The 55,616-nt window shown below is 68.5% G+C and carries 58 protein-coding genes and 1 pseudogene (1 of these 59 cut by a window edge); 40 read left to right on the top strand and 19 right to left on the bottom strand.

Annotation, left to right across the window (positions count from 1 at the left end; genetic code table 11):
- Positions 1–431: the 5' portion of an inorganic diphosphatase gene (locus LDL21_RS20845; RefSeq protein ID WP_181701073.1), read on the bottom strand. The gene continues 58 nt to the left of window position 1, outside the view; 431 of the gene's 489 nt are visible here — the first part of the coding sequence; the start codon lies at positions 429–431; its stop codon lies off the left edge, out of view.
- Positions 432–588: 157 nt separating this feature from the next.
- Here LDL21_RS20845 and dacB point away from each other — a divergent pair, with 157 nt between their 5' ends.
- The 4 genes from dacB to hpt are packed head-to-tail and all read left to right on the top strand — an operon-like array spanning position 589 to position 4,868.
- On the top strand, positions 589–2,046 hold the full coding sequence (gene dacB / locus LDL21_RS20840) for a D-alanyl-D-alanine carboxypeptidase/D-alanyl-D-alanine endopeptidase (protein WP_225281403.1): 1,458 nt from the start codon (positions 589–591) through the stop codon (positions 2,044–2,046).
- A gap of 12 nt (positions 2,047–2,058) precedes the next feature.
- Positions 2,059–3,117, top strand: coding sequence for an Rv3626c family coenzyme F420 biosynthesis-associated protein (locus tag LDL21_RS20835; RefSeq protein ID WP_225281402.1), 1,059 nt, complete (start codon positions 2,059–2,061; stop codon positions 3,115–3,117).
- Positions 3,118–3,120: 3 nt separating this feature from the next.
- Entirely contained in the window at positions 3,121–4,269 is a 1,149-nt protein-coding gene (gene tilS, locus LDL21_RS20830) for a tRNA lysidine(34) synthetase TilS (RefSeq protein WP_225281401.1), read from the top strand.
- Positions 4,270–4,316: 47 nt separating this feature from the next.
- Entirely contained in the window at positions 4,317–4,868 is a 552-nt protein-coding gene (gene hpt / locus LDL21_RS20825) for a hypoxanthine phosphoribosyltransferase (RefSeq protein ID WP_067495798.1), read from the top strand.
- Here the strand turns inward: hpt and LDL21_RS20820 are convergent.
- Both LDL21_RS20820 and LDL21_RS20815 read right to left on the bottom strand, forming a co-directional pair.
- On the bottom strand, positions 4,859–6,634 hold the full coding sequence (locus tag LDL21_RS20820; protein WP_225281400.1) for a serine/threonine-protein kinase: 1,776 nt from the start codon (positions 6,632–6,634) through the stop codon (positions 4,859–4,861). The two genes, hpt and LDL21_RS20820, sit on opposite strands and share 10 nt — an antisense overlap.
- Before the next feature lie 89 nt (positions 6,635–6,723).
- A complete protein-coding gene (locus tag LDL21_RS20815) occupies positions 6,724–9,132 on the bottom strand; it encodes a protein kinase domain-containing protein (protein ID WP_225281399.1) in 2,409 nt (802 codons plus the stop codon).
- Between the two features lie 223 nt (positions 9,133–9,355).
- Between LDL21_RS20815 and LDL21_RS20810 the strand changes: the two genes are divergently transcribed.
- Positions 9,356–10,705 (top strand): amidase, encoded by a 1,350-nt coding sequence (locus LDL21_RS20810; protein ID WP_225281478.1) that lies wholly within the window; start codon positions 9,356–9,358, stop codon positions 10,703–10,705.
- Here the strand turns inward: LDL21_RS20810 and LDL21_RS20805 are convergent.
- From LDL21_RS20805 to LDL21_RS20795, 3 genes are all read right to left on the bottom strand, one after another.
- Positions 10,702–11,598, bottom strand: coding sequence for a LysR family transcriptional regulator (locus tag LDL21_RS20805; RefSeq protein WP_225281398.1), 897 nt, complete (start codon positions 11,596–11,598; stop codon positions 10,702–10,704). The two genes, LDL21_RS20810 and LDL21_RS20805, sit on opposite strands and share 4 nt — an antisense overlap.
- Before the next feature lie 323 nt (positions 11,599–11,921).
- A complete protein-coding gene (locus LDL21_RS20800) occupies positions 11,922–13,463 on the bottom strand; it encodes an aldehyde dehydrogenase family protein (protein ID WP_225281397.1) in 1,542 nt (513 codons plus the stop codon).
- A 112-nt stretch (positions 13,464–13,575) separates the two neighbouring features.
- The gene (locus LDL21_RS20795; protein ID WP_067495790.1) at positions 13,576–13,848 is read right to left on the bottom strand and encodes a DUF2277 domain-containing protein; all 273 of its coding nucleotides are present in this window, start codon (positions 13,846–13,848) and stop codon (positions 13,576–13,578) included.
- 62 nt (positions 13,849–13,910) lie between these two features.
- Here LDL21_RS20795 and LDL21_RS20790 point away from each other — a divergent pair, with 62 nt between their 5' ends.
- Positions 13,911–14,768, top strand: a complete 858-nt coding sequence (locus tag LDL21_RS20790) for a DUF1266 domain-containing protein (RefSeq protein ID WP_181701063.1) — start codon at positions 13,911–13,913, stop codon at positions 14,766–14,768.
- 5 nt (positions 14,769–14,773) lie between these two features.
- On the opposite strand, the gene LDL21_RS20785 is transcribed toward LDL21_RS20790, so the two are convergent.
- Positions 14,774–15,766 carry a hypothetical protein gene (locus LDL21_RS20785; RefSeq protein WP_225281396.1) on the bottom strand — a complete coding sequence of 331 codons (993 nt, stop codon included), beginning with the start codon at positions 15,764–15,766 and terminating at the stop codon, positions 14,774–14,776.
- A 214-nt stretch (positions 15,767–15,980) separates the two neighbouring features.
- Between LDL21_RS20785 and ftsH the strand changes: the two genes are divergently transcribed.
- The 19 genes from ftsH to LDL21_RS20690 all read left to right on the top strand — a co-directional run bounded on the left by ftsH (position 15,981) and on the right by LDL21_RS20690 (position 34,962).
- Entirely contained in the window at positions 15,981–18,341 is a 2,361-nt protein-coding gene (ftsH, locus tag LDL21_RS20780) for an ATP-dependent zinc metalloprotease FtsH (protein WP_225281395.1), read from the top strand.
- A gap of 348 nt (positions 18,342–18,689) precedes the next feature.
- Complete coding sequence (gene folE, locus LDL21_RS20775; protein ID WP_225281477.1) at positions 18,690–19,280, top strand: GTP cyclohydrolase I FolE; 591 nt, start codon at positions 18,690–18,692, stop codon at positions 19,278–19,280.
- The gene (gene folP, locus LDL21_RS20770; RefSeq protein WP_225281394.1) at positions 19,277–20,146 is read left to right on the top strand and encodes a dihydropteroate synthase; all 870 of its coding nucleotides are present in this window, start codon (positions 19,277–19,279) and stop codon (positions 20,144–20,146) included. Before folE ends, folP begins: the two co-directional genes overlap by 4 nt.
- Positions 20,143–20,565, top strand: a complete 423-nt coding sequence (gene folB / locus LDL21_RS20765; protein WP_225281393.1) for a dihydroneopterin aldolase — start codon at positions 20,143–20,145, stop codon at positions 20,563–20,565. Before folP ends, folB begins: the two co-directional genes overlap by 4 nt.
- A complete protein-coding gene (gene folK / locus LDL21_RS20760) occupies positions 20,562–21,095 on the top strand; it encodes a 2-amino-4-hydroxy-6-hydroxymethyldihydropteridine diphosphokinase (protein ID WP_225281392.1) in 534 nt (177 codons plus the stop codon). Before folB ends, folK begins: the two co-directional genes overlap by 4 nt.
- Positions 21,089–21,562, top strand: coding sequence for a DUF3180 domain-containing protein (locus tag LDL21_RS20755; RefSeq protein WP_067640545.1), 474 nt, complete (start codon positions 21,089–21,091; stop codon positions 21,560–21,562). Before folK ends, LDL21_RS20755 begins: the two co-directional genes overlap by 7 nt.
- A gap of 68 nt (positions 21,563–21,630) precedes the next feature.
- Entirely contained in the window at positions 21,631–22,782 is a 1,152-nt protein-coding gene (locus LDL21_RS20750) for a DUF6779 domain-containing protein (RefSeq protein ID WP_225281391.1), read from the top strand.
- A gap of 414 nt (positions 22,783–23,196) precedes the next feature.
- Positions 23,197–24,150: a Rossmann-like and DUF2520 domain-containing protein gene (locus tag LDL21_RS20745; protein WP_225281390.1), complete on the top strand. Its 954-nt coding sequence runs from the start codon at positions 23,197–23,199 to the stop codon at positions 24,148–24,150.
- Entirely contained in the window at positions 24,150–25,106 is a 957-nt protein-coding gene (gene panC / locus LDL21_RS20740) for a pantoate--beta-alanine ligase (RefSeq protein ID WP_225281389.1), read from the top strand. The genes LDL21_RS20745 and panC overlap by 1 nt, the downstream gene beginning before the upstream one ends.
- Positions 25,107–25,120: 14 nt before the next feature.
- Positions 25,121–25,540, top strand: a complete 420-nt coding sequence (panD, locus tag LDL21_RS20735; protein ID WP_067640553.1) for an aspartate 1-decarboxylase — start codon at positions 25,121–25,123, stop codon at positions 25,538–25,540.
- An 18-nt stretch (positions 25,541–25,558) separates the two neighbouring features.
- Positions 25,559–26,341, top strand: coding sequence for a type III pantothenate kinase (locus LDL21_RS20730; protein WP_181700792.1), 783 nt, complete (start codon positions 25,559–25,561; stop codon positions 26,339–26,341).
- Between the two features lie 155 nt (positions 26,342–26,496).
- Positions 26,497–27,087 (top strand): cysteine dioxygenase, encoded by a 591-nt coding sequence (locus tag LDL21_RS20725; protein ID WP_225281388.1) that lies wholly within the window; start codon positions 26,497–26,499, stop codon positions 27,085–27,087.
- The gene (locus LDL21_RS20720; RefSeq protein WP_181700794.1) at positions 27,087–27,518 is read left to right on the top strand and encodes a rhodanese-like domain-containing protein; all 432 of its coding nucleotides are present in this window, start codon (positions 27,087–27,089) and stop codon (positions 27,516–27,518) included. The genes LDL21_RS20725 and LDL21_RS20720 overlap by 1 nt, the downstream gene beginning before the upstream one ends.
- Positions 27,519–27,636: 118 nt before the next feature.
- Positions 27,637–29,103, top strand: a complete 1,467-nt coding sequence (gene lysS, locus LDL21_RS20715; RefSeq protein WP_181700838.1) for a lysine--tRNA ligase — start codon at positions 27,637–27,639, stop codon at positions 29,101–29,103.
- 115 nt (positions 29,104–29,218) lie between these two features.
- Positions 29,219–29,581: a histone-like nucleoid-structuring protein Lsr2 gene (locus tag LDL21_RS20710; protein ID WP_181700796.1), complete on the top strand. Its 363-nt coding sequence runs from the start codon at positions 29,219–29,221 to the stop codon at positions 29,579–29,581.
- A 232-nt stretch (positions 29,582–29,813) separates the two neighbouring features.
- Positions 29,814–30,425: an FHA domain-containing protein gene (locus LDL21_RS20705; RefSeq protein WP_225281387.1), complete on the top strand. Its 612-nt coding sequence runs from the start codon at positions 29,814–29,816 to the stop codon at positions 30,423–30,425.
- Between the two features lie 132 nt (positions 30,426–30,557).
- The gene (locus LDL21_RS20700) at positions 30,558–31,115 is read left to right on the top strand and encodes an anthrone oxygenase family protein (protein WP_225281386.1); all 558 of its coding nucleotides are present in this window, start codon (positions 30,558–30,560) and stop codon (positions 31,113–31,115) included.
- Positions 31,116–31,191: 76 nt separating this feature from the next.
- The gene (locus tag LDL21_RS20695) at positions 31,192–32,127 is read left to right on the top strand and encodes an esterase/lipase family protein (protein WP_225281385.1); all 936 of its coding nucleotides are present in this window, start codon (positions 31,192–31,194) and stop codon (positions 32,125–32,127) included.
- 267 nt (positions 32,128–32,394) lie between these two features.
- Positions 32,395–34,962: an ATP-dependent Clp protease ATP-binding subunit gene (locus LDL21_RS20690; RefSeq protein ID WP_181700802.1), complete on the top strand. Its 2,568-nt coding sequence runs from the start codon at positions 32,395–32,397 to the stop codon at positions 34,960–34,962.
- 61 nt (positions 34,963–35,023) lie between these two features.
- On the opposite strand, the gene LDL21_RS20685 is transcribed toward LDL21_RS20690, so the two are convergent.
- Positions 35,024–35,482, bottom strand: a complete 459-nt coding sequence (locus tag LDL21_RS20685; protein WP_225281384.1) for a DUF1877 family protein — start codon at positions 35,480–35,482, stop codon at positions 35,024–35,026.
- Between the two features lie 125 nt (positions 35,483–35,607).
- Here LDL21_RS20685 and LDL21_RS20680 point away from each other — a divergent pair, with 125 nt between their 5' ends.
- Positions 35,608–36,255, top strand: coding sequence for a vWA domain-containing protein (locus LDL21_RS20680; RefSeq protein ID WP_225281383.1), 648 nt, complete (start codon positions 35,608–35,610; stop codon positions 36,253–36,255).
- A 10-nt stretch (positions 36,256–36,265) separates the two neighbouring features.
- On the opposite strand, the gene LDL21_RS20675 is transcribed toward LDL21_RS20680, so the two are convergent.
- A complete protein-coding gene (locus tag LDL21_RS20675) occupies positions 36,266–36,925 on the bottom strand; it encodes a response regulator (RefSeq protein WP_181700807.1) in 660 nt (219 codons plus the stop codon).
- Positions 36,922–38,142: a sensor histidine kinase gene (locus tag LDL21_RS20670; protein WP_225281382.1), complete on the bottom strand. Its 1,221-nt coding sequence runs from the start codon at positions 38,140–38,142 to the stop codon at positions 36,922–36,924. The genes LDL21_RS20675 and LDL21_RS20670 overlap by 4 nt, the downstream gene beginning before the upstream one ends.
- A 146-nt stretch (positions 38,143–38,288) precedes the next feature.
- On the opposite strand from LDL21_RS20670, the gene LDL21_RS20665 reads away from it, so the two are divergent.
- Both LDL21_RS20665 and LDL21_RS20660 read left to right on the top strand, forming a co-directional pair.
- On the top strand, positions 38,289–39,182 hold the full coding sequence (locus LDL21_RS20665) for an ABC transporter ATP-binding protein (RefSeq protein ID WP_181700808.1): 894 nt from the start codon (positions 38,289–38,291) through the stop codon (positions 39,180–39,182).
- Positions 39,179–40,039 carry an ABC transporter permease gene (locus LDL21_RS20660; RefSeq protein ID WP_225281381.1) on the top strand — a complete coding sequence of 287 codons (861 nt, stop codon included), beginning with the start codon at positions 39,179–39,181 and terminating at the stop codon, positions 40,037–40,039. Before LDL21_RS20665 ends, LDL21_RS20660 begins: the two co-directional genes overlap by 4 nt.
- A 6-nt stretch (positions 40,040–40,045) precedes the next feature.
- On the opposite strand, the gene LDL21_RS20655 is transcribed toward LDL21_RS20660, so the two are convergent.
- Positions 40,046–40,498: a DUF4240 domain-containing protein gene (locus tag LDL21_RS20655; RefSeq protein WP_225281380.1), complete on the bottom strand. Its 453-nt coding sequence runs from the start codon at positions 40,496–40,498 to the stop codon at positions 40,046–40,048.
- Positions 40,499–40,535: 37 nt separating this feature from the next.
- Entirely contained in the window at positions 40,536–41,132 is a 597-nt protein-coding gene (locus LDL21_RS20650; protein ID WP_225281379.1) for a TetR/AcrR family transcriptional regulator, read from the bottom strand.
- A gap of 102 nt (positions 41,133–41,234) precedes the next feature.
- Here LDL21_RS20650 and LDL21_RS20645 point away from each other — a divergent pair, with 102 nt between their 5' ends.
- Genes LDL21_RS20645 through LDL21_RS20630 form a run of 4 tightly spaced genes read left to right on the top strand, consistent with a single transcriptional unit; the run spans position 41,235 to position 43,201 of the window.
- Positions 41,235–41,888 carry an FMN-dependent NADH-azoreductase gene (locus LDL21_RS20645; RefSeq protein ID WP_225281378.1) on the top strand — a complete coding sequence of 218 codons (654 nt, stop codon included), beginning with the start codon at positions 41,235–41,237 and terminating at the stop codon, positions 41,886–41,888.
- Complete coding sequence (locus tag LDL21_RS20640; protein WP_181700811.1) at positions 41,885–42,205, top strand: DMT family transporter; 321 nt, start codon at positions 41,885–41,887, stop codon at positions 42,203–42,205. The genes LDL21_RS20645 and LDL21_RS20640 overlap by 4 nt, the downstream gene beginning before the upstream one ends.
- Before the next feature lie 55 nt (positions 42,206–42,260).
- A complete protein-coding gene (locus tag LDL21_RS20635; RefSeq protein ID WP_067495678.1) occupies positions 42,261–42,707 on the top strand; it encodes an SRPBCC family protein in 447 nt (148 codons plus the stop codon).
- A 56-nt stretch (positions 42,708–42,763) separates the two neighbouring features.
- Entirely contained in the window at positions 42,764–43,201 is a 438-nt protein-coding gene (locus LDL21_RS20630) for an OsmC family peroxiredoxin (RefSeq protein WP_181700813.1), read from the top strand.
- Between the two features lie 4 nt (positions 43,202–43,205).
- On the opposite strand, the gene LDL21_RS20625 is transcribed toward LDL21_RS20630, so the two are convergent.
- From LDL21_RS20625 to LDL21_RS20610, 4 genes are all read right to left on the bottom strand, one after another.
- Positions 43,206–43,658: a hypothetical protein gene (locus tag LDL21_RS20625; RefSeq protein ID WP_181700815.1), complete on the bottom strand. Its 453-nt coding sequence runs from the start codon at positions 43,656–43,658 to the stop codon at positions 43,206–43,208.
- A gap of 36 nt (positions 43,659–43,694) precedes the next feature.
- Positions 43,695–44,465 carry a CbtA family protein gene (locus tag LDL21_RS20620; RefSeq protein ID WP_225281377.1) on the bottom strand — a complete coding sequence of 257 codons (771 nt, stop codon included), beginning with the start codon at positions 44,463–44,465 and terminating at the stop codon, positions 43,695–43,697.
- The gene (locus LDL21_RS20615) at positions 44,456–44,656 is read right to left on the bottom strand and encodes a CbtB domain-containing protein (RefSeq protein ID WP_067495667.1); all 201 of its coding nucleotides are present in this window, start codon (positions 44,654–44,656) and stop codon (positions 44,456–44,458) included. Before LDL21_RS20615 ends, LDL21_RS20620 begins: the two co-directional genes overlap by 10 nt.
- A gap of 210 nt (positions 44,657–44,866) precedes the next feature.
- Entirely contained in the window at positions 44,867–45,190 is a 324-nt protein-coding gene (locus tag LDL21_RS20610; RefSeq protein WP_067495664.1) for an antibiotic biosynthesis monooxygenase family protein, read from the bottom strand.
- Between the two features lie 32 nt (positions 45,191–45,222).
- On the opposite strand from LDL21_RS20610, the gene LDL21_RS20605 reads away from it, so the two are divergent.
- Positions 45,223–45,957 carry an alpha/beta fold hydrolase gene (locus tag LDL21_RS20605; protein WP_225281376.1) on the top strand — a complete coding sequence of 245 codons (735 nt, stop codon included), beginning with the start codon at positions 45,223–45,225 and terminating at the stop codon, positions 45,955–45,957.
- Positions 45,958–46,086: 129 nt separating this feature from the next.
- Here the strand turns inward: LDL21_RS20605 and LDL21_RS20600 are convergent, their stop codons facing one another.
- Positions 46,087–46,956 carry an iron-sulfur binding domain-containing protein gene (locus tag LDL21_RS20600; protein ID WP_225281375.1) on the bottom strand — a complete coding sequence of 290 codons (870 nt, stop codon included), beginning with the start codon at positions 46,954–46,956 and terminating at the stop codon, positions 46,087–46,089.
- A gap of 90 nt (positions 46,957–47,046) precedes the next feature.
- Here LDL21_RS20600 and LDL21_RS20595 point away from each other — a divergent pair, with 90 nt between their 5' ends.
- Positions 47,047–47,670 (top strand): carbonic anhydrase, encoded by a 624-nt coding sequence (locus LDL21_RS20595; protein ID WP_181700825.1) that lies wholly within the window; start codon positions 47,047–47,049, stop codon positions 47,668–47,670.
- Positions 47,671–47,741: 71 nt separating this feature from the next.
- Complete coding sequence (locus LDL21_RS20590; protein ID WP_225281374.1) at positions 47,742–48,416, top strand: hypothetical protein; 675 nt, start codon at positions 47,742–47,744, stop codon at positions 48,414–48,416.
- Positions 48,417–48,562: 146 nt separating this feature from the next.
- On the opposite strand, the gene radA is transcribed toward LDL21_RS20590, so the two are convergent.
- Entirely contained in the window at positions 48,563–49,963 is a 1,401-nt protein-coding gene (radA, locus tag LDL21_RS20585) for a DNA repair protein RadA (RefSeq protein WP_225281373.1), read from the bottom strand.
- A 79-nt stretch (positions 49,964–50,042) separates the two neighbouring features.
- Positions 50,043–50,744 carry a copper chaperone PCu(A)C domain-containing protein gene (locus LDL21_RS20580; RefSeq protein WP_225281372.1) on the bottom strand — a complete coding sequence of 234 codons (702 nt, stop codon included), beginning with the start codon at positions 50,742–50,744 and terminating at the stop codon, positions 50,043–50,045.
- Positions 50,745–51,096: 352 nt separating this feature from the next.
- On the opposite strand from LDL21_RS20580, the gene carD reads away from it, so the two are divergent.
- The 5 genes and pseudogenes from carD (at position 51,097) to rlmB (ending at position 55,367) form a co-directional block, all read left to right on the top strand.
- Positions 51,097–51,585, top strand: a complete 489-nt coding sequence (gene carD, locus LDL21_RS20575; RefSeq protein WP_019044685.1) for an RNA polymerase-binding transcription factor CarD — start codon at positions 51,097–51,099, stop codon at positions 51,583–51,585.
- Between the two features lies 1 nt (position 51,586).
- A pseudogene (gene ispD, locus LDL21_RS20570) lies at positions 51,587–52,267 on the top strand (2-C-methyl-D-erythritol 4-phosphate cytidylyltransferase); the annotation flags it as partial.
- 137 nt (positions 52,268–52,404) lie between these two features.
- On the top strand, positions 52,405–52,875 hold the full coding sequence (gene ispF, locus LDL21_RS20565) for a 2-C-methyl-D-erythritol 2,4-cyclodiphosphate synthase (protein WP_181700831.1): 471 nt from the start codon (positions 52,405–52,407) through the stop codon (positions 52,873–52,875).
- A gap of 105 nt (positions 52,876–52,980) precedes the next feature.
- Positions 52,981–54,384 (top strand): cysteine--tRNA ligase, encoded by a 1,404-nt coding sequence (cysS, locus tag LDL21_RS20560; protein ID WP_225281370.1) that lies wholly within the window; start codon positions 52,981–52,983, stop codon positions 54,382–54,384.
- Positions 54,384–55,367, top strand: coding sequence for a 23S rRNA (guanosine(2251)-2'-O)-methyltransferase RlmB (gene rlmB / locus LDL21_RS20555; RefSeq protein ID WP_225281369.1), 984 nt, complete (start codon positions 54,384–54,386; stop codon positions 55,365–55,367). Before cysS ends, rlmB begins: the two co-directional genes overlap by 1 nt.
- Positions 55,368–55,616 lie beyond the last annotated feature (249 nt).

Genomic DNA, 55,616 nt, shown 5'->3' with positions numbered 1-55,616 from the left:
GCGCGGTCGAGCCACTCCGAACCCTTCACGAACTTGCCGGGCTCGAGATCCTTGTAGCGCTCGAAGAAGTGCTTGATCGCGGCCAGCTCGAAGTCCGGGACGTCGGTGATGTCCTGGATGTAATCCCAGCGCGGGTCGCCCGCGGGCACACACAGGATCTTGTCGTCGCCACCGGCCTCGTCGGTCATCCGGTACACCGCGACGGGGCGGGCCTCGACGATGACTCCGGGGAACACCGATTCCGGCAGCAGCACCAGCGCGTCCAGCGGATCGCCGTCCTCACCGAGGGTGTTCTCGATGAAGCCGTAGTCGGCCGGGTAGGCCATGGAGGTGTACAGGTACCGGTCGAGCTTCACCCGGCCGCTCTCGTGATCGACCTCGTACTTGTTCCGAGAACCCTTGGGAATCTCGATGGTGACGTCGAACTCCACGCCATCTCCTTGTTCGTTCGAGTGCTTGTGTGCCGAATCGCCAGATCGTTCTGGGGAACCGTTGCGCAACGAGGATAGTGTGGTGTGCTGGAACACCGGTGCGGCAGGCGGCTCAGCGCGGCCGGGCGTCGGGCGGGCTAGAGGAGAAACGACGGTCGTGATCGGTCCAAGCGAACAGAATCCCGGATGGCAGGAGCCGCGACGTCGCCGGTCGGGGTGGATCTGGCTGTCAGCGGTGGTGGTCGCCCTGCTGCTGATCGGCGGCGGCTTCGCGGTGATCGCCCGGCCGTGGACGCCGGAATTCCGGCACGGCGGGCTCACCGTCGCCGACGCGCCGTCTGCCGCCACCCCGACCACCGCCATCGCCCCGGCCAGATCGGACGCACCCGCGCCGACGGTCGCCGGGATCGCCGCCGCGCTCGCGCAGGTGACCAGCAGCCCCGATCTCGGCGCGTTCGCGGGCCAGGTCACCGATCCGACCAGCGGAACTGTGCTCTGGAGCCAGGAGCCGACCAAGGCGATGATCCCGTCGTCCACGGCCAAGATCATGCTGGTCGCGGCCGCGCTGCTCACCCTGCCCGACGATCAGCGGGTCGCCACCCGCGTCGTCGCCGGAGCGCCGGGGGAGCTGGTGCTCGTCGGCGCCGGCGATCCGACGCTCACCACCCGCGCCGACGGCGGCTACTACACCGACGGTCCGCGCATCGCCGACCTCGCCGCACAGATCAAGGCGGCGGGCAAGCAGGCGAGCGCGATCGTCGTCGACACCTCCGCCTACACCGGTCCGACCATGGCGGCCGGCTGGGACCCGATCGACATCCCCGAGGGCTCGATCACCCCCATCGAACCGGTGATGCTCGACGGCGGGCGGTTCGACCCGTCGGCCGACTACTCACCGCGCACCTCGACCCCCGCACTCGACGCGGGCCGCGCCCTCGCCGCCGAACTCGGCATCGACCCGGCCGCCGTGCGCGTCGGCCAGGCCGCGAGCAACGGTGCGGAGATCGCGAAGGTCGAGTCGGCGCCGCTGCGAATCCGCTTGCACGACATGATGATCCATTCCGACAACGTGCTCGCCGAGACCATCGGGCGCGAACTCGCCGTCGCCACCGGACGCGAGGCGTCCTTCGCCGGTGCCACCGCCGCCACCGCCGCCGCGCTCACCAGCGCCGGCTTCGACGTGAGCGGCCTGCACCTGGCCGACAACAGCGGCCTGTCCGTAGACGACCGGGTGCCGCCGCGACTGCTCGACACCATCGTCGCCACCGCCGCCAAGCCCACCGGCGACGCCGCCGTGGTGCCGGCCGGTACCCAGGCCAGGCCCGAAAACGATCCACGCGCAGCGGCTCTGGCGCCCCTGCTCGACGACCTGCCCGTCGCGGGCGGAACCGGGACGCTGGCCCCGCGCTTCGTCACCCAGAACCGCGAGGGCGCGGGCTGGGTGCGGGCCAAGACCGGAACTCTGAGCGTGGCAAGCGCGTTGGTGGGATATGTGCTCGACCGGGACGGGCGGGTACTGACCTTCGCGCTCATGTCCAACGACCGGCTGCCGGAGGTCAGCAGACCCGCGCTCGACGCGGTGGCGGGTGCCCTGCGCAACTGTGGATGTTCCTGAGAGCGGGTGGCGATGAGCGAGGACAAGACCGGGCGCAAGAATCCCGGATTCAGTGCGGTCGTCGACTGGCGGCTGGCCGCGAGGACCGGGGCGCTGCTCGCGCCACCGGGACCACGTACCTCGCGCGAGACCGCCGAACAGGTCGTCGCCGAACTGGCCTCGGCCTCGATCCTCGCCGAGATGCCGGTGCGCGAGGTAAGCGGGCTGCTCGACGACCGGCCGGTACCCGAGGCGCGGATCGTCGACCGGCCCGGCTGGATCGCGGCGGCCGCCGACTCGATGTCGGTGCTCACCGGCACCGGCGCGGGCAAAGGCCCGTTCGCGGGGAAACCGGCGGGCGTGCAGGCCGGGACCATGCTGGCGTTCCTGTCCACCGCGATCCTCGGCCAATACGACCCGTTCACCGGTGAGGACGGCACCTTGCTGCTGGTCGCGCCCAATATTCTCGGTGTCGAACGTGCCCTCGGTGTCGACTCCAGCGATTTCCGGCTGTGGGTGTGCCTGCACGAGGTGACCCACCGGGTGCAGTTCTCCTCCGCACCCTGGCTCGCCGGATACATGCGCACCAATGTCGACATCCTCAGCGAGGTCGGCGAGGAACCGATGAGCGAGATGCTCACCCGGCTCGTCGGCGAACTGCGCGCCCGCCGCAGCGGTGACCTCGCCGACGATCCGAACGCCAAGGGCATCGTCGGCCTGCTGCGCGCGGCCCAGGCGCCACCTCAGCGCGAGGCACTCGACCGGCTGCTCATGCTCGGCACCCTGCTCGAAGGGCACGCCGACCACGTGATGGACGCCGTCGGCCCCTCGGTGGTGCCGAGCGTCGCCCACATCCGGGCCGCCTTCGATCGGCGCAGGCAGAAGCCATCCAACCCGATCCAGCGGATCCTGCGGGCGCTGCTCGGCGTGGACGCCAAGGTGGCGCAGTACGTGCGGGGCAAGAAATTCGTCGACGCGGTGGTCGAGCGGGTGGGTGTCACGGAGTTCAACACCATCTGGACGAATGCGGACACGCTGCCTCGACTCGACGAGGTCGATGCGCCGCAACGGTGGATCGACCGCGTGCTGTAGCCGGTGCGGACGCCGAAACTCCCCGAAACCCCGGCGGTGCTGGCAGTTCGCCGTGCCGTGCGTCAGTGGTTCAGCGCGCACGGTGAGCGCGGTCCGATCGTCGTCGCCTTGTCGGGAGGCGCCGATTCGCTGGCATTGGTCGCGGGCGCCGTCATCGAGTGCGGGGCGGTGACCGCCGTCGTCGTGGATCACCGGCTACAGGACGGGTCGGGCGAGGTCGCCCGGCGGGCTGCCGAACAAGCCCTCGCGCTGGGCTGCGTGGACGCGCAGGTCGTCGCGGTCGAGGTCGGACGCGAGGGCGGGGTCGAGGCGGCGGCTCGAGCGGCTCGGTACGCGGCGCTGGAGTCGGTGCGGGACGGTCGGCCGGTTCTGCTCGGGCACACCCTCGACGATCAGGCCGAGACGGTGTTGCTCGGCTTGGCGCGTGGGTCGGGTGGGCGGTCCATCCAGGGGATGGCGGCGTGGAACGAGCCGTGGGGGCGGCCGTTGCTCGGGGTCCGGCGGGCGCAGACCGAGCAGCTGTGCGCCGACCTGGGGCTCGAGGCGTGGCGCGATCCGCACAACGACGACCCGGCCTACACGCGGGTGCGAGTGCGCAACGAAGTGCTGCCGTTGCTCGAGGACGTGCTCGGCGGGGGCGTGGCGCAGGCATTGGCTCGCACCGCCGACCAGTTGCGCGCCGACGGTGCCGTCCTCGACGACCTCGCGCGCGAACTCCTGGGCGCCGCCCGAATGCCTGCCGTTCGACCCCGAGCTGTGCTCGGCGAGACCCGGTCGCCGACCGCTGAAGGGCCGTCGTCGGCTCGGCCCGCTGGTGGCGTCGGCGAGACCGGTGGGCCGATGATCCACGAAGGGGCAGACGCCGGACCCGGCAGTGGCGGCGACGACAGCGATCGGTCCGCCCTCGCGATCGAGATTCTGACCACTGCACCGGCGGCCCTGCGTCGCCGGGCGATCCGCGCCTGGCTGACCGAACAGGGCGTCAGCGGCCTGATGAACACCCACTTACAGTCGATCGACGAGCTGGTGAGCAACTGGCGCGGTCAGGGCGGGGTGGCGATCGGGGGCGGGAGCAGGGCCCACCGGTTGGTCGTAGTGCGTGAACATGGCACGCTGACCGTGCGCGCCCAGCCGCGTTTCGATGCCACATAATGGATCGGTCGAGCCGGGACCGACACCACGAAGGGATACCCACTTCCGTGTACGGAGACGACATCGCGTCGGTGCTGATCACCGAAGACGAGATCAAGGCAAAGATCGAAGAGCTCGCCGAACTCGTCGCCAAGCGGTACCCGCCGGATTCTCCCGAAGGCGACCTGCTGCTGATCTGCGTCCTCAAGGGCGCGATCTTCTTCGTGACCGACTTCGCCAGGGCCCTGCCCATCCCCACCCAGCTCGAATTCATGGCCGTGTCGTCCTACGGGTCGTCCACCTCGTCCTCGGGCGTCGTGCGCATCATGAAGGACCTGGACAAGGACATCGCGGGCCGCAACGTCCTCATCGTCGAAGACATCATCGACTCGGGCCTGACCCTGTCGTGGCTCAAGCGCAACCTGGCCACCCGCAACCCGGCCTCGCTGGAAGTGGTGACCCTGTTGCGCAAGCCCGACGCCTTACGCACCCCGGTCGACGTGGCTCACGTCGGCTTCGACATCCCCAACGAGTTCGTCGTCGGCTACGGCCTCGATTACGCCGAGCGCTACCGCGACCTGCCCTACATCGGCACCCTGAACCCCGCCGTCTACTCCTGAGCCGAGCCCACGCGCAGTAGCGCGCGGATATCGGTCTCGATCACCCGGAACACCAGCAGCGCCCCGACGAAACCGAGCACCCCGCCCGCGCACACCGTGCGCAGCGGGGCGAGCGTCGCGAGCAGGTCGTCGACCGGCAGGAACGTCGCGCCCGCGATGGTGAGCAGCGGAATCGACGCGGCCACCACCAGGTACCGGTGGCAGCGGGCGCGCAGGCCCGACAGCGCCGCGTGGTCGGCGCGCAGGTCTTGACCGTGGTGCAGGAGCAGCGGATACACGCAGCGCACCAGGTACAGGGTGATGAGGAAGAACGGGTAGGTCATCGCGACCGCGGCGCACAGACAGGCGACCAGCAGCAGGTGGATCGCGGTGCGCATCGGTGGGTCGTCGACCAGGTTCAATGTGATCGCCAGTCCGGCCGAGCCCGCGATCCACAGGACGAAGGCCACGGCCACGGCCCAGTCGGCCAGGCGCAGGCAATCGCGGCCGGTGCGCGCGAGCACGGCCGGCTCGCACGGTCTGCCCGCGCGCAGTCGGCGGGGCACGGTGAGCAGCCTTCTGCCCAGATAGATCATGGTTGCGGCGCCCGCGGTGAAGAAGGCCGCGTTCATGGTGATCGCGTAGGTCCGCCGGATGGGTTGGACCGCGGGGTCGAGCCCGTGGAGCAGGGACATGTTGAGTCCCCGGTTGTAGTAGGCAGCCAGCAGATTCGGGATGAGGATCGCCAGGGCGAGTACGGGAAACAGGTACGGCTGCAAGCGGTTTCGCCAGCTGCGTGGTGGGGGGTCGACGAGTTCGCGGGCGTGGGGGTCGAGGCAGAGCTCGAATTGCGCGACCAGGAGGTCGGCGTCCGACCAGCGATTCTCGCGTTCGGGCGACAGGCAGGTGAGCAGAATTCGGCGCAACGCGGCCGGGCAATCGGCGGGCAGCTCGCCGACCACCGCACCGTGGCGGCGGTCCAGCACCGCGGCCGGGTCGTCGTTGTCGCCGTCGAAAGGCTTTGTCCCCGTGAGCAGTTCCCATAGCAACACCCCGAGGGAGAAGATGTCGGCGCGAGTGTCCAGGTCGGCGGGATCGCGCCCGAAGTAGCAGGCTTCGAGCTGCTCGGGCGACATGTAGGCCGGCGAGCCACCGAAGTAGGACGCAGCGGACACCTCGGTGGCCGAGTGGCTGAAACTGATGTTGAAATCGGCCAGCTTGGGCACGCCTTCGGCGCTGAGCAGCACGTTGGCCGGCTTCACGTCGCGATGCAGCACGCCACGTGCGGCGGCGTAGCTCAGCGCGGCCGCGAGTCTGCTGCCCAGCCACGCGACGGTCTCGGGCCAGGTCAGTGCGGCGATCTCGCCGCGCACCGCCGAGTCGCCCGGGCGGATCTCACCCTTTTCCTCCATGGCCGCGTCGACGGCGTCGAGCAGCAGGGCGCTGGTGCGTTCGGCGGGTGGGGTGGCGCGCACCCAGCGCAGCACACCGAGCAGGGTGCCACCGGGCAGGAACTGCATGTACAGCAGGCGCAGCGGGGTCGGGCCGTCGAGGACCTGCTGGTCGAAGACGCGCACGATGTAGTCGTGGTCCAGGCGGGCCAGCGTCTGCGGTTCGGTGCCGCTGTCGGCGGAGATCTTCACCGCGACCAGCCGCTGCATCGACCGCTGCCTTGCCAGGAACACCCGCGCGAACGCGCCCGCGCCCAATTCGGTGAGCAATTCGAAATCGCCGAGCCGTGTATGGACCTCGATCCGGTCGAGCGCACGGCAATCGGCCGGATGCATGGTCGCGCTGTGGACAGGCGAGGGCCGGGTCGCTTCCGCGGTGCGGGTGGGGCTCACGGCTGGGCATACGCGCGCGCGTGCGTGATGGTTCAGCTCACCACCCGTTCCAGTGCCCGCAGGTCGGCCTCGAGCGCACGGAACAGCAGATACGACCAGATGAACGCGATGATGCCGCCCACGCACAGCACCCGGACCGCGACGATCACCGAGGGGATGTCGGCGGGCGGCAGGAACGTCAGCCCGGCCACCGCGAGCAGCGGCACCGAGGCGGCCACGGCCAGGTACCAGGTGCAGCGGCGGCTCAACCCGCGCAGCCAGGCGCTGTCGTCGGCGCTGATCTCACCGTGGCGCAGGAACACGGGGTAGAGGCAGCGGATCAGGTAGAACGTGACGAGAAAGAACGGATACGCCACCGCGATAGCCCCGCACACCAGCAGCGACGCGAGGAAGTGCACCACCGCCCGGCCGGGCACATTGCCGGTGGCCAGTTGCAGCGCGATGGGGAAGGTGACCCCGGCCAGCGCCCACAGCGAGAACGCGACGACCACCGCTTGGTCGCCGAACCGCACGGTGTCGTGTCTGGCCCGGCGCAGGGTGGCCGGGTCGTAGCGTCGGCCTTTGCGTAATCCGCCGGGCACACCCAACAGGAAACGGGCCAGATAGATCAGCAGCGCCGCGCCGGCGGGGAAGAACACCAGGTTCACCCCGGCCGTGATGATGATGAACGTCTGCTGAGCCGACTCACCGAGCCGGCTCACCACCAGCGTCTGATTGTGCTGGATGTTGTACCAGGAAGCCAGCGCGTTGGGAATGCCGATGGCCAGTACGAGAACCAGCAGCGGCCAACGCCGCAACCGGATCCGCCAGCTGTTCGGCGGTGGGTCGACCAGGTCACGAGCACGTTCGTCCAGGCACAGGTCGAACTGTTTGGCCAGCGTCGCGCCGTCGGCCCAGCGGCCCGCCCGATCGGGCGTCAGACAGGTGAGCAGAACGCGGCGCAGCGCCGACGGGCAGTTCGGCGGTACCCGCTCCATCGCGGCCGGGTCGACGCCGGAACTGCGGCGCTCGAGCATGGCCTCGAGGGTGGTCTCGTCGCCTCGGCCCTCGGCTTCGGCGGTGGAGTCGTCGAACGGTTTCGCCCCGGTGAGCAGCTCCCACAGCACCACGCCGAGGGAGTAGATGTCGGCGCGGGTGTCGAGGTCGGCGGCGCTGCGGCCGCGCCCGGGATGGCAGGCCTCGAGCTGCTCCGGCGACATGTACGACAGCGACCCGCCGAAGTAGGCGACCGGACTCGTGCCTTCGACCGACCGGCTGAAACTGATGTTGAAATCGGCGAGCTTGGGCACGCCCTCGGCGGTGAGCAGCACATTCGCCGGTTTCACGTCGCGGTGCAGCACACCGTGCGCGGCGGCGTAGTCGAGCGCCTCGGCCAGCCTGCGCCCCAACCAGGCGACGGTTTCGGGCCAGCTCAGGGCGGCGATCTCGGCGCGCACACTGGAATCGGTCGGGCGGATCTCGCCCTTCTCCTCCATCGCCGCGTCGACCGCCTCGAGCAGCAGTTTGCCGCTGCGCTCGGCGGGCGCGGTCGAGCGGACCCAGCGCAACAGGCCGAGCAGCGTGCCGCCCGGCAGGAACTGCATGTACAGCAGCCGCAACCGGCGCGCGCCCGTAGGCTCGGGATCCGCGTCGAGCAACTGCTGATCGAACACGCGGACGATGTAGTCGTGGTCGAGCTGGGCGAGCGTCTGCGGCTCCGTACCGCGGTCGGCGGAGATCTTCACCGCGACCAGCCGCTGCATCGACCGCTGCCGCGCCAGGAACACCCGTGCGAACGCACCTGTACCCAGTCCGGTGAGCAACTCGAAGTCGCCGATCCGCTGACCGATCTCGATCCGGTCGAGCGCGACGAACGCACCGGGCACCGAACCGGCCGCCGTGGCGGCCGAGGGCGCTGACGCGGGCGCGGTCGCTGTCGCGGTGAAGTCGAAGTTCGACATCTGGGTACTACGGGTCTGCTCGGCCGGCTGGTTCACCGTCGCCTCGGGGTCGACGACGCGGTGGGTGCTCTGGTCCAGGTCGTCGGCGTTGAGCAGGGCGCGCAGGCTGGGGGCCTGGTGCGGGTATTCGCGCAGACAGTCGCGCGGATCGACCCGCTCACCGCTGTGCCTGCGGATCACGAACTCCTCGAAGACCAACCCGGCGGGCAGCGCCTCGGGTTCGAGTTCGGGAAACTCCGCGCAGTACTCGGTGAGCCGCTTGCGAGGGATGGTCTCGGCGGCGTGATGCAGCCACCGCTGACGCAGATCCACCCGGATCAACTCGTGCAACGCCTGCCTGCGCAGCGTGCGCGCATCGGGGAGGAACTCGGCGATATCGGGTGGTTCACCGTCGACCGTGCCCCAGGCGGCGGCGAATGCCTCGACCATGTCGGCGCGCACGTTCAGATACCGACCGGTACTCGCGTCGGGTTGTTCACCGCTTGCGGTGCTATCACTCATCAGCCGACCTAAGGTTCGCGCGGATCGGTACGAATTTCCATCCGCCACACCCGACGTCATCGTGCCCCGAGCCGTACCCGAAATGATAACTTGCGCCTGGAGAGCTGATCACCCGATTTTCGACGACCATGCGACGGGGGCGAATCCGCACATGCACGATGACCTCACAGCGGTAGCATGGGAGTCCGTCGACGACGACGGCGTGACGGACGCTGAGGTGGCGATGAACTCCTCCCACCAACCCGCCGACGACTTCCCGATCGGCGGCCCGGCCGCAGCACTGGCCGCGCGGGTGCGAGCGGGCACGATCACGCCCGCCGACGCGGTCGCCGACGCGCTCACCCGCATCTCGTCGGAGAACCACAAGATCAACGCCTTCACCGTCGTGCGGTCCGAGCAGGCGCGCGCGGAGGCACTCGAACTCACCGCGCGACCCGACCTGGACGAGTTGCCGTTGGCCGGGGTTCCGGTCGCGGTGAAGCAGAACATCGCCGTCGCGGGGGAGCCGACCACGGCCGGCTCGGCCGCCACGTCCGCCGAGGTGGAAACGGCCGATCACCCGGTGGTCGCGAGATTGCGGGCGGCGGGCGCGATCGTCGTCGGGCTGACCGCGATGCCCGAGCTCGGCCTGTGGGCCAACACCGACGCCGACGGGCGCGTCACCCGCAACCCGCGCGATGTGGGCCGCACGCCGGGTGGTTCCTCCGGCGGCGCGGCCGCGGCCGTGGCGGCAGGCCTGGTCTCCATCGCACACGGCAACGACGGGCTCGGCTCGATCCGGGTGCCCGCCGCCGCCTGCGGTGTGTTCGGCATCAAACCCGGTCGCGACGTGGTTCCGGCCGGTATCGGCGCCGACTCCTGGGCGGGCATGGCCGAGAACGGCATCCTCGCGACCACCGTCTCCGACGCCGCCCTCGCCCTCTCGGTGCTGGCCGACCGCAGCGATCTGGCCGACCTACGGCCACCGCAGCGACTACGTATCGGACTGGCCGTGGCTCCGCCGTCGCGACTGGTCCGGGTCGATCGGCACTGGACGGCGGCGGCGCGCACCGCGGGTGCGCGCGCGGCAGCGGCCGGGCACCTGGTGGAGCCCGTCGAACTGCCCTACGGCGACGCGGCACTGGCGATGCTGTTGCGCTGGCCGACAGCGGGATTGGCCGACGCCGAGCGACTGGCCGACCCCGACCGGCTCCAACCACGCACCCGCAGGCACCTGGCCCTCGGCCGGCTCATCCGCCGCCTGCGCCTGGTCCGGCCGAGTCAGGCCGACCGGGCCGAAGCCAGGCTGCTCGACTTCTTCGAGAATTTCGACGTGGTGATCACCCCGACGCTGGCCGCCCCGCCGCCCAAGGCGCGGCAGTGGAGCAGGCGCGGCTGGGCCGCCAATGTCGTGTCGTCGGTGCGCTACGCACCGTTCACCGGCGTGTGGAATCTGGTCGGCTGGCCGGCCGCGTCACTGCCGATGGGCATCCATCCCGAGGCGCACACCCCGCTCGCCGCGCAATTGGCCGGCCCACCCGGCACCGAGGCGACCCTGCTCGGCCTGGCCGCCCAACTCGAACTGACGAACTAGACCGCGATCGGCTGCGGTGCCTGCGCGGGCTCGGAGAAACCACCGTCGACAGCGCGACCGGCGAATTCCAGAATCGTCGGACGGGTGTCGTCGGCGCGCCAGGCGACGGCCAGCTCGCACGGCGAAAGACCGGCGACCGGTCGCGCGGTGAGACCGGGCCAGCGGTACATCGGCACATTGTTCTCGGCCAGCAGGCACACACCGAGGCCGAGGCTCACGGCCTCGAGCTTGTCTTCGGGGGTGGCGGCTTCGGCGCCGATCTTGGCCGCGCGACCACCGCGCGCGTCGTTGCCGAGCCAGAAGTCGCGCACCGCGCCGGCTTCGGTCGGCAGGGCGACGAACGGCTCGTCGAGCAGATCGGCGAACTCGATGGTGTCGCGCTCGGCCAGCGCGTGGTTCTCCGGCAGCAGCACCCAGCGCGGCTCGGTGCGCAGCACCTGCCAGCGGTAGCGGTTGGGGTCGGGCAGCGGCAGCCACACCAGGGCCAGGTCGGCCTGGCGGCCCGCGAGCCCGCTCGACGGGTCGTTCCAGGACGCCGCGTGCAGGGCGAGGCGGTGTCCGCTCGCGCTTTCCAGATCATTGAGCAGGCCGCGACCGAGCGCGGACTGGATGCCGACGCGCAGCACCTCGCCTGCTTCCTGGAGGGACACGTTGGTCACCTCCCACAGCTCGAGGATCTTGCGGGCGCCCTCGAGTAGTTCCTTACCGGCGACGGTGAGGGCGACGCTGCGCTGATTGCGGTCGAACAGGACCACGTCGAGCTGGCGTTCGAGCTGGCGGATCTGGCGGGAAAGCGTCGGCTGGGCGATATGCAGCCGCTGAGCGGCGTTGGTGAAATGCAGTTCCTCAGCGACGGCGACGAAATACCGCAGATCGCGCAAATGCGGGTCCATAGCACCTTGCTATCAGAATCGGTCGGGAAAATCTAGCCAAAACGGGCAGAGAAGTTCGCGAAAGCGGGTCAAAACAGTCACCAGGTCGGTATCTCACAGCATATGGCCTGGCATGGTGCAACGCACCACCGAGCCTGATCGAATTTCGCCGACGACCGATGTGAGCGGCCGCATCGCGACACCTGGGCGTTTGACCAGGGTAAATGCGTTGCTTTTCACAGCGGGAACGGCGCTCCGTGCGCTGTCGCGGGGCCTTGCGGCGGCTCGCTGACCACGCAGAACCGACAAGTCAGTGACATTGATCACAATGTGGTTTGGGGGACCTACTTGCCGCCTTTGAGTCGCCACACCTTGGCCAGGTCCACTCGCCGCAGCCCACGCGCACCGGCCAACCGCATCGCCGCCACCGCCACGACGAGTTTGTTCATGTCATAGGGGAACCAGAACAGTTCCTTGGACATGGTCGGCAGCTTCGGCGCCGTGATCGCCTGGGCGCGGCAGTACTTCCGGATTCCGGCCGCGCCACCCCAGCGTGCGCCGACGCCGGATTTGCCCCAGCCACCCATCGGCATGGCGAAATTGAACAGGTTGGCGAATACGTCGTTGATGTTCACCGCGCCCGCGTTCAGTCGCCGCGCCACGCGTTGCCCACGCGCCTTGTCACCCGTCCACACCGACGCGGAAAGGCCGTAGATCGAATCGTTGGCGAGCCGTACCGCCTCGTCCTCGTCGGCCACCTTCATCACCGGAAGGGTCGGACCGAAGGTCTCCTCGGCGACGCACGACATCGAATGATCAACGTCCACAAGCACTGTCGGCTCGAAGAAGGTGCCGACGCCGGTGGGTTTACCGCCGGTGGTCACCCGCGCGCCCGCCGCGACGGCCTCGTTCACGTGACGTTCCACGATGCGCAGCTGGTTCTCGTTGGCCAGCGCGCCGACGTCGTTGCGTGACTCCCGGTCGTCGGCGCCCTGGCGCAGCGCCGCGACCGCCGCCGTCAGCTTCTCGACGAATTCGTCGTAGACCGGTGCCTCGACGTACACGCGCTCCACCGAAATACACACCTGACCGGCGTTGAACATGCCGCCGAAGGCGATGCCGTGCGCGGCGCGGTCCAAGTCGGCGTCGGCCAGGACGATCGCCGGGTCCTTGCCGCCGAGCTCGAGGCTGTAAGGCACCATGCGGTCGGCGCAGGCCTGCGCGATCTTGCGGCCGGTCGCGGTGGAACCGGTGAACTGGATGTAATCGGCGTTGTCGACCACGGCCGCTCCGGTCGCGCCCGCGCCGGTCACCACCTTGAACACCGGCGGCGCGCCGATCTCGGCCCAGCCGCGGGCCAGCTCGACCGCGGACAGCGGCGTCACCTCCGACGGCTTGAGAATCACGGCGGCACCGGCGGCCAGCGCCGGGAACACGTCGATCGCGGGCATCGCGAGCGGGAAGTTCCACGGCGTGATGACACCGACCACCTGATACGGCCGATAGGTGACGGTGAGGGCCTTGACCCTGGCCAGCGGGCTGTGCGGCGACGGGTGATCGTCGCCGAGGAACTTGGCGGCCCGGCGCGCGTAGTAGCCGGCCAGATCGACCGCGAAGGCCGGGTCGATCAGTGCGTCGACGCGCGGCTTGGCGGTCTCGGACTGCAGCACATCGGCCAGGTGTTCGGTGTTGTCGATCAACCAGTCCTGCAGCTTCAGCAGCCACTCCTTGCGCCCGTTCGGCCCGATGGCCTCCCATTCGGGCTGGTAGAGGCGCAGTTCGCGGACGGCGGCCGCGACGTCGTCCGGGTCGGTGACGGGCACCGTTCCCACGGATTCGCCCGTTGCCGGGTTGCGGACGTCGATCACCTGGTCGATATGTGTCACGGTTGTGCTCCCCACTGCGTTGTGTGAATCACAACCAGCCTGGCACGGTCGTGCCCGTACGTCACGGGTTATCGGCGCACCGGTTCCCCGGTGCGCGCGAATCGTCCTCGGTCTAGCCGGTCTCGGACACCTCGGCATCGCGTGCCGCGATCCGGCGCAACGGTGGTTCCGTCGGCGGCGGCACGCGGCGGTCGGGGAGTTCGGCGAGCAGGGTGGTCGTGGCCGCGGCGATGGCGGCGACGGCCTTGTCGACCGCGGGTTTGGTGGTGCTGCTCAGCCCGGAGATGCCGCCGACTTTGCGCACATATTGCAAGGCGGCAGCGTAGATCTCCTGCTCGGTGGCGGCAGGCTCCAGACCACGCAAGACGGTGATATTTCTACACATGACAGAACAATAGACCTGTGGGGCACATCACTGCAGGGCAAGAAGACACTAGACTCGGCCGCATGCCTGCTCGGGGAGTACCAGCGCTGACCACCTTTCCCTACCCGGAACTCGACGAGCGCGAGGAAGACCACTGGTCGGGGGCGGGCGTCAGCGACGACGAACTGCGCGCCCTGGCACTCGGTGCCTTCTATTCCACCCGCTGGGACGCCTTCCACGACGCCATGCTGCTCGGTCCCGAACGCGAACACCCTCTCGGTGACCGGCGCGAACTCGCCATCGACACGCTCACCGGTGCGTGGGGGATCACCGACGGCAACGAGGCGCGCGCCTCGATGGAACAGCTCCTCGAAGGCATGCACGCGCCCCTGTACGCGCTGGTGCATCCGCTGGTGATGGCGTCTGTCAATGCCAGTGAACGCGACCGTTTCGGCGAACGCGCCGACCGGCACCGCGCCTTCCTGCGCCAGGTCGGTTCCTTCCGCGGGATGGACAACCCGGAGGCGCTGGTCCGCGACTACGACATCTGGGCCCAGGCCATCAAGATCGGTTTCACCGAGCACCTGGCCCGCCCCCTGCCCAACGACATCCACGCCTGGGACCTGGCGCGCGTGGTCGCGGTGGCGCGGATGGCGTTCACGGCCGGCTATCTAGAGGCCGATGTGGCATGGGAGTACGTCATGCGCGCGTTGCCACCCGCCCAGCGCCGCTACCGCAACTGGCGCCAGTTCGGTGACGCCTATCTAGCGGGCTGGACCTACTGGCAGGCCACCGAGGACCTCGCCGAACTCAAGAACGGCGGCGTCGACCGGCGGATGGAACTGCTGCGGCTGTGGACCCGCCCGACCAGCCCCTGGCGGCGCATCGAACTCAACGACTCAGAACCGAAGACCGAGGCGCCGACCGAAGAACCCAGTTGACCGGCCTACAGGCTGCGTAGGATCCCGCGGCCGTAGCGCTGGAACTGGGTGTCGTCGACCATGCCGAGCGAATGCCGCTCCACCAGCAGTTCCCATTCGCTGTAGAGCTGGGTGACACCGGGATCGGCGGGCCCCGGCGCGCCGTCGGCCGCCTGCCTGCGCACGGCGAAGTTCACCGCACAGGTGACCCGTTCGATATCGGCCCGGTCGACACCCGCGAAATGCAGGGTGCGATTGCCGTCGCCGACATCCATCCCCGAGCCGCCGTGCCTGGTGTCGATCTCACCGGGCGCCGCATGACTCTCGACCGTCCTGGCGCCCAGAATCGCGGGAACGGGCAGCTCGTGGGCATAACGATCGCCGCCGATGCCGATGAACAGCAGCCGGTCGGTCGTCGCCGCGAGCAGCCCGGTACCCGAGCCGGCGGGCGGCGAGGCGATGGCGATCGCGGTCTCGAGCACGTATTCGTCGGAGGTGACGTACCGGTGCAGCGCGTTGATCGCCGAGCGGGCGTCCTTGCGCGGCGCCATCCGGCGCACGGCACGATCCACGTCGGCGCGGACCGGCCCGGACTTGCCCCACTCGGGAGCGGGCGGAGTGAGATCGGGCGCGGCGATATCGGTGCGCTGGGTGGCCATGATCTGGTCGTTGATCCGGTCGACGATGCCGAGCGCGGTCGGCACGTCGTGTTCGGCGATCAGCACCGGAAGCGGGGTGCGGTCGGCGGGCACACCGGTGAGTACGGCGGTGGGATAACGCAGATAGATCTCGATCACCACCGCGTCGTCGGCGCGGCGGTTCAGCCGGACTTTGAGCAGGTCGGCGATGGGAACGTCGAGAACCCGTTCGCCGTCGGTACCCGGCCGCAGGACGGTGAGCCGCCCTTCGCCGTGGCGCAGAATCGCTGTGGGTGTTCGTAGCTCGACGATGTCCGTACCCCCTGCGCTGTAGTTGTGTCCTCGCCCACGATAAGACGGGCATGACATGATTGTGGCCACTTGCAACAACCCGGACGGGGTACTCGGGAACCTCTCCCGTTCCCCGGCCGTTTACCAGTGCAGCTGCACCAGCAGCCGAACTGCGCGATGTATCGACTAGACCGTACGCGGTAACGTGGCATGTCCGCATCCGAATCCCGCCGATCTCGACAGCTTCGCTAGGCACACCCCGGAGAAATAACCGGAAAGGACTGGGCCGTCCGGCCGACGCTCTATGAACCGCAAGACAGTGTTTCGCACCTTGGCGATCATCTCGGGCATCATGCTCATGATCTGGCTGTTCAGCTATCTCGGCGATGACACGCGCGGCTGGGAGAGTGTCGACACCTCCGTGGCGCTCAGTCAGCTGGAGAACAAGGACAACGTCAAGAACGTCCAGATCGACGACAAGGAGCAGCAGCTCCGCGTCGAACTGAACAACGGCAACGACGCGACCAAGAACAACGCCAAGATCGTCGCCAAGTACCCCGGCGGCGGCGAGACCTCCGCCAAGATCCTCGACGCGGTCCAGAAGTCGGGCGCCCCCTACGACACGGTGGTCAAGCAGGAGAGCTGGCTGTCGCAGCTGCTGCTGTTCATCGTGCCGATGGTGCTGCTGGTCGGCCTGTTCATCTTCGTGATGTCGCGCATGCAGGGCGGTGGTCGCGGCGGCATGATGGGCTTCGGTAAGTCCAAGGCCAAGCTGCTGTCCAAGGACATGCCCAAGACCACGTTCAAGGACGTGGCCGGAGCCGACGAGGCCGTCGAAGAGCTGTACGAGATCAAGGACTTCCTGCAGAATCCGGCCCGCTACCAGGCGCTCGGCGCGAAGATCCCGAAGGGCGTGCTGCTCTACGGTCCGCCCGGCACCGGTAAGACGCTGCTGGCCCGCGCGGTCGCCGGTGAGGCCGGTGTGCCGTTCTTCACCATCTCCGGTTCCGACTTCGTCGAGATGTTCGTCGGTGTCGGTGCCTCGCGTGTGCGTGACCTGTTCGAGCAGGCCAAGCAGAACAGCCCCTGCATCATCTTCGTCGACGAGATCGACGCGGTCGGTCGCCAGCGCGGCGCCGGCCTCGGCGGCGGTCACGACGAACGTGAGCAGACCCTCAACCAGTTGCTGGTCGAGATGGACGGCTTCGGCGACCGGTCCAACATCATCCTGATCGCGGCGACCAACCGCCCCGACATCCTCGATCCCGCGCTGCTCCGCCCCGGTCGTTTCGACCGGCAGATCCCGGTGGGCAACCCCGACCTGGCCGGGCGTCGCGCCATCCTTCGGGTGCACTCGGCGGGCAAGCCGATCGCCCAGGATGCCGACCTCGAGGGTCTGGCCAAGCGCACCGTCGGTATGTCCGGTGCCGATCTGGCCAACGTCATCAACGAGGCCGCGCTGCTCACCGCCCGTGAGAACGGGTCGGTCATCACCGGCGAATCGCTCGAGGAGTCGGTCGACCGCGTGATCGGTGGTCCGCGTCGCAAGAGCCGCATCATCAGCGAACACGAGAAGAAGATCACCGCCTACCACGAGGGCGGGCACACGCTCGCCGCGTGGGCGATGCCCGATATCGAGCCGGTCTACAAGGTCACCATCCTGGCGCGCGGCCGCACCGGCGGGCACGCCATGACGGTGCCCGAGGACGACAAGGGCCTGATGACCCGCTCGGAGATGATCTCGCGACTGGTCTTCGCGATGGGTGGCCGCGCGGCCGAGGAACTGGTGTTCCACGAGCCGACGACCGGTGCGTCGTCGGATATCGACCAGGCCACCAAGATCGCGCGCGGCATGGTCACCGAGTACGGCATGAGCGCCCGCCTCGGCGCGGTGCGCTACGGCCAGGAGCAGGGCGACCCGTTCCTCGGCCGCTCCATGGGCGTGCAGGCCGACTACTCACACGAGGTCGCCCGCGAGATCGACGAGGAGGTGCGCAACCTGATCGAGGCCGCGCACACCGAGGCGTGGTCGATCCTGAGCGAGTACCGCGAGCAGCTCGACGCGCTGGCCACGGCGCTGCTGGAACGCGAAACCCTGCACCGCAAGGACCTCGAGGAGGTTCTCGCCGGTGTGGAGAAGCGTCCGCGCATCACCGCCTTCAACGATTTCGGTGAGCGGCTGCCCTCGGACAAGCCGCCGGTGAAGACCCCGGGCGAGCTGGCGCTCGAGCGTGGCGAGCCGTGGCCGCCGGTGCAGCCCGCCCCCGTTCCGGTGCCCAACGGTGCCCCGCCGCAGCAGCCCAACGGCTACCCGGGCCAGCAGCCCTACGGTCAGCCTGCCCCGCCCGCCGGCGGATACCCGCTGCCCAACGCGCCCACCCAGGCGTTCCCGCGTCCGACGACGGGCACGCACGGTTCGCGTCCGGACTACGGCGCCCCGGCCGGCTGGTCCGCACCCGGCTGGCCGCCGCGCGAGGAACAGCAGCAGCCGCAGGGCCAGGGTGGTTGGTCACAGCCGCCCCAGCAGCAGGCGCCCCAGCACCAGCCGCGCCACGGCAGCGAGTTCGAGCCGTGGGGCGAGCAGCCGACCGCACCGCCGCAGCAGCCACCTGCGCGCGATGCGGACCCGGACACCAACGAATGGAACGGCCCGAACGGCCGTTGACGGACCTCCGTCGCGCCCGCCCGGTCGGTGCGCCGCCTGGAACAACACCGGGCGGCGCCCCGACCGGGCACGTGTCGTGGACGCGGACCATCGACACCGGGCCGAGCTGCTGCCGACGGCCACGCGCCAACTACGCTGGGATGTTCGAGCCGGATCGATTCGGCTCTGGTTGCCGTTCGAGCCGGGACTTTCCGGCTCTGGTGGCCCGACCACTGCCGGATCGGCCCGGCAGCGTTATGCCCCGGAGGTGTGGAGAAGTTGTCGGCCAATAGGAAAGTCGCTGAGCCGGCCGGGAACGGTTCGGGTTTCGACCCGGCCGGTGAGCTCGGTGAGACGAGCCCGGCCCAGCTGACGGCGCTGGCGACAGGCCGCGCGTTCGACCAGCAGCGCGCCGAGGACGCGGTGCGTGAACTGCTGCTCGCGGTCGGTGAGGACCCCGATCGCCCCGGCCTGGTCGACACCCCCGCCCGGGTGGCCCGCGCCTACCGCGAGATGTTCGCCGGCCTCTACACCGAGCCCGACGAGGTACTCGCCACCACCTTCGACGAGGGCCACCAGGAACTCGTGCTCGTGCGTGATATCCCCATGTTCTCCACCTGTGAGCACCACCTGGTGTCGTTCCACGGCGTCGCGCACGTCGGCTACATCCCCGGGCCGCACGGCCGGGTGACGGGCCTGTCGAAGCTGGCCCGCGTGGTCGACCTCTACGCCAAACGCCCCCAGGTACAGGAACGCCTCACCAGCCAGGTCGCCGACGCGGTGATGCGCAGGCTCGACCCGCGCGGCGCGATCGTGGTGATCGAGGCCGAACACCTGTGCATGGCGATGCGCGGTATCCGCAAGCCCGGCGCGAGCACCACCACCTCGGCGGTGCGTGGCATCTTACAGACCAATGCCGCCTCGCGATCCGAGGCGCTGGACCTGATCCTGCGCAAATGAACCAGCCCCTCGTGACCGCGCGGGGCGGCCGCTCGTGCGTGGTCATGGGCGTGGTGAACGTGACCGCCGATTCGTTCTCCGACGGTGGCCGCTATCTCGATCCCGACCTCGCGATCGCGCACGGTGTCGCCCTGTACGAGGCGGGCGCCGACATCGTCGATGTGGGTGGTGAGTCCACCAGGCCCGGCGCCGACCGCGTCGACCCGGCCACCGAGGCCGCACGGGTGGCGCCGGTGATCCGCGGGTTGGTCGCGGCGGGTGTACCGACCAGCGTCGACACCATGCGCGCCGAGGTCGCCGAGGCGGCGCTGGCCGCCGGTGTCGCCGTCGTCAACGACGTGTCCGGCGGGCGAGCCGACCCGGACATGGTCCGGGTGGTCGCCGACGCGGGTGTGCCGTGGATCCTCATGCACTGGCGTGCGGGCGCCGACTATCGCCACACCGGCCCGGCCGACCACTACGACGACGTGGTCGCCGAGGTGCGCGCCGAACTGCGCACCCAGGTTGACCTGGCCGTGGCCGCGGGTATCGCCGCCGACCGGTTGATCCTCGATCCCGGCCTCGGTTTCGCCAAGAACGCCGACCACAACTGGGCCCTGCTCGGTGCCCTTCCGGACCTGGTCGCCGACGGCCTGCCCATCCTGATCGGCGCGTCTCGCAAACGTTTCCTCGGCGCCCTGCTGGCCGACGAATCCGGCCCGCGCCCGCCCGACGGACGCGAGGTCGCCACCGCGACCGTCTCGGCGCTGGCCGCGACCCACGGCGCCTGGGGCGTGCGCGTCCACGACGTGCGCGCTTCGCTGGACGCCGTCACCGTTGTCGATGCGTGGCAGCGCGCCACCGCCGCCCGAGGAGCCGTCCGATGAACTCACCGCTGCTGCCCCCGCCCGCCGACCGGCCCGCGTCCTCGCGCATAGAACTGCGCGGGCTCACCGTGTTCGGCAGGCACGGCGTGTTCGATTTCGAGCGTCGCGACGGTCAGGAGTTCGTCGTCGACCTCACCGTGTGGGTCGATTTCGCGGCCGCCGCGGCCTCCGACGATCTGGCCGACACGGTCGACTACGGCGCTCTCGCCGAACGCGCCGTGCGCATCGTCGCGGGTCCGCCGCGCGATCTCATCGAAACGGTCGTCTCCGAGATCGCCGACGACGTGATGACCGACCCACGGATCGAAGCGGTCGAAGCGGTGCTGCACAAGCCGAAGGCGCCGATCCCGCACACCTTCACCGGTGTGCGCGTGGTCGCCACTCGCTACCGCACCGCGGTGCCGGAGCCGCGCCGATGACCCGTGCGGTGCTCTCGATCGGCGCCAACCTGGGCGACCGGCTCGCCAATCTGCGCAGCGTGCTCGACGCGCTGGGGGAGCGCACCCGCGCGGTGTCACCGGTGTACACCACGGCGCCGTGGGGTGGGGTGGCGCAGGACGACTATCTGAATGCCGTTGTGGTGGCCGAGGATCCGTCGTTCGACGACTACGACTGGTTGCGTTTCGGGCAGCGGCTCGAGCAGGCGGCGGGCCGGGTGCGTGAAGTGCGCTGGGGTGCCAGGACTCTCGACGTCGACATCGTGCAATGCGTCGACAGCGGCGAAGCCGTTGTGCGCGACAATGATCCGACGCTGATCCTGCCTCACCCCGAGGCGCACCATCGGGCATTCGTGCTGGTTCCGTGGCTCGATGTCGAACCCGATGCTCGGCTCTACGTCGACGGCGCCGAGGTGCCCGTCGCCGACCTGCTCGCCGCCGTCGACCCCGCCGAACGCGCGGGTGTGATCCGCACCGACCTGGTCCTCGGCGAAGGCGCCCGCCCGTGCTGAAACCGACCCGGCTGCTCGACCTCGCCCTGAATGTCGTGCTGGCCGCGGCCATCGCCTGGACTGCGACCCGCTTCGCCTACTCGACCTTTCCGTCCATCTCGGTGCTCGCAGGCGCCTCGCTGCTGCCGGTGGCCGGAATCGAGGCGGCGCTCGGGTTCGTCGTCAAGAACCGGATCGCCGAGCAGCGCATCGGCGACGGACCGGGTGAACTGCATCCGATCAATGTGGCGCGGGCGGCCGCGCTGGCCAAGGCGTCGTTGCAGGTCGGTTCGCTGGCGGCGGGCGTGTGGCTGGGCTTCCTGCTGTGGGTCTTCCCACAGAGCGGCACGGTCACGGCGGCGGCGTCGGATTCACCGGGCGCGGTGGTCGGTCTGCTCGCCGGTTCCGCCCTGGTTGCCGCGGCTTTGTGGCTCGAGTACTGCTGCCGCGCGCCCGACGAACCACCGGACGAACCGGCAACCACCTAGCAACTTGCGAATGGAATCACCCCCGTTGTCGGTGTGCCGACCAGCTGTTTCCGGCTACCCTGGCCACCATGGTTTCACCCTCCCGTAGCACCACGCCCCGTCGACGGCGGGACGACGCGGGAAAGCTCTTCATCGGCGCCCTACTTCTCCTCGGCCTGACAGCCAGCGTTTTCCTCGTCTTCAGCGACAATGTGCAATTCGTCCGGATCGGCCTGGTAGCGGCGCTGTGGGCGGCCGTGATCGGTGCCCTCGCGGCCACCCGATATCGAAAGGACGCGGCCGTCGACAAGGCCAAGGTGCGCGATCTGCAGACGGTGTACGAGTTGCAGCTCGAGCGGGAGATCAACGCCCGCCGCGAATACGAGATGGGCGTCGAGGCACGAGTGCGCGCCGAAGTGGGCGCCGACGCTTCCGAGATCGCGGCCCTGCGTGCGGAGCTCACGTTGCTGCGCCAGAACCTGCAGGTGCTGTTCGAAGGTGCCCTGCCCGATGACCAGCCTGCCCTGCAGGCCGACGCGGTCCGCATCGATGCGCTGCCGAGCGGCGCGACGGCCCATGCCGATTTCGACGCCTTCGACGAGGCGGAGCCCGAAATCGACGATAGCCACGAGGCTGCCGCGGCCGCCTGGTTCGGCCCCTGGCAGCAACCGCCCAGCGCCCTGAAGCCGGTTTTCATGCAGCCGGTGTCGGCCAATTTCGCCGACCCCTACGACGACCCGGTCACCGCCGAGACCTCGGCCGTGCAGCTCGACGAATACGCCGAGTCCCAGCAGTCGACCCCCGAACCCGAACCGGCCAAGTCGTCGTCGACCAAAACCCCACCCCCGCGCCTGTCGGCCCCCCACACCCGCAAGGTCGACAACGACGGCCGCCTCCTCGACCCCGAGCCCTCGGCCCCCACGTCGTCGAACGACGCGGACCCGTCTGCGACCCCGGCACCCACCGGCACCGACCCGTCGGCCACCCCGGCACCCACCGGCTACACCACCCCTGAGCCTCCGATCGAACAGCCTGCCGCGGCCACCACCACCGAATCCGGCTTCGAAGCCCCCCCGAACTCCGGCCCGGCACCCACCGGCACCGACCCGTCGGCCACCCCGGCCACCACCCCCACCGTCGGCACCAGCTCCCGCCGCCGCCGTCGCGCCGAATCCGAAGGCACCCGCCTCTCGGTAGCCGACATCATGGCCAACCTCCAATCGGAGTCCACCCGCACATAGCCGCACCAAGATCACCGTCCAGCGGGCCACCCACCCGAACCGCACCGCTGAATCCGCCGCGCACCCGCCCACTTCGGTGAGGACATGGGTAACTCACCGGGGACGGGCAACCGCAACCGCGCACATGGTCTGGCCACCGACGCAAGTCTCTCCGCGCATAAGCCTGGTCTGAATTCTCGGGGAGGCGGGTCAGTGAGGACATGGGTAACTCACCGGGGACGGGCAACCGCAACCGCGCACATGGTCTGGCCGCCGACGCACGTCACCCCGCCCCTGAGTCTGGCCTGAATTCCCGGAGAGGCGGGTGTGCTAGATCACGACAGGGGGGCGTGGCGGGGCGGGCGTAGGGCCCGTTATTCTCGACCCGTACGTCTGGTACCCGCACAGCGGGACTGGAACGCAATCGAGAGGACAATGTTGACCTCGAGAAGTGTCGATTCTGATGGCGCGAACTCAGGTGTCGATCCAGCGCCCGCACGGCTGACGGTGGGAATCGTCTCGGCGGGACGGGTGGGTTCGGCACTCGGTGTGGCGCTCGAGCGAGCCGGGCATGTGGTGTTCGGTGTCGCCGCGATCTCCGATGCCTCCGTGCACCGGGCGCGCACCCGGCTGCCCGATTCGCAGATCCTGCCGGTCGAGCAGGTGGCCCAGCGCAGCGAGTTGTTGCTGCTCGCCGTGCCCGATGCCGAGCTGGCCGGGTTGGTTCGTGGTCTGGCCTCGGCCGGTGTGGTCCGGCCGGGCACGATCGTCGCGCACACCTCCGGCGCCAACGGTGTCGGCGTGCTCGCCCCGCTCACCGAGCAGGGCGCCTTGGGCCTGGCGATCCATCCGGCGATGACCTTCACCGGTCACGACGAGGACATCGCCCGCCTCGCCAATGCCTGCTTCGGCATCACCGCCGCCGACGAGGTCGGCTACGCCATCGCCCAGGCGCTGGTGATCGAGATGGGTGGCGAGCCGGTGCGGATCGATGAGGACCAGCGCACGCTCTATCACGCGGCCCTCGCGCACGGCAGCAATCACCTGGTCACGCTCATCGTCGATGCGGTTTCGGCGCTGCGCGAAGCGATGTCGGGCCCGGGTCTGCTCGGCCAGCCGGTGGTCGACGAGCAACCGGGCGGTCTGCCCGAACGCCTCATCGGCCCGCTGGTCTCCGCCGCCCTCGACAACGCGTTGCGCCGTGGTCAGGCCGCGCTCACCGGCCCGGTCGCCCGGGGCGACGTGGACGCGGTCGCCGCACACCTGAATGCCGTCGAGTCGTTCGACGAACGCCTGGCCGCGTCGTATCGCGCCATGTCGTTGCGCACGGCCGAACTCGCACGGACCAATCCCGCTCTGCTCGAGCTGCTCGCCGAGAAAGGCCACTGATGGAACCCCGAGAAGTGCATCACCACCAGGGCGGCGCGCGGGCGACCGGCGCGTTCAAGTCCGGCGCGCTCACCGTGCACCACAGCCCCGAGGTGCTGTCGACGGTGGCCAAGGCGTTGCGCGGCGCGGGTCGCAGCATCGGTTTCGTGCCGACCATGGGCGCGCTGCACGAGGGCCACCTGCAGCTGGTGCGTCAGGCGCGGCTCACCAATCAGATCGTGATCGTGTCGATCTTCGTCAACCCGCTGCAGTTCGGCGCGGGCGAGGATCTCGACGCCTACCCGCGCACCCTCGACGCCGACCTCGAGCTGCTCGCGGCCGAGGGCGTCGATCTGGTGTTCGCGCCGTCGGCCAACGAGATGTACCCCGACGGTCCGCGCACCACCGTGCAGCCGGGCCCGCTCGGCGCCGAGCTCGAAGGCGGCAGCAGGCCGACGCATTTCGCGGGCATGCTCACCGTCGTCGCGAAACTGCTGCAGCTCACCCACGCCTCGGAGGCGTACTTCGGGGAGAAGGACTACCAGCAGCTCACCTTGATCCGCCAGATGGTCCGCGACCTGAACTTCGACGTGAAGATCGTCGCCTACCCGACGGTCCGCGAACCCGACGGTCTCGCCCTGTCCTCGCGCAACCGCTATCTCGATGCGGCGCAACGAGAATCGGCGCTCGCTCTGTCGGCCGCACTGGCCGCGGGCAGGCACGCCGCGGGCCTCGGCCCCGAGGGTGTCCTCGCCGCCGCCCGCGCCGTCCTCGACTCGGCCGACGGTGTCGAGGTCGACTACCTCGAACTGCGCGACTCCACCCTCGGCCCCGCCCCGGAAGCGGGCAACGCGCGTCTGCTCGTCGCGGCCAAGGTCGGCAGCACCCGCCTGATCGACAACGCACCCCTTGTTCTCGGCGCCCAGATCGACGGGCACCCCGACGCGAACTCCCTGCCTGCTCCGCAGGCGCACTGAGAAAGGCGAAGCCGATGCTGCGCACCATGATGACCTCGAAGATCCACCGTGCCACCGTGACCCACGCCGACCTGCACTACGTGGGTTCGGTGACCGTCGACCAGGATCTGCTCGACGCCGCGGGCCTGCTCGAGGGTGAGCAGGTGTGCATCGTCGACATCGACAACGGCGCCCGCCTCGAGACCTACGTGATCGCGGGCGAACGCGGTTCGGGTGTGATCGGGATCAACGGCGCCGCCGCACATCTCGTGCACCCCGGTGACTTGGTCATCCTCATCGCCTACGGCCAGCTCGACGAGGCCGAGCTGCGCGAGTACGCGCCGAAGGTAGTCTTCGTCGACGACCGCAACCGGCCCGTCGAGCTCGGCGCCGATCCCGCCCACGCGCCCGAGGGTTCCGGGCTCACCTCGCCGCGTTCCCTGTCGATCGCCTGATCGCGGCGGGGGTCGGACATGCTGCTGACGATCGACGTCCGCAACACCGCCATCGAACTCGGCCTGTTCTCCGGTCTCGGCGAGCACTCGAAACTGGTGCGGCACTGGCGCATTCACACGAACCCACTGCTCACCGCCGACGAGTTCGCGATGCAGGTGCGCGGTCTGGTCGGTGCCGATCTCGACCAGGTGGTCGGTGTCTCGGCGTTGTCGACGGTGCCGCCGGTGCTGCGGGAACTGCGCATCATGCTCGCCCGCTATTGGTCGCATGTGCCGAATGTGGTCGTGGAACCCGGTGTGCGGACCGGTATTCCGCTGCTGGTCGACAATCCCAAGGAGGTCGGCGCCGACCGCATCGTCAACTGCCTCGCCGCGTTCCGCCGGTTCGGCGGCCCGGCGATCGTCGTCGACTTCGGTACCGCCACCTGTGTCGACCTGGTCTCGGCCAAGGGCGAGTTCCTCGGTGGCGTGATCGCGCCGGGCGTCGAGGTGTCGACGGAGGCACTGGTCGAACGCAGTGCCTTGCGCCGCGTCGAACTGGCCAGGCCGCGCTCGGTGCTCGGTAAGAACACGATGGAGTGCATTCAATCCGGTGCCATTTTCGGTTTCGCCGGCCTGGTCGACGGATTGATCGACCGCATTCGCGACGAATTCGACGCGTTCGCCGGTACCGATGTCACCGTCGTCGCCACCGGAACGGGCGCGCCGCTGATCGTGCCGGAATCGGAAACGATCGACCAGCACGAACCGCATCTCACCCTCACCGGTCTGCGCCACGTCTACGAGCGCAACAAGAAGTGATCCAGGTCATTGGCTCGTCCACACGGGAGCCTGCTAAGCTCGCTCCCGTGTCTTTCCGTGTGAGCACCCAGGAGTGTTGTCGAGGCTGACCTGCCTCGACCGTTCGAGGCTGACGTTTTCCCCTCGACCGATTCTCACTCCTTGGAGATGCGCTCATGCGTTCTTCTGTTCTTTCCCTGGCGTCGGCCCGTGACGAATACTCCGCGACCCCGCCGCTCGACCGCGCGGTCGCCTCGGCCCTGCCCACCCGGCTGCGCCCCGCCGACCTGCTGCGTCTCACCGACGAGGGCGCCGAGGATGTCCTGGCCGGTCGCTACGACCATCTGCTGCCCGCCGACGGGCTCTGGCCGACCGAACAGCGCTGGGCCACCCGCCTGATCGCCGACGACGAGGTCGATGTCTGGCTCATCAGCTGGACGCCGGGGAAATCCACCGAATTGCACGACCACGCCGGTTCGCTCGGCGCGCTCACCGTGCTCAGCGGCGCGCTGTCGGAATTCCGCTGGAATGGCACCGAGTTACGCGAGCGCACCCTCGCCGCGGGCGATCAGGCGTCGTTTCCGATCGGCTGGGTCCACGATGTGGTCCGCGCCGCCGACGCGACGGCGGGCCCGCTCGATCCAACCCTCAGCGTGCACGCGTATTCGCCGCCGCTGACCGCCATGTCGTATTACGAGGTGACCGGCCACGGCACCCTGCGACGCACCGAAACCGTCCTCACCGACCAGCCCGAAGGTGATCTGTGATGAGCCGTTTGTCGATTGACCAGATGCTCGACAACGCACGCGCCAAGCTGCGCAGGCTGTATGTGTACGACGTCCCCGCCGCGCTGGCCCGAGGCGCCGTTCTGGTCGACATCCGCCCGGCCGCGCAGCGTGTTCGGGAGGGCTCGCTGCCGGGCGCGCTGGTGATCGAGCGCAATGTGCTGGAATGGCGGCTGGATCCCACGTCGTCGGCGCGGTTGTCGCTCGCGCGCGATCACGATGTGGAGTGGATCATTTTCTGCTCGGAGGGCTATACCTCCAGTTTGGCCGCGGCCTCGCTACAGGAACTCGGATTGCACCGCGCGACCGATCTGATCGGCGGTTATCAGGCGCTGAAGTCGGCGGGCATGCTCACCGTGGGCGTCGGGGTGCCGCACTTCGCCCGGGAAGTGGAGTCGCTGGCTTCGTTGTAACGGGCGGCGCACTGGTCCTTTCCGGTGCACGCTACTGTTATCGAATGTGAGCACCCCTAACTCCGCCGAGACCGGCCGCGCCGTCAGTTCCGCCGTGGACAGCGATGTCCCCGAGCAGATGCGGATTCGCCGGGACAAGCGTGAACGGCTGCTCGCCGGCGGTGGTGACGCCTATCCGGTGGTCGTGCCGCGCACGCACACGCTGGCCGAAATCCGTTCCGCCTACCCGGATCTCGAACCCGATACGCAAACCGGTCTGCAGGTCGGTGTCGCCGGCCGCGTCATTTTCGTCCGCAATACCGGCAAGCTGTGCTTTGCCACCCTGCAGGAGGGCGACGGAACCAAACTGCAGGCGATGATCAGCCTCAACGGCGTGGGCGCGGACGCGCTCGCGGCTTGGAAGTCCGATGTCGACCTCGGCGATTTCGTGTTCGTGCACGGTGAGGTCATCTCCTCGCGCACGGGCGAATTGAGCGTGATGGCCGACTCGTGGTCGATGGCGGCCAAGTCGCTTCGCCCGCTGCCGGTGGCGCACAAGGAAATGAACGAGGAATCGCGCGTCCGTCAGCGCTACGTCGACCTCATCGTGCGCCCCGAGGCCAGGGAAATGGCCCGTACCCGCGTGAACGTGGTCCGCGCGCTGCGCACCGCGCTCGAGCGCCGCGGCTTCCTCGAGGTCGAGACCCCGATGCTGCAGACCATCCACGGCGGTGCCGCCGCGCGCCCGTTCGTCACCCATTCCAATGCCCTCGACATGGACCTGTTCCTGCGTATCGCGCCGGAACTGTTCCTCAAGCGCTGCGTGGTCGGCGGCCTGGAGAAGGTCTTCGAGATCAACCGGAACTTCCGCAACGAAGGCGCCGACTCCACCCATTCGCCCGAGTTCGCGATGCTGGAAACGTACGAGGCCTACGGCACCTACGACGACTCGGCGACGATGATCCGGGAATTGGTCCAGGAAGTCGCACAAGAGGCATTCGGCACCCTCGTGGTGACTCTTGCCGACGGTACTGAATATGATCTGAGTGGCGAGTGGACGACGGTCGAGATGTATCCGTCGCTGTCGGAGTCGATCGGTGTGGAGGTCACTCCGGAAACGACTGTCGAGGAATTGCTGGCACTCGCCGAACGGGTCGGTCTGGAAATTCCGTCGGGCAAGGGCTACGGCCACGGGAAACTGGTCGAAGAACTCTGGGAACACGTCTATGGCGACAAGCTCTACGCGCCGACTTTCGTTCGCGACTTCCCCGTGGAGACCTCACCGCTGACCCGTCAGCATCGCAGCAAGGCAGGCGTTACGGAGAAGTGGGATCTCTATGTTCGCGGCTTCGAGTTGGCCACGGGCTATTCGGAGTTGGTCGATCCCGTCATCCAGCGGGAACGGTTCGTCGACCAGGCGCGCCTCGGCGCGGCGGGCGATGACGAGGCGATGGTGCTCGACGAAGACTTCCTCACCGCGATGGAACACGGTATGCCGCCGACCACCGGAACGGGTATGGGAATCGATCGCTTGTTGATGGCACTCACGGGTTTGGGAATCCGGGAAACGATCCTGTTCCCCATTGTGCGCCCGAGTAGTCGCTGACCTGTGAATTCGCGGGGCGAAGGCCTCGTGTTGGAAATTTCGCATTTCGGGGTATTCTTGCCTCGGGTATTCGGCCTGGAGGCAGGCTTGACGATTTCGAGAGGACGTTCATCTCATGGCAAAGAAGGTCACCGTTAGCCTGATCGACGATGTCGACGGTGAGTCCATCGCGGACGAAACCATCGAGTTCGCTATCGATGGGGTGTCGTACGAGATCGATCTGTCGGAGGCAAATGCGGCGCGCCTGCGCGAAGGCCTGGACGAGTGGGTCGCCAACGCGCGTCGCGTGAGTGGCCGTCGCCGGACCAAGGCCGCCGGTGCGCCGGCGCCGCAGGGCAAGAGCCGCGTTTCCATGGACCGCGAACAGAGCGCCGCAATTCGTGAATGGGCCCGTCGTAAGGGCCACAAGGTCTCCGCACGCGGCCGTATCTCGGCCGACATCACCGAGGCCTACAACAAAGAGGTCGGCAAGAGCTGAGATATTGGAGCGCTGGCGCGCTCGAGTCGGCGGCCCCTGCGGTCCCGACGATCAGGCATCGTGGCTTGCTCCTTCGTCGCCTACGCCACGGCGCCTGATCGTCGGGACGGCCGCCGACCGCCGCTTCGCGGCGATCCCTCCTCGAGGTCGGGATGTGCGGGGGCGGGGGCGCGGTCTGGAAAGATAGACTGATGGTTGTGCGCAAGGTGTTTCGAGTCTTGGGAGATGTGCGGTGAGCTCCTTTCTTCGGTACACCGACAACACCGGGCGCCAGCATGAATTGCCGCTGGACCCCGCGCAGCAGCGGATCACCATCGGGCGCAACGTTCAGGCCGATCTCGTGCTCGCGTGGGATGCCGAGGTGTCCCGGTTGCATGCTGCGGTAGAACACCTCGGTGCGCACTGGACGATCATCGACGACGGGCTGTCGCGCAACGGGACGTTCGTCAACGGTGAGCGGTTGGTCGGCAGGCGCAGGCTGAGCCCGGGCGACCGCATTCGTGTCGGCACCACGCTGGTGCATTTCTTCGATTTCGGTGGTGTCGTCGACGACGCCACGCATACCGCCTCCGGTTCCATCCCCACCATGCGTTCGCTGACCGAAACCCAGCGCGCGGTGCTGATCGCCCTGTGCCGTCCGTACAAGCACGGCACCGGATTCGCGACGCCCGCGTCGAACCAGCAGATCGCCGAGGAACTCTTCCTGTCGATCGACGCGATCAAAACCCACCTGCGTGCCCTTTTCGCGAAGTTCGGGGTGGAGAATCTGCCGCAGAACCAGAAGCGCACCCGGCTCGCCGCCCTCGCGATGCAGAGCGGAATGATCTCCGACCACGAGTTGTGAGCCTCGCGGTCGGCGGTGCGCGCCTCGCTTAGGTGGCCGAGCGTCTGAACGATGTCGGCGACGGCCGTCCTGCGGTTGACTGAGTCCTGTCACCGGAGTGCGACTCCGGATTCGAGTCAGGAGTTGGTTCCCATGTCGGCCATTCGTTTGTCCTCGCTGGTTCTCGCGATGCTCAGCACCGGCCTCGTCGCCGGTGTGTTCTACGCCTACGCGATCTCGGTGATGCCCGCCCTGGCGCGCACGGGAGATCGCACGCTGATCGAGGTCATGCAGAAGATCAACGTGGTGATCATCAACCCGTGGTTCATGTTCGGCTTCCTCGGTACGGTCGGCTTCACCGCACTCGCGGCCGCGCTGCACCTGGGCGGCGATCATCGCGCCACGCTGATCTGGATCGGAATCGCATTGGTGCTCAACGTGATCGCCTTCGCGGTCACCGCCGGGCAGAACGTGCCGCTCAACGATGCCCTGGCCGCGGCGGGTGATCCGGCGACGCTGGCCGATACCGCCTCGGTGCGCGCCGATTTCGAAGCGGCGTGGGTGCGCTGGAACATCCTGCGGGCGGTGCTGCACACGGCGGCGTTCCTGGTGCTGTGCGGTGCGCTGTTCGCCGCGGGTGTGCAGCAGGGCAAGTCGAACGCCGCCGCCGCGGTCCCGGGACAGAGCGTCTCCCACGCGCTGGTGCGCTGAATCGCTCCGTAGTGCCACGCGAAGGCTGGAACGTGTTCCATGATGACTGGAACACGTTCTAGCCAGGGGTGGTTCCATGCGAAGTAAGTCGATGCTCGTTCTAGCCGTCGCCATACTGCTCGGTCTCGTGGGGGCAGGTGGCGCGGCAGCCGGCCCCAACCCGGTCGACTACAACTTCTTCGCCGGTATAGCGCCCGAGCTGACGAATCCGGGCGGCGCGTTGCCCGGGGCGAACGACCCGAATTGTGTTCCCACACCGGAACATCCGAACCCGGTCGTCCTGCTGCACGGCACCGGCGGTGGGGCGCAGACGAATTGGGGCGTGTACGCCCCGCTGCTGGCCAACGAGGGCTACTGCGTGTTCACCCTCACCTACGGCGCGTACGCGCTGCCCTGGCCCGTCTCGGCCATCGGCGGGATGCGTCCCATCGAGCAGAGTGCGGCGGAGGTGTCGGCCTTCGTCGACGGTGTCCTCGCGCGCACCGGCGCCGAACGAGTCGACCTCGTCGCCCACTCGCAGGGCAATATCGTCGGCAACTACTACCTCAAGCGACTCGGCGGCGGGGAGAAGGTCGGCACGCTGGTCGGAATCGCGCCGCCCTGGCTCGGCACCAACGCGTTCGGCGCGGGCGATATCGCCCACTTCAGCCGGGCCCTCGGCGCGGGACCGGTCTTCGACGCCGCCACCGGCTCGCTGTGCCAGGCCTGCGCGCAGATGTTCAGCGGTTCGCCGTTCATGACCGCGCTCAATGCCGACGGGGTGTACGACCCGCGCGTCACCTACGTCAATATCGTCACGGTCCTCGACGAGCTCGTCGTGCCGCACACCTCGGGCCTGGTGCCCGGTCCCAACGCCACCTCGGTCGTCGTGCAGGACGGTTGCGCGCAGGACTGGTCCGAGCACATGGCCATCGCGGGCAGTCCGCGTGCCGCCGGTCACGCCCTCAACGCCCTCGATCCGGCCAGGCAGGCGCCCGTGCCGTGCGAGTTCGTGCCCCCGTTCACCGGCTGACGGCGATTTCGCTGTAGGCAAAACTGGAGCGGAAACGAATGCCGCGACGTGCGCGTTGTGAGTGAATGACCAAGTTGTCACCGGTCCCCAATAGGGTGGAGCGGCGACGGCGGAATCCCCTGCCAACTAGAGTGGATGGCGGGGGCCGCAACCCCCGGGCTTCATGGCAGGCTGACGGCGACAGTTGTCGCCTCCGGCGCCCAAGGTTGTACCGAGCACACAGCGGCGTCTGTTGCCAGAATGTCGGAGCAGGAGAGTGAGGGAGCGATGTTCGAGAGGTTCACCGACCGCGCGAGGCGTGTCGTTGTCCTGGCCCAAGAAGAGGCCCGGATGCTCAACCACAACTACATCGGCACCGAGCACATCCTGCTTGGGTTGATCCACGAGGGCGAGGGCGTGGCGGCGAAGTCGCTGGAGTCCCTTGGCATCTCGCTGGAGGGTGTGCGCAGCCAGGTCGAGGAGATCATCGGGCAGGGCCAGCAGGCTCCGTCCGGTCACATCCCCTTCACCCCGCGTGCGAAAAAGGTGCTGGAACTGAGTCTGCGCGAGGCGCTGCAGCTCGGTCACAACTACATCGGCACCGAGCACATCCTGCTCGGCCTCATCCGTGAGGGTGAGGGCGTCGCGGCCCAGGTGCTCGTCAAGCTCGGCGCCGACCTGAACCGGGTCCGTCAGCAGGTCATCCAGCTGCTGTCCGGGTACCAGGGCAAGGAGCCCGTCGAGGGCACCGGCTCGCGCGGTGAGGCGGGTACGCCGTCCACCTCGCTGGTGCTCGACCAGTTCGGTCGCAATCTCACGCAGGCGGCGCTGGAAGGCAAGCTCGACCCCGTCATCGGCCGCTCGAAGGAGATCGAGCGCGTCATGCAGGTGCTGAGCCGCCGCACCAAGAACAACCCGGTGCTGATCGGTGAGCCCGGTGTCGGTAAGACCGCCGTCGTCGAGGGCCTGGCACAGGCCATCGTCAACGGTGAGGTCCCCGAGACCCTCAAGGACAAGCAGCTCTACACCCTCGACCTGGGTTCCCTGGTCGCGGGCAGCCGCTACCGCGGTGACTTCGAAGAGCGCCTCAAGAAGGTGCTCAAGGAGATCAACACCCGCGGCGACATCATCCTGTTCATCGACGAGCTGCACACGCTCGTCGGCGCGGGTGCTGCCGAAGGCGCCATCGATGCGGCCTCGATCCTGAAGCCGAAGCTGGCCCGTGGCGAGCTGCAGACCATCGGTGCCACCACCCTCGACGAGTACCGCAAGTACATCGAGAAGGACGCCGCCCTGGAACGCCGTTTCCAGCCGGTGCAGGTGGGCGAGCCGACCGTCGAGCACACCATCAACATCCTCAAGGGCCTGCGCGACCGCTACGAGGCGCACCACCGGGTCTCCATCACCGATGGCGCTCTCGTGGCCGCCGCGACGCTGGCCGACCGCTACATCAACGACCGGTTCCTGCCGGACAAGGCGATCGACCTCATCGACGAGGCGGGCGCGCGGATGCGTATCCGCCGGATGACCGCGCCGCCGGACCTGCGCGAGTTCGACGACAAGATCGCCGATGCCCGTCGCGAGAAGGAAAGCGCGATCGACGCGCAGGACTTCGAGAAGGCCGCGCGCCTGCGCGACAAGGAGAAGCAGCTCGTCGCCAAGCGCGCCGAGCGGGAGAAGCAGTGGCGTTCGGGTGACCTGGACGTCGTGGCCGAGGTCGACGACGAGCAGATCGCGGAGGTGCTGGCCAACTGGACCGGTATCCCCGTCTTCAAGCTCACCGAGGAGGAGACCACTCGTCTGCTCCGCATGGAGGACGAGCTGCACAAGCGGATCATCGGCCAGGAGGATGCCGTCAAGGCCGTCTCCAAGGCGATCCGCCGCACTCGCGCCGGCCTGAAGGATCCGAAGCGTCCGTCCGGTTCGTTCATCTTCGCCGGTCCGTCCGGTGTCGGTAAGACCGAGCTGTCCAAGGCGCTGGCGAACTTCCTGTTCGGCGACGACGACGCGCTCATCCAGATCGACATGGGCGAGTTCCACGACCGCTTCACCGCTTCTCGTCTGTTCGGTGCCCCTCCCGGGTACGTGGGCTACGAGGAGGGCGGCCAGCTCACCGAAAAGGTGCGGCGCAAGCCGTTCTCGGTGGTGCTGTTCGACGAGATCGAGAAGGCGCACCAGGAGATCTACAACACCCTCCTGCAGGTGCTCGAGGACGGCCGTCTCACCGACGGTCAGGGTCGTACGGTCGACTTCAAGAACACCGTGCTGATCTTCACCTCGAACCTGGGCACCTCCGACATCTCCAAGGCTGTCGGCCTGGGCTTCACCCAGTCCAACGCCGAGGGCTCGAACTACGAGCGGATGAAGCTCAAGGTCAACGACGAGCTGAAGAAGCACTTCCGCCCCGAGTTCCTCAACCGCATCGACGACGTGATCGTCTTCCACCAGCTCACCAGCGAGCAGATCGTGCAGATGGTGGACCTGATGATCAACCGTGTCGCCAAGGCGCTGAAGAACAAGGACATGGCGATCGAGCTGACCGACCAGGCCAAGAGCCTGCTCGCCAAGCGCGGTTTCGACCCGGTCCTGGGTGCGCGTCCGCTGCGTCGCACGATCCAGCGCGAGATCGAGGACCAGCTGTCGGAGAAGATCCTCTTCGGCGAGATCGGCGCGGGCCAGACCATCACGGTCGGCGTCGAGAACTGGGACGGCGAAGGCCAGGGCGAAGACGCCAAGTTCACCTTCACCGGCAAGACGAAGCTGACCAAGGCACCCACGGGCGACGACAAGCCCGAGGTCGTCCTCACCGGAGCAGCCGAGGGCACCGCCCCCGACACCGCCGCCTCCGGCGAGTAACCAGCTGAACGAAAAGCCCACCTTCTGAACTCGGAAGGTGGGCTTTTTCGTTGCCGAGCGGTCATTGGAACAGCGCGACGGCTTGAGAGTTCTGTTCGGCGGCGAAGATGAAGAAGGTGCGGAGTGTTTCGTAGTTTTCGCGGAGGAATTCTCGGCAGAAATCGGTATCCCAGATTTCGGGGTAGACGTCGTTGTCGCCCATGGCTGCCGGGTCGAAATGTCGTTCGAGGACGCTGTAGGGCGTGGCTGTGAGGGTGTGGGCGGCGGTGATGATCTCGGCGGCTGTCCATATCTTGGTTGCGCCGTCGCCCGCCCAGGGATCGAGGTCGCCGAAGAGGTCGAGGTCGATATTCGCGGCCTCGAGCAGGTAGCGCAGGCCGTCCCAGGCCTTGTCGATGTCGCCGGCCGGTTCGCCGGGGTGGTCGAGCTGGTCGATCAGGTCGAGGGCGGCTTCGGCATCGGCGGTGATGCGGGCGGCGTCGGCGTCGGAAATTCGGTGGAATGCGAGAACTGGGCCCATGGGAGCGAAGGTAGGAATGCGAACTTGGAGATACCTTTCGAGCCGCTTTTCACGGCCTCCGGCAGGTGAATTCGCGGCGTACCGTGGGTTGGGCCAGGCCACACGACACGGGGGTGTTCACGCACATGACTGATTCCGATCGCACGCTCATCGCTGTTCTGCTCGACCGTTCCGGTTCGATGCAGACGATCAAGGCCGATACCGAAGGTGGGTTGGCCGCGTATTTCGAGCAGCAGCGGGAGGTGCCGAAGCGGATCGAGGTGACCTTGGCGCAATTCGACACCACCTACGAGGTGGTCTATTCGAATGTGCCGCTGGATCAGGTGCCTCCGCCGAATCTGCTGCCGCGTGGCGGGACCGCGCTGTACGACGCCGTCGGCAAACTCGTCACCAGCGTCGGCGAGGAGCTCGCGGCCCGCCCCGAGCACGAGCGCCCCGGCACCGTGATCGTCGTCGTCCTCACCGACGGCCACGAGAACTCCAGCCGCGAATGGACCCACGCGGCGGTCAAGTCCCTCATCACCCAGCAACAGGAGGTCTACAACTGGACCTTCGTCTTCCTCGGCGCCAACATGGACGCCGTCGAAGTAGGTTCCAACCTGGGCTTCGACCCCGGCTCCTCCATCACCTACGCCCCCGTCGCAGGCGGCGTCCGCGGCGCCTTCGACGCCCTCTCGGCCTACTCGGCCCGCGCCCAAGCTGCCCCCGCCGGAATGGCCCGCCGCGCCCGCTTCTCCGAGGACGAACGCCGCCGAGCGGGTACGGACCGCTGACCCGAAGACACTACTGCCAGCCGGGGCGGACGAGGCCGGATTCGTAGGCGAGGACTACGAGTTGGGTGCGGTCGCGGGCGGCCAGTTTGGTGAGGATGCGGCTGACGTGGGTGCGGGCGGTGGCGGGGCTGAGGTAGAGGCGGGCGGCGATTTCGGCGTTGGTGAGGCCCTCGGCCACCAGGGTGAGGACCTCGCGTTCGCGGTCGGTGAGGTCGGCGAGGGCGGGTGGGGGTGGTTGTTTGGCGTGGGTGGCGAATTCGGTGAGCAGGCGACGGGTGACGCCGGGGGACAGGAGCGCGTCGCCCGCCGCGACGACCCGGACGGCGCGGAGCAGGTCGGCGGGTTCGGTGTGTTTCACCAGGAAACCCGTGGCACCGGCGCGGATCGCCTCGAAGACGTACTCGTCGAGTTCGAAGGTGGTGAGCACGACGACGCGCACGTCGGCTAGCTGCGCGTCGTCGGCGATCATGCGGGTGGCGGCCAGCCCGTCGAGGACGGGCATGCGGATATCCATCAGCACCACCGAGGGCTCCAGCGTGCGTGTCATCCGCACGGCCTGCTCGCCGTTCTCGGCCTCGCCGACCACCTCGATATCGTCCTGGGCGTCGAGCAGTGCGACGAAACCACCGCGCACCAGCGCCTGATCGTCGGCGACAAGCACCCGGATCATGTCTCTGCCCCGGCCGGCCGGGAGGGCAACCGCGCGGCCACCCGGAACCCACCGGACGGCCGGGGTCCGGCGGTGAGCGCCCCGCCGAGCGCATGCGCCCGTTCCCGCATGCCGATGATCCCGTTTCCGCCGACCCCGGTGCGCACGGCGGTACCGGTAGGGCGGGTGTTGTCGACGGTGATGTCGACCGTTTCGGGCGTGTAGCGCAGGGTGATCATCGCCGTGGACCCCGGTGCGTGGCGCACCACATTGGTCAGCGATTCCTGGATGATCCTGGCGGCGGCCACGTCGATCACGCTCGGCAGCTTCTTGGGTGTGCCGATGACCTTGGTGTCGACGGGCAGGCCGGTCGCCCTGGTCCGTTGCAGCAGGGTGTCGAGGTCGTCGAGGGTCGGTGCCGGGGCACGCGGTGCGGGTGCCGGAACCGGCTCGGCCGCAGGGGTTTCGGGGTATTCGGGGGCGACGGGTGCGCCGCTGCGGATCGCGTGCAGCAGCGTGTGCACCTCGGTCAGCGCTTCTTTGGAGGTGGTTTTGATCGTCGCCAGCGCGGCGGCGGCCTGCTGTGGTTTGCGGTCGAACAGTTCCAGCGCCACCGAGGATTGCACATTGATCAGCGAAAGGCTGTGTGCCAGGACGTCATGCAGCTCGCGGGCGATGGCGAGCCGTTCCTCGGACGCGGCCCGCGCCTGCTGGGCCTGTTCGTCGCGTTGCGCCGCCTCGGCCCGCTCTCGGCGCGCGAGCACCACCGTGCGCCGCTGACGTATTCCCTCGGCGATTCCGACCAGCACACTGAGCCAGGCCAGCAGGCCGAAAACCTGCCAGCCGTTGGTGTCGCGGCCGAGCAGGGCGGGCAGCGGCCACACCATCGTCAGGTAGCCGACGACGACCAAAGGGTAAGTGCGCCAGCGTGATCCGTGTACCGCAGCCGTGAGGAACGCGATGATGAGGGAAAGGAAGATCGGCCCGTACCCGTAGTCGCGCAGCACGTAGGACACGGCGGCGAGCAAGGCCACCACCAGCACCGGCTCGGGGAGCAACCGCCGGAAGCCGAGCGCGATCGGCCCGGCCAGCAGCAACAGATACGCGAACGCGTCGAGCGATCGCACCCCGGTCTGCTGCGCGTTCGCCCCGGAACTGCCTGCCAGCTGCACTATCGCGACCACCACCGCCAGCCCCCAGTCCCGGACGGCCGCGTCACGCTCCCACTTCGCTCCCACCCACGCAACCCTATTGCGTCACCCGGGCAGAAGCGTCGGCCTACGCACGTATTTTTCCCGGACCCCCGCGTACATCGCGCGACGTAGGCCCGAACGAGCCGCGCGACGGATGTGCGGACACCCCTTCGGCGCGGATCGTCTATCGCATGAACGAATCAATCGTGGTCACCACCGGGTTGACCAAACGCTATGGCGAACACCTCGCGGTGGACGCGGTGAGTATGCGGGTCGGGACCGGGGAGATCTACGGTTTCCTCGGTCCCAACGGCGCGGGCAAGACGACGACGCTGCGGATGTTGGCCGGCCTCGTCCGGCCGAGCGCGGGCACCGCGACGGTCCACGGCAGCGCCCCCGGCGACCCGGAGGTGCTGCGCCGGGTCGGGGTGTTGATCGAGGGCCCGGGCTTCTACCCGTACCTGTCGGGTCGCGACAACCTGCGCGTTCTCGCCCGCTACCGCGGACTCGGCGACCGCGAGGTCACCCAGGCGCTGGCCCGCGTCGACCTCACCACCCGCGCCGACGACCGCTTCCGCACCTATTCCCTCGGCATGAAGCAGCGCCTCGGAGTCGGTGCGGCCCTGCTCGGCGATCCCGATCTGCTCGTCCTCGACGAGCCGACCAACGGTCTCGACCCGGCCGGACTGGCCGAAATGCGTTCGCTCATCGTCGATCTCGCGGCAGAAGGTCACACCGTGCTGCTGTCGAGTCATCAGCTCGCCGAGGTGCAGGAAATCTGCCACCGGGTCGGGGTGATCTCCGGTGGACGTCTGCTCGCCGAGTCGACGGTCGCCGAATTGCGCGGCACCGCATCGCTGCTCGTGCGTGCCGAACCGGTCGACGTGGCCGTCGAGGCGGTCCGCGCGGTGTCCGACGCGCCGGTGCGTGTGAGCGCCGAGGGCATTCGGATAGCGACCACGACGGCGATGGCGCCTGCTGTGGCGCGAGCTGTCGTGCAGGCGGGTGTGGACCTGCTCGAGCTGCGCGTCGACGAGAAATCCCTGGAAGAAGTCTTCTTCGAGCTGACGGAGGTCGCGAAATGACCAGCACTACAAGAGATCTCACGGCAAGTATCAGAGCCGAGTCGCTGCGTCTTCGGCGGTGGCCGACCTTCTGGATCGTGCTCGGCACATGGATCGTGCTGAATCTGACCTTCGCCTACCTGTTCAACTATCTGGCCTACCGCTCCGGTGAGAGTGGTTCCATGTCCGACGGATTGCCGCGCGACGTGCTGCTCGGCCGGCTCGTGCCCGCCGCCGTCCCCGAGGTGTTCACCCAGGGTATGGCCATGTTCGGCGGTGCGCTGATGCTCGTCCTCGGTGCGCTGGCGGTGGGTAGCGGGTACGGCTGGGGGACGTGGAAGACCGTGTTCACCCAGGGGCCGGGCCGCGCGAACGCGGTCGGTGGGCTGCTGCTCGGCCTGCTGGTGACGGTGGTCGTCCTGGTGTGTGCCGCGTTCGTCGTCGACCTCGGTGTCGCGTCGCTCATCGCGGTGACGGAAGGTCAGGCGGTCACGCTGCCCGCGCTCGACCGATCCCTTCTCGGACTCCTCACCGGCACAGCCATTTTGAGTATGTGGACCGCAGCGGGCGCCTTCATCGGCGCCGTGGCCCGTGGCCCCGCTCTCGCTGTCGGGCTCGGCCTGATCTGGGTTCTCGTCGTCGAGGACCTGCTGCGCGGGGTCGCGGGAATCCTCGGCCACGTCGAAGCGGTCACCGATCTGCTTCCCGGTACCGCCGCAGGTTCACTGGCCGGGGCGATGCGCACGGAGGACGGTCCGGCCACGCCGGGTGTTCTCGACATCCTGACCCGCGGCGAGTCCCTCGTCGTCCTCGCGGTCTACGTGACGATCTTCGTGGCGGGAACCATCTGGCTCACCTCCCGCCGCGACCTCACCTGACCCCGATTACGACCACCCGGCCGGGTTCGACGCCGTCTCCCTGGAGATTCCCGAATTCCGGTCGGGGAAGGTCCCGAACCGGTCGTTGTGCAGGTGGGCGAAGAAATAACCCATCTGCCCACATTCCCCGTGGGATCGCACGGCCGCCGGATCGGCCACAACCGCGCGGTAGTAGTCGCGACCCAGCGCGACGATGAAGCCGCGGCGATAGAGGAACCCGTCGTCGGACCCGCCGATCACCGCGTGGATATCGGCACGGTCGATGTCGTAGAGCGCGCGCTCGGCCACCCGGTCCAGTGCGGTGAGCTCCTCGCTGGTGAAATCAGCACTGAGCGCGCGTAATTCGGCCAGGAACTCGTCGAGTCGCTCCTCGGTGCGTGGCGCACCGCAGGCACCCCAGGCGGATTCGATCATGGCCCAGAACCGGTCGACTTCGGCATCGGTAGGAAGTGTCCTCACCCGCGTGACGGTAGCCGTAGCCACCGACACATCGCGCCTACCCGGCCCCGAGCAACCGGTGAGCGAGGACCGACAAACCTGCCGTGATCTGCCCCGGGGACAAGCCGCGTTCACGCTGCTGAAGGTAGACCTCGGCCGCCAAGGGGGCCAGGACGGTATCGATCAGCGAATCAGGCTGGGGGATACCGGCTTCGACGAGCAGGGCCCGCACGTGCAGTGCCCAGAACCCGTAGGCGCCGGTGGCGAAGCGGGCCCCGCCGGTCTCGGCGCCGAGCACCAGATGCGCGTGGGCGCTGAGCAATTCGATCATCGCGGCATAGAACGCGGCGAGGCGCTCGGCGGGAGGCGCGCCCGGCCCGAGTGGGGGTTCGCCGCGCAGGAGTTGCTCCTGGACGGCGCGTTCGTGTTCGTCGAGCAGGGCGACGGCGATGGCGTTGCGGTCGGGGTAGCGGCGGTAGAGGGTGCCCCGGCCGACGCCCGCGGCCTTGGCGATGTCGTCCATGGTGACGGTGCGCGGGTCGCGGGTAGCGAAGAGATCGGCCGCCGCGGCGAGCACTTTGGCGCGGTTGCGGGCGGCATCGGTGCGTTCGGGTGGTGGTGCCGTGCCGGTGAGCAGGTCGGATCGAGGCTCCATGGGGTCGACTCTAACCGAGAAGCACAAATGTGGACAAGGTGTCCACTTGTGTTCTATCGTCGAACCAAGCGGACACAACGTCCGGTTATCGAAAGGCTCGACATGACCCACCTGCTGCACCTCGACGCCAGCGCCAGGACCAATTCCCTCAGCCGCAGGCTCGGCGCGGAATTCGTGCGGGCCTGGCGCGAAGCGGAGCCCGGGGGCGACTACACCTACCGCGACCTCGCCACCGACCCCGCTCCGTTCATCGACGAAGGGTGGACCGAGCTGTGCGATGCCGTTCTCGCGGCGGGGAGTACCGATCTCGATCGCCTGCCGGACCTCGCCGTCACGCCCGCCGCCCGCGCCGCATGGCGCATCGTCGAACCCCTGCTCGCGCAATTGCTGGCCGCCGACGTCATCCTCATCGGCACCCCGATGTACAACTACTCGATCCCCGCCACGCTCAAGGCCTGGCTCGATCAGGTGACGTTCCCGCGTATGTCGCTGGGGCACAGGCGCTTCGTCGTCGTCTCCGCACGCGGCGGCGCCTACTCGCCCGGCGCGCCGAAAGCCGCGTTCGACTATCAGGAGCGCTACCTGCGCGACTTCTTCGCAGGCCATTACGCCGTCACCGACACCGTTTTCGTCAATGCCGAACTGGCCAACGCTGTCTCGGACCCCAACCTTGCCCACCTGCGTACCGAGCACGAGGCCTCACTCGACGCCGCCATCGCCGAAGTACGCCTGCTCGCAAAGGATTACACGCGATGAACTGGATCCTGCTCGGCGTGGCCGGCCTGGTCGAAATCGCCTGGTCGCAGACCATCAAACCCACCGAGAACTTCACCAGACTCGGCCCGACCCTGCTGTGCATCGCGCTCGGTTCGCTGGCGGTCTACCTGCTCTCGCGCGCCATGCAAACCCTTCCGGTCGGCACGGCGTACGCGGTGTTCACCGGGATCGGTGCACTCGGAGCGATCGGTCTCGGTGTGCTCGTGCACAAGGACCCGCTCAGCGCCGGCCGGGTCTTCGCCCTATCGCTGATTCTCGGTGGCATCGTGCTCGCGCGCGTCACCAACCCCGAGTGACCCTGTGGCACACCCGATGCGGGCTCGGCGGGCACTTGACCGGTAGGGTCGGCTGATGGACCAGCCAGTTCGCCCCCCGGACCTGTCCACTCGGCCCCACGAGCTCACCGTCGAGCGAGTCATGAAGGCCCAGCCGAGCCTGCTGTACGCGGCTTGGACCCAAGGCCTCGACCTGTGGCTGGCCGTCCCCGGATCGGTTCTGATGCGACCCGCCGTGAACGAGCCCCTCTATTTCGACACCGGCTCGGCCGAGAAACGCAACCCGCACTACGGCCGCATCCTGACGCTCGAAGCCAACCGCCGGATCGAGTTCACCTGGGTCACCGCCGCGACCGAAGGGGTGGAGACCGTGGTCGCCGCCGAGTTCCTGAAACAACCACGCGGCATCAGGTTGCGGCTGCGGCACTCCGGTTTCCCCACCGCCGCCATCCGTGACCTGCATCGGCAGGTGTGGCCGGAGAAGCTGGAACGCCTAGACGAAGTGACGAGTATCCCGGTCTGAGCTCACGTAGGTTCGGTATCGCACACACATTTCTCGACTGAGGCGAAAGGAACGTGATGGCGATTCGTAGCGCACGCACACTCTGGGCAGGCGGGCTGCAGGACGGCTCAGGGCAGGTCGAGCTGGTCAGCTCCGGTCTCGGCAAATTCGACGTGTCCTGGCCCCGGCGCACGGCCGACACCGCCGAGGGCACCAGCCCCGAAGAGCTGATCGCGGCCGCGCACTCGTCGTGCTATTCGATGGCGCTCTCGGCCGAGCTCGCCAACGTGGGCGGTACCACGGAGAGCCTCGACGTCACCGCCGACGTGACCCTCGGCCCCGACCCGGCGGGCGGTTTCCGGATCAGCAAGATCAAGCTCACCGTGCGCGCCGTCGCCTCGGGGATCGACGCCGAGGGCTTCTACACCGCGGCGACCGCGGCCAAGAACGGCTGCCCGGTGAGCAAGGCGCTCGCCGGTGTCGCCGAGGTGGAACTGGACGCCGAACTCATCTGAACACTCACCGCTGGGTGAACCAGCGGTGCGCCGCCGGGGTGTACATCGCCGGAATCGCGATCACCACCGCGAGGATGTGCACCGCCCGGCAGGCGACGAGGACCGCTGAATCGGGCGCGAGCCCACCGAACAGGGCGCCGAAATCGTCGGTGGAAAGCAGCACAGCCAGCGGTTCGATGATGAGCGAGACCAATCCGATCATCCCGATGCCGACGGTGAGCAGGGCCCGCGACACCCGGCTGCCGTTGGCCATGTGCATCGCGACCCCGAGCACCACCAGGTAGATGGCCAGCCGGGGCAGCAGACCCGTCGCGGTGGCGCCCAATTCGGTCCCACCGCGCACGGCACGCAGCAGTCCTTCGGCGACTCCGGCGGCCAGCGCGGTGACCAGCCCGGCGAAGGCCACGCGCACCGCGCCCGGACGGGCGACGGAAACAGAGAAGGCAGTGTCGGTCATGATGCCGACACTGCCCTCCCGCGGTACTCACGAGGATCACCCCGAGGTAGCGACCTCGCGTGCTACCGGAGTGCTACGCGCGCTCGACCATTCGGTGAGCGCGGCGAACACCAGTCCCAAAGCCGCCCACAGGGTGGCGGTTTCGGCCAGCGACGCCACCCGGAACTGCCACAGCAGCGTCGCCGGGAAATCGTCGGAGACCTCGTTCACCCCCGGCAGCAGCACGTAACCGACCGTGGTGACCAACACGAACGCGGCTACCGCGGCAACGATCCGGAACGAGTCGAGCTGACCGGCCGGCGCGCGATAGGCCGCGACGGCCGCCGCGACCGCGAGCAGGCCGAGCACGACGACGGCCACCCACAGCCAGGTGCGCTGGTCGATGGTTTCCGGGTCGCCGACCGCCGGTGGATTGGCCGGGTACTTGAAGAACGGCACCGCGACGATCGCCACCCACGCGAAACCCGCTGTGGTCAGCGACAATCGGGGCCCGCTCAGCGTGGTGAAACGGCGAGCCACGTTCACCACGGCGGCGAAGATCGCCCCGAACGCCATACCGGCCAAGGCGAGCGCGAGGAACTGACCCGCCTGCTGCCCCGATCGGCTGACCAGCGGTTCTTCATCGTGCGCCTGGTCCTCGACGGTCCCGTGCGAATGCCCGCCGGATCCGGCTTCCTCGATGGCGATCGCCGCCTCGATGTGCGGTTCGCCGATGAAATAGCCCACTGTCGCGGCCAGCAGACCGGCGATGAGACCGGCCAGCAGGCCACGTAGCAGCAGGGTTTTGAAGGATCCGGTCAGTGGCACGGGACACCGAGCAGGTGACGTCCGTCGTGCATCAGCTCGTGCAGGAACATCCCGCTACGCGAGACGGCCCCCTGATCGAAACCGACCAGGTACAGCGTGAGCAGTGCAAGAAGAACGACACCGACCGTGACCAGCACGGTTGCCAGGGTGTCGAGGCCGGTAGACCGGCTGGGTGAATGCGCGATAGCCATTCGGGTCCTCCTCCGGGATGCGCGTCCCGCGATCGAAGCGATAGGCGAGGATGCCGATGTCTGGCTGTCCGCACCGGAATCCGGCACGGAATACAGTGGCGCGACCGCTCCGGAATCTCACCGGATTACCGCGCACCCTCGCGTAATTTCCCTCGAACTGTGACAGCCGCCGCCAGGGCGCGTCAATACATCCCGGGGGAAACGCCCCGATCAGGACTTCGCGGGCACGTCCAGCACGACCTCGAATTCGAGCAGCGACGCACCGGTCGACACCGGCTTGGGCCGCTCACCGTCGGCACCGTGACCGGCGTGCGCCGCGCGGGCCGGCCCGTCGCGCCACGCGGCGAACGACTCCTCCGAATCCCACTGCGTCACCACGAAATACCGGTTGTCACCGGCCACCGGGCGCAGCAACTGGAAGCCGAGGAACCCGGGCGAGTTCTCCACCGCGTGGGCCCGCGCGGCGAACCGCTTCTCCAGCTCCGGGCCCGCGCCCTCGGGAATCTCGATCGCATTGATCTTCACAACAGCCATGAGTCGACTGTATACGGGGCAGAATCGGGTGCGTGTTGTACGACGAAGGCGGGGTCGGGGTGCCGATTCTGCTGCTACACGGTCTGATGGGAAGCGCGCGTACCTGGTCGGATCAGGTGCCGTGGCTGCGCGAGTTCGGTCATGTCCACACCTTCGACGCCGCGGGTCACGGTCGTGTTCCGCCCGCCGAGCTCAGCACCGAGGCGTTCGTCGCCGACCTCGCCGAACACACGTCGGCGATCACCGAACCGATGATCGTGATCGGGCATTCGATGGGTGCGCTGCACGGGTGGGTGTTCGCGGCGACCCATCCCGAGCGGGTCCGCGCGATCGTCGTCGAGGACATCGCCCCGGACTTCACCGGCCGCACCGCCGCCCACTGGGCCGAACTGATCCACTCCTGGCCGCAACCCTTCCCCGACGAGCAGGCCGTGATCGACTATTTCGGGCCGGTGGCCGGGCGGTACTTCCTGCGGGCGTTCACCGAATCGAGCGGCTACCGGCTCCACGGCGAGGTCGACACCTTCCGTGCGATCTCCGAGGAATGGGGAACGCGCGACTTCTGGGACGAATGGAAATCGCTGCGCGTTCCCGCCTTGCTCATCGAGGGCGAGCACACCATCACCCCGGCGGGGCAGATGCGGACGATGGCCGAGGTGCATCCGGACGCGGAGTACGTGCGAGTTCCCGGGGCGGGGCACCTGATTCACGATGAGCGGCCCGAGGAATACCGCGCGCACGTCGAACGGTTTCTGGCACGGGTCTGAGTGCCGGGTTTGTCGAACGATTCCGGCACGGTTCCGATCGGCACGCCCGCGGCTGGTCGAACGGTTTCTGGCACGGTTCCGATCGGCACGCCTGCGCCTGGTCGAACAGTTCCGCCGCAGGTCCGGAGGTCAGGCTCCCTCGCCGGCCAGGGCGAACAGACCGTCCTCGGTTTGCTCGATGAGCCCGTCGACCAGCAGCGAATCCAGGGCCCGAGCCCGCTGACCCGGGTCGCGCGTCCAGGCCATGTCCAGCCGCACCCGCTCGACCGGCCCCGACGCATCACGCAGCACATCGAGCAGCCTGCCGCGCGCCTGCCGATCGGTGCCCTCGTACTTCTGCACCTTGCGCACCACCTCGGCGGCCGGCCTGCCCGCGTCGACCCAGGCGCAGCGCGGCAGCGGGCAGTTGCCGCAGTCGGGGTTGCGGGCCGTGCAGACCAGCGCGCCCAGTTCCATCAGCGCCGCCGAGAACTTCGCGGCCCGCGGCACCGAGGCGGGCAGCAGCGCCTCGGTTTCGGCGAGATCGCGCGAGGACGGATTACCGGGTTCACGGCCGTGCACCGCCCGCGCCACGACGCGGCGAACATTGGTGTCCACCACCGGAACTCGCTGCCCGTACGCGAAACACGCCACCGCGCGGGCGGTGTAGGCGCCGATACCCGGCAGGCTCAGCAGGACGTCGACGTCGGCCGGAACCGCGTCGCCGTGCTCGGCGGCCAGCACCCGCGCGCACTCGTGCAACCGCAGTGCCCGGCGCGGATAACCGAGCTTGCCCCATGCCCGCAGCACCTCGGCCTGTGACGACGCCGCCATCGCCGAGGGCACCGGCCAGCGCGCCACCCACTCACGCCAGATCGGCTCCACCCGCACCACGGGTGTCTGCTGCAGCATGATCTCGCTCATCAGGATGTGCCAGGCGGTCGCCTCCGGCCGCCGCCACGGCAGGTCACGCGCCCGCTCGGTGAACCAATCCAGCAGGACCTCGGCGTCGATACTCACTGTTCCCGTTCCATCTCTGCCAGGCCGACTTTGCCGAGGCGTAACAGCGCAGACTCGCTGGTAACCGATAGCGTGTGCACAATGGTCGGTATGCCTGGTTCTAATCCGATAAGTGCCTGGAAGTCGCTGCGCGAGGGCAACGAGCGCTTCGTCAACGACACTCTGCTGCATCCTAGCCAGGGCGCAGCAGACCGGGCCAAGCTCGTGAACGGACAGCGACCGCACGCCATCCTCTTCGGCTGCGGCGATTCGCGTGTAGCCGCCGAACTGATCTTCGACCAGGGTCTCGGCGACATGTTCGTGGTGCGTACCGCAGGCCACGTCGTCGACTCCTCGGTGCTCGGCTCGATCGAATACGGCGTCGAGGTGCTCAATGTGCCGCTGATCGTGGTCCTCGGCCACGACAGCTGCGGCGCGGTGAAGGCCACGATCGACGCGCTCGACGGCGGCGCCGTCCCCGGCGGCTTCATTCGCAGCGTGGTCGAGAAGGTGACCCCCTCGATCCTGCTCGGCCGCCGCGAAGGGCTCACGACGGTCGACGACCTCGAGGCCCGGCACGTGGTGGAGACCAGCAAGCTGCTCATGGAACGCTCGATGATCATCTCCCAGCGCGTCGCCACTGGTCAGTGCGCGATCGCGAGCGTCACCTACCAGTTGTCCGACGGTCGCGCGCACCTGCGCCGGGTGGTCGGCAATATCGGCGAGACGGTCTGAATCGGGCGGTAAGCGCCCGACACGCCGAGGTCATCGAGCGCGCCCTCGCGCGCTGCGCTTACCTTTGAAGCGTGCTGGAACCGAATGGACCGCTGCCACCGGAGATCTACTGGCGTCGTCGCGCGCTGGCCATCGGCGTCATCGTCGTCGCGCTCGCGATCGTGGTCTGGCTGGTCACGATGGTGGCGCGCGGTGGTGATTCGTCCGGTTCGGGCGCGGCCGCGTCCTCGACGACGGTCGCGAGCACGTCCCAGACCAGCAGTGCGGCCAGTAGTTCGGCGGCAAGCAGTTCGGTGACCAGCACGTCGGCGGCACCGTCGTCGACCACGTCCGCCGCCCCGGAGCCCGCGGCCCAGCCGTGTAGCGATCAGTCGCTGGCGCTGAAGGTGACGGTCAACCAGCCGACCTACCGGGTGGGTGACCAGCCGGGCTTCGGCACCGTCATCACCAACATCTCTACGGCCGCGTGCTCGCGCGATCTCGGCGCGGGCCCGCAGTTCCTCGTCTTCACCCTCGACGGGCAGCGCAGGCTGTGGGCGAGCAACGACTGCACCCCGGACGGGCCGCCTGAGGTGAAAACCCTGAAGGCGGGCGAACAGCTGTCGTACAAGGGCACCTGGTTCGGCACCACGTCCCAGCCCCAATGCGCGGGGGAGCGGTTGCCGGTCCCGGCGGGTGCGTACATGGTTGTCGCACAGCTCGGTTCCATCCGCAGCGCGGCCGAACCGTTCAACCTGGCCGACTGAATACCGTCCGACCGGGCATTATGCGGATGCGCTGTAAATCACATGTCCAAGACGGCTGATTTGCAGAATTCGCAGGACGGGCCGCCGTGTCAACGGCTGTTACCGCCGAAATGCCGAATTCGACCGGAAAGCGCGGTTTGCCGGAGTTATTCCACGGCCGCAGGCTCGCGGGGTGCCCGGGATTTGCGGAGTTCGGCCAATCGCAGCGCCGAACGCAGGTCGCCGACCTCGTGGATGCGCATCGAACCGCTCTTGGACTTCTCCGAACCCGGCGGTACCAGGGCGGTGGTGAAGCCCAATCGCTCGGCCTCGGCCAGGCGCCGGCCGAGCCCGGTGATCTTGCGGACCTCACCCGCCAGGCCGACCTCACCGAGGATCACCCAGCCCGCGGGCAGGGCGATATCGGCCTCGGCGCTGGCGATGGCCAGGGCGATGGCGAGGTCGGCGGTCGGCTCGACCAGGCGCATGCCGCCGACGGTCGCCGCGTACACGTCGTGCTTGCCGAGGAACACCCGGCCACGGCTCTGCAGGACCGCGAGCACCATGGCCACCCGGTTGTAGTCCAGGCCGCTCACCGCGCGACGCGGCTGGGGGATCTCGGTCTTCACCGTGAGCCCCTGCACCTCCGCGACCAGCGGACGTTTGCCGTCCATCGCGACCGTCACCGCTGTGCCGGGCACGGCATCGGTGCGGTGATGCAGGAATAATCCGGACGGATCGTCGACGCAGGCGATGCCGTCCTCGTGGAGTTCGAAACAGCCCACTTCGTCGGCGCTGCCGAAGCGGTTCTTGATGCCGCGCACCATGCGCAGCGAGGAGTTCTTGTCGCCCTCGAACTGCAGCACCACGTCCACCAGGTGCTCGAGCGTGCGCGGACCGGCCACATTGCCGTCCTTGGTGACATGCCCGACCAGCAGCACCGCGATCCCGCTGGCCTTGGCCAGTGAGGTGAGCGCCGCCGTCACCGCGCGTACCTGGGTGACACCGCCGATCACGCCGTCGACCTCGGGGGCGAGCATCGTCTGCACCGAGTCGACGACCAGCAGCGTCGGACGCACCTGCTCCACGTGCCCGAGCACGATCGACAGGTCGGATTCCGCCGCGAGATACACCCGGTCGTGCACGGCCCCGGTCCGGTCGGCACGCAGGCGCACCTGACCCGCCGACTCCTCCGCCGTCACATACAGCGCGGTCTCGGCGCGCTGGGCGGCCCACCGGAACGCGACCTCGAGCAGCAGGGTCGACTTGCCGACGCCCGGTTCACCCGACAGCAGCACCACCGATCCCGGCACCACCCCACCGCCGAGCACCCGGTCGAGCTCGCTCACCCCCGTCGACCTGGCCTGGGTGACCTTCGCGTCGATCTGCGACAGCGGTGCCGCCGCCGTGCTCGGCAGCATGGCCCGGCGCCCCGGCGCCGCCGCGGCGGCCGAGACCGCCACCTCGTTCACGGTGCCCCACGCACCGCAATCAGGGCATTTGCCAACCCATTTCGACACCTCGTGCGAACACGAGGTGCAACGGAAAACAGCTTTGGTCTTGGCCACACGCGCACCCTACGGATCGGGTCCGACAACAAGAAAAGCCGCCGCGAAAGTTCGCGACGGCTTTTCTCGACAGCTGGTCTCAGTGACCGCCGCCCGCGCCCTCGGGCGCCGGGCCGGACTTCTCGTTCTCGACGCGCTCGGAAGTGGCGGCGTCGACCGGAACGGCCACCTGCACGGTGCCCGCGTCCTTGAAGTTGAAGGTGACCGTGTAGGTCAGGCCGGGGGTGATGTTCTCCGTGAGGCCGGTGATCTCGATGCTCGCCGGCTCGGCGGCGGCGTCGCTGGCGCTGGAGTTACCGCCACCAGGAGCCGTGGTCGGTGCCGCGGTGGTGGTCGGTGCGGCCGTGGTGGTGCCGTGGTGATCGCCGGTCTCGGCCGCGGCGGTGACGCTCGGCGGGCCGACCAGCACGGTCTCCTGCGGCTTCAGCTCGAACTTGCCACCGGCCGGGCCGGTGATCTTGATCGGGCCGAGGTCGGTGCTCACGCTGGTGAGCTCGTCGGTGACGGTCTCGCTGCCGTTGATGATCGACAGGGCGAGGACGGCCTTGCCGCCCTTCTGGTGCTCCGACGCCGCCTCGGGGTACACGATGTGCACGTTGCGCAGGGAGATGTCGCCGACATCGGCGTGGTTGCCGTTGATGGCGGCGGCCTGCGACGAGGTCTGGGTGTGCTGGCCGGCACTGCAGCCGGTCAGGGCGATGCCCGCGGCAGCGGCGAGCGCGGCAACCGTCACCATGCGACGTCGCGCCGACGGGGCGGTCACAGCTTTCAGGGCAGTCACGGTTTGTCCTCCATGTCGACCGGGCTCACTCCGTTCCACACGGGGACCGGAGGGTAGTAACTAGGCAGCGTAGTAGTTCGCTTCGCGCGCGTGGCGTCGGGGCTCGCGACGCGCGGGTGCGGAAGTAACAGTTCGGTGTCCCGGACGTGGTTGCCACGTCGATGCCGGACGGCCGAAGTGCGAATACCGGTCGTTGTGCTGGTGGTTAACCTGTTCTGGCGCAACACAATGCACAACAATTCTTGATTGTCAACCCCTGGGATGTCCTCGTTGTGGCCCTGACCTGCACAGTTGATCGCGCCGTTACCGAGTCGCATGTTAAACTGTGAACATCGAAAGGGGCACGGGACACATGATTTTTAAGGTCGGAGACACCGTCGTTTACCCCCACCACGGAGCGGCGCTGATCGAAGCAATCGAGACCCGCACCATCAAGGGTGTGCAGAAAGAGTATCTGGTCCTGAAGGTCGCGCAAGGCGACCTGACCGTTCGCGTTCCCGCAGAAAACGCCGAATACGTCGGCGTGCGCGACGTCGTCGGCCAGGAAGGTCTCGACCGCGTCTTCCAGGTGCTACGCGCGCCACACACGGAGGAGCCGACCAACTGGTCCCGCCGTTACAAGGCCAACCTCGAGAAGCTCGCCTCCGGCGATGTGAACAAGGTGGCCGAGGTCGTCCGCGACCTGTGGCGTCGTGAGCAGGATCGCGGTCTGTCCGCCGGTGAGAAGCGGATGCTGGCCAAGGCTCGTCAGATCCTCGTCGGTGAGCTCGCGCTCGCCGAGGGCACCGACGACGGCAAGGCCGAATCGCTGCTCGACGAGGTCCTCGCCGCGGCCTCGTAGTGTGCGACCTGTCGTAGCACTGGTTCCTGCCGCCGGTCGTGGCGTGCGCCTGGGTGAACCCACCCCGAAGGCGTTCGTCCCGGTCGGCGGTACACCTATGGTCCGGCTGGCCGTCGATGGGCTGATCGCGTCCGGTGCTGTGCACCGGGTGGTCGTGGTCGTACCTGCCGAACTGGTCGACGCCGCGTCTGCCTTGCTGTCCACCACTTCGCTGACCGGCGGTTCGATGCCCCCTGTGCCGGTGCAGGTCGTCGTCGGCGGCGCCGAGCGCACGGATTCGGTGCGCGCGGGCATCGCGGCCGCACCCGACGCCGGGTACTACCTCGTGCACGACGCCGCCCGCGCGCTCACGCCGCCCGAACTCATCGCGCGCGTCGCCACCGAACTACAGGCAGGCAGCCCGGCCGTCGTGCCCGCCCTGCCCGTCGTCGACACCGTGAAATCGGTCGACGACGCGGGTGTTGTCACCGGCACACCCGACCGCGCCGACCTGCGCGCCATCCAGACTCCCCAGGGCTTCGACGCCGAATTGCTGCGCCGCGCCTACGCCACCGACGTCGGCGCGACCGACGACGCGGGCCTGGTCGAACGCCTCGGCGTCGCCGTGCACACCGTCGCAGGCGACCCACTGGCCTTCAAGATCACCACGCCACTCGATCTGACCCTCGCCGACGCCGTCCTCGCCCGGCGGCGCGATGCCACCTCGGCCGACGCCACTGCGTCACAGGTCGAGCCGGGGTTCACGCCCGCTGCCGAGTCCGCACCCGTCGGCGGCGCCGCGCAGCTCGGTCACTCTGCCGTCCGGACCGAGGTCGCTCGATGAGAGTCGGCATCGGGAGCGACGTGCACCCCATCGAACCAGGTCGTCCCTGCTGGATGGCCGGTCTGCTGTTTCCCGACGCCGACGGCTGCGCGGGCCACTCCGACGGTGATGTCGCCGTGCACGCGCTGTGCGACGCACTGCTCTCCGCCGCCGGCCTGGGCGACGTGGGCGCCGTCTTCGGCGTCGGCCGCCCCGAATGGGCCGGCGTGACCGGCGCCGCCATGCTCACCGAAGTCCGCAGACTCCTCACCGACGACGGTTACTCCGTCGTCAACGCCGCCGTGCAGGTCATCGGCAATCGCCCGAAGATCGGCCCGCGCCGCGCCGAAGCGCAAAAAGTACTCGGCGAATTACTCGACGCACCGGTTTCGGTATCGGGAACCACCACCGACGGGCTCGGATTGACCGGGCGCGGTGAGGGTGTCGCCGCCATCGCGACCTGTCTGCTGGAGTGTTCGCAGCCCTGACGGGCCACCCCACCCGACCGCCCCACCGTCGCCGCCAGGAAACGCGGCGAGCCACGAACCGGCCGGTCAACCCCACTCTCATCCCACCGACTAGGATCGAATGCCGTGACCTTGCGCCTTTTTGACACCGACACGCGGACCATGCGGGAATTCACCCCGCTGGTCCCCGGCCGTGCCTCGGTGTATCTGTGTGGTGCCACCGTGCAGGGTCAGCCCCATATCGGGCATGTGCGCAGCGGCGTCGCGTTCGACGTGCTGCGCCGCTGGCTGCTGGCACACGACTACGACGTGCGGTTCATCCGCAATGTCACCGATATCGACGACAAGATCCTGAACAAAGCCGCCGAGGCGGGCAGGCCGTGGTGGGAATGGGCGGCCACGCACGAGCGCGCGTTCGATTCCGCCTACGAAACCCTCGGTGTGCTTCCGCCGTCGGCCGAACCGCGCGCCACCGGGCACATCACCCAGATGGTCGCCCTGATGAAGCGGCTGATCGAGCGCGGGCATGCCTACGCCGCCGAGGGCGATGTGTATTTCGATGTGGTGAGCTGGCCGAATTACGGTGAACTTTCCGGCCACAAACTCGACGACGTGCACCAGGGCGAAACCCCCACCCGCGGCAAACGCGACCCCCGCGATTTCACCCTCTGGAAAGCCGCCAAACCGGACGAGCCGAGCTGGCCTTCGCCGTGGGGCCCCGGTCGCCCCGGCTGGCACCTGGAATGCTCCGCGATGGCCGAGTTCTATCTCGGCCCCGAATTCGATATTCATTGCGGCGGAATGGATTTGATCTTCCCGCACCACGAGAACGAGATCGCCCAGTCGAAGGCGGCAGGCGACGGTTTCGCGCGTTACTGGCTGCACAACGGCTGGGTGACGATGGGCGGGGAGAAAATGTCGAAGTCGCTCGGCAATGTTCTCTCGGTGCCGAATGTGCTCACCCGCGTACGGCCGGTGGAATTGCGTTTCTATCTCGGCAGCGCGCATTACCGTTCGATGCTCGAATACTCCGACAAGGCACTCGACGACGCGGTCGCTTCCTATCAGCGCATCGAGGCTTTCGTACGGCGGGTACACGATCGGGCCGGTGCGGTGCCGGTCGGCAAATGGACCGACGCGTTCGCCGCCGCGCTCGACGACGATCTGGCGATCCCCAAGGCGCTCGCCGAGATCCACCACGTGGTGCACGAGGGCAATCGCGCCATGGAATCGGGCGCACTCGACACGGCGGCCGAACTGGCTGGGCAGGTGCGGGCGATGCTCGGCATCCTCGGCGTCGACCCGTTCGACGAACACTGGTATACCCCCGCCGACAATTCGGCGGCGCTCGACGCGCTCGACGTGCTGGTCCGCTCGGAGCTGGACCGCCGGGCGAGCGCGCGGGCCGACAAGAACTGGGCAGAAGCCGATGCCGCACGGGATCGGCTCATCGCGGCGGGTATCGAAGTCACCGATACCCCGCAGGGGCCGGAATGGTCGCTGGGCGCAGCTAGCGGAAAGGCGAACTGATGGCAGGCAATTCACAGCGACGCGGAGCGATTCGGAAGGGCGGCACCAAGAAGGGTGCTGTCGTCGGTTCCGGCGGCAGGCGTCGTCGCGGCCTCGAAGGGCGCGGCGCGACCCCGCCCGCGGTCGAACGCACCAAGCATCCCGCCGCCAAACGCGCGGCCGCCGCGGCCAAAGCCAAAGCGGCACAGGGTCGTCCGACCGGCAAGTCCGGCGTACCGCGCGCCGGCCGCAAGTCCGACGACGGTCCCGAGTTGGTACTCGGCCGCAATCCGGTGCTCGAGTGCCTGCGCGCGGATGTGCCCGCGACCGCGCTCTACGTGGCGGTCGGCACCGAGAACGACGACCGCCTCACCGAGAGCGTGCAGCGCGCCGCCGACCTCGGCATCTCCATCCTCGAGGTGCCACGCACCGACCTGGACCGGTTGAGCGCCAACGGATTGCACCAGGGCGTGGCACTGCAGGTGCCGCCGTACCGGTACGCGCACCCCGACGACCTGATGGACCGGGTGAAGTCGACCGCCGAACCCGCGCTGCTCGTCGCCCTCGACAACATCACCGACCCGCGCAACCTCGGCGCGGTCATCCGCTCGGTCGCCGCGTTCGGTGGTCAGGGTGTGGTGATCCCGCAGCGTCGCAGTGCGGCCGTCACCGCGGTGGCGTGGCGGACCAGTGCGGGTGCGGCGGCGCGTCTGCCCGTTGCGCGGGCGACCAACCTGACGCGCACGTTGAAGGACTGGGCGTCTCAGGGTATCCAGATCGTCGGGCTCGACGCGGGTGGTGATACGGCACTCGACGATTTCGACGGCAGTGTGCCGACGGTGGTTGTTGTCGGGTCCGAGGGTAAGGGTCTTTCGCGGCTGGTCCGGGAGACCTGTGACTCGATTTTGAGTATTCCGATGGCGGGGCCGGTCGAGTCGTTGAACGCTTCGGTGGCTGCTGGTGTGGTGTTGGCTGATATCGCTCGGCAGCGTCGACTGGGGTGAGGTGCTGTAGGGCGGGGGGTGCTGCTTTGTAGCGTGCCCGGCTCTTTTTGGATTGCGCCCATGAGGTGCTGGCTGTGTTTTTGGAGCGCTGGCGCGCTCGAGCGCGGCCCCTGAGGGGCCGCGGGGGGGGGGGGGGGGGGGGGGGGGGGGGGGGGGGGGGGGGGGGGGGGGGGGGGGGGGGGGGGGGGGGGGGGGGGGGGGGCGGGGGGGGCGGGGGGGGGGCCCGGGGGGGGGGGGGGGGGCCCGGGG

The organism is Nocardia rosealba (assembly GCF_020216065.1).
Lineage (GTDB): Bacteria > Actinomycetota > Actinomycetes > Mycobacteriales > Mycobacteriaceae > Nocardia > Nocardia rosealba.
This window is presented reverse-complemented; position numbering and strand designations above follow the sequence as displayed.

Bases quoted from the DNA above. Each gene is read 5' to 3' on its own strand.
- rlmB (WP_225281369.1), top strand. From the start codon at position 54,384: ATGGCAGGCAATTCACAGCGACGCGGAGCGATTCGGAAGGGCGGCACC.
- LDL21_RS20660 (WP_225281381.1), top strand. From the start codon at position 39,179: ATGACCAGCACTACAAGAGATCTCACGGCAAGTATCAGAGCCGAGTCG.
- folP (WP_225281394.1), top strand. From the start codon at position 19,277: ATGAACCAGCCCCTCGTGACCGCGCGGGGCGGCCGCTCGTGCGTGGTC.
- LDL21_RS20795 (WP_067495790.1), bottom strand. From the start codon at position 13,848: ATGTGTAGAAATATCACCGTCTTGCGTGGTCTGGAGCCTGCCGCCACC.
- LDL21_RS20595 (WP_181700825.1), top strand. From the start codon at position 47,047: ATGCCTGGTTCTAATCCGATAAGTGCCTGGAAGTCGCTGCGCGAGGGC.
- LDL21_RS20630 (WP_181700813.1), top strand. From the start codon at position 42,764: ATGGCGATTCGTAGCGCACGCACACTCTGGGCAGGCGGGCTGCAGGAC.
- LDL21_RS20745 (WP_225281390.1), top strand. From the start codon at position 23,197: ATGTTGACCTCGAGAAGTGTCGATTCTGATGGCGCGAACTCAGGTGTC.
- LDL21_RS20650 (WP_225281379.1), bottom strand. From the start codon at position 41,132: ATGGAGCCTCGATCCGACCTGCTCACCGGCACGGCACCACCACCCGAA.
- folK (WP_225281392.1), top strand. From the start codon at position 20,562: ATGACCCGTGCGGTGCTCTCGATCGGCGCCAACCTGGGCGACCGGCTC.
- LDL21_RS20790 (WP_181701063.1), top strand. From the start codon at position 13,911: ATGCCTGCTCGGGGAGTACCAGCGCTGACCACCTTTCCCTACCCGGAA.
- ftsH (WP_225281395.1), top strand. From the start codon at position 15,981: ATGAACCGCAAGACAGTGTTTCGCACCTTGGCGATCATCTCGGGCATC.
- LDL21_RS20750 (WP_225281391.1), top strand. From the start codon at position 21,631: ATGGTTTCACCCTCCCGTAGCACCACGCCCCGTCGACGGCGGGACGAC.
- LDL21_RS20610 (WP_067495664.1), bottom strand. From the start codon at position 45,190: ATGGCTGTTGTGAAGATCAATGCGATCGAGATTCCCGAGGGCGCGGGC.
- LDL21_RS20720 (WP_181700794.1), top strand. From the start codon at position 27,087: ATGAGCCGTTTGTCGATTGACCAGATGCTCGACAACGCACGCGCCAAG.
- ispF (WP_181700831.1), top strand. From the start codon at position 52,405: ATGAGAGTCGGCATCGGGAGCGACGTGCACCCCATCGAACCAGGTCGT.
- LDL21_RS20725 (WP_225281388.1), top strand. From the start codon at position 26,497: ATGCGTTCTTCTGTTCTTTCCCTGGCGTCGGCCCGTGACGAATACTCC.
- LDL21_RS20680 (WP_225281383.1), top strand. From the start codon at position 35,608: ATGACTGATTCCGATCGCACGCTCATCGCTGTTCTGCTCGACCGTTCC.
- panC (WP_225281389.1), top strand. From the start codon at position 24,150: ATGGAACCCCGAGAAGTGCATCACCACCAGGGCGGCGCGCGGGCGACC.
- LDL21_RS20640 (WP_181700811.1), top strand. From the start codon at position 41,885: ATGAACTGGATCCTGCTCGGCGTGGCCGGCCTGGTCGAAATCGCCTGG.
- LDL21_RS20615 (WP_067495667.1), bottom strand. From the start codon at position 44,656: ATGGCTATCGCGCATTCACCCAGCCGGTCTACCGGCCTCGACACCCTG.
- carD (WP_019044685.1), top strand. From the start codon at position 51,097: ATGATTTTTAAGGTCGGAGACACCGTCGTTTACCCCCACCACGGAGCG.
- LDL21_RS20675 (WP_181700807.1), bottom strand. From the start codon at position 36,925: ATGATCCGGGTGCTTGTCGCCGACGATCAGGCGCTGGTGCGCGGTGGT.
- LDL21_RS20665 (WP_181700808.1), top strand. From the start codon at position 38,289: ATGAACGAATCAATCGTGGTCACCACCGGGTTGACCAAACGCTATGGC.
- LDL21_RS20695 (WP_225281385.1), top strand. From the start codon at position 31,192: ATGCGAAGTAAGTCGATGCTCGTTCTAGCCGTCGCCATACTGCTCGGT.
- LDL21_RS20835 (WP_225281402.1), top strand. From the start codon at position 2,059: ATGAGCGAGGACAAGACCGGGCGCAAGAATCCCGGATTCAGTGCGGTC.
- LDL21_RS20710 (WP_181700796.1), top strand. From the start codon at position 29,219: ATGGCAAAGAAGGTCACCGTTAGCCTGATCGACGATGTCGACGGTGAG.
- LDL21_RS20700 (WP_225281386.1), top strand. From the start codon at position 30,558: ATGTCGGCCATTCGTTTGTCCTCGCTGGTTCTCGCGATGCTCAGCACC.
- LDL21_RS20805 (WP_225281398.1), bottom strand. From the start codon at position 11,598: ATGGACCCGCATTTGCGCGATCTGCGGTATTTCGTCGCCGTCGCTGAG.
- lysS (WP_181700838.1), top strand. From the start codon at position 27,637: ATGCGGATTCGCCGGGACAAGCGTGAACGGCTGCTCGCCGGCGGTGGT.
- LDL21_RS20625 (WP_181700815.1), bottom strand. From the start codon at position 43,658: ATGACCGACACTGCCTTCTCTGTTTCCGTCGCCCGTCCGGGCGCGGTG.
- LDL21_RS20810 (WP_225281478.1), top strand. From the start codon at position 9,356: ATGAACTCCTCCCACCAACCCGCCGACGACTTCCCGATCGGCGGCCCG.
- LDL21_RS20690 (WP_181700802.1), top strand. From the start codon at position 32,395: ATGTTCGAGAGGTTCACCGACCGCGCGAGGCGTGTCGTTGTCCTGGCC.
- LDL21_RS20815 (WP_225281399.1), bottom strand. From the start codon at position 9,132: ATGAGTGATAGCACCGCAAGCGGTGAACAACCCGACGCGAGTACCGGT.
- LDL21_RS20645 (WP_225281378.1), top strand. From the start codon at position 41,235: ATGACCCACCTGCTGCACCTCGACGCCAGCGCCAGGACCAATTCCCTC.
- panD (WP_067640553.1), top strand. From the start codon at position 25,121: ATGCTGCGCACCATGATGACCTCGAAGATCCACCGTGCCACCGTGACC.
- LDL21_RS20730 (WP_181700792.1), top strand. From the start codon at position 25,559: ATGCTGCTGACGATCGACGTCCGCAACACCGCCATCGAACTCGGCCTG.
- LDL21_RS20820 (WP_225281400.1), bottom strand. From the start codon at position 6,634: ATGCATCCGGCCGATTGCCGTGCGCTCGACCGGATCGAGGTCCATACA.
- LDL21_RS20635 (WP_067495678.1), top strand. From the start codon at position 42,261: ATGGACCAGCCAGTTCGCCCCCCGGACCTGTCCACTCGGCCCCACGAG.
- folB (WP_225281393.1), top strand. From the start codon at position 20,143: ATGAACTCACCGCTGCTGCCCCCGCCCGCCGACCGGCCCGCGTCCTCG.
- LDL21_RS20685 (WP_225281384.1), bottom strand. From the start codon at position 35,482: ATGGGCCCAGTTCTCGCATTCCACCGAATTTCCGACGCCGACGCCGCC.